This is a genomic window from Tenacibaculum pelagium, from assembly GCF_014062345.1.
Taxonomy (GTDB): domain Bacteria; phylum Bacteroidota; class Bacteroidia; order Flavobacteriales; family Flavobacteriaceae; genus Polaribacter; species Polaribacter pelagius.
In genome coordinates this window covers 57,672-115,342 of sequence record NZ_JACGLS010000004.1, presented here as the reverse complement: position 1 = coordinate 115,342, position 57,671 = coordinate 57,672, and the positions used below count along the sequence as shown (strand labels likewise).

The following is a 57,671-nucleotide window of genomic DNA, read 5'->3' as shown; positions in this document are numbered from 1 at the left end:
GTCTGGAAGAGCTAACGATATTTATAGTACTGGTTGCAATAATTTAATTAAAAACAACCAAGCGCATTTATTATCATCTGCTGATGATATTGTAAAAATGCTCAACTGGGATCTGTCAAAAACTTCACCACCCAAGCAAAAAGAATTGTTTGTAAGCCTTACAGACATTGAACAAAAAGTTTACGATTATTTGCAACAAAACGGCAAACAATTATTAGATGTTATTGCTTTAAATTGTGATATTCCAGTATATAAATTATCTTCAATATTAATTCAAATGGAGCTTAAGGGAGTTGTAAAACCTTTACCTGGAAAATTGTTTGAGATATAAATTAATTTATCTTTGATAAAACAACTCACATGTCATCAGAAGAAAAATTAATGTCTCAAAAAAAGCCTGCTTTTCCTGTATCGGAAGAATTGCACACGTATTTAGCAGAGCATAGTAGAAACATTAAAATTCCTATTTTTTATGATGATTTATTGCGCTTTCAAGGGTCTGTAGTGGTATATGATAAAAATGATGAAGATACACTTTGGGTACGCACCTATTATTCAGAATTTGAAAGACAAGAAATAGATTTAAGTCTTAAAAAAGTATACACCATATTGCATTCAAACGGAAATGAAGACACCATTCCGTATTTAAATGTAGACGCGATAGACTATTGTACTTTCGGAAACTCAAAACCTTTTAGAGTTAAAATCCGTAATATTTTAAACGACAATTTTACGTATTTCTATGTTAAAAAAACCGATGCTTCTCGTGTTTACGGATTAGAACTAGAACACATATTATCGCCTTACAACCTCAACTTTTTAGTGTATAAAGACACGTTGATTGAAGAACATATTGCTGGTATTCCTGGAGATGTTTTTATTAAAGAGTTTTTACCTAAATGTACCGAATCTGAAAAAGCACAAATAGCAAAAGAATTTGTAAAGTTTAACGAACGTTGTATGATTCGTTTATTGGGTGATATGCGTTCGTATAATTACGTTATTGTACCTGTACATGATTTTGATCATGTAGTGTATAGAATTCGTGCCATCGATTTTGATCAGCAATGTTTTGAAGGGAAATTTAAGGTGTATTATCCACAGTTTTTTAAAGAAAATTTTTTAATGGTTGCATTAGTGGGAGATAAGCTTCAAGAAAAATCTATTGAACAATACAAACTAGAAGAAAGATCGATTGTAGCAAAACGTATTTTAAGCTCGGAAAATAGAGTAGATCAGTTGGTTTTTTGCATGAAAAACGATAGTATTTCAACTGAAAAAAATATTGATTTACTAAAAAATCAGATTTTCGATTTTACAAAAGATATCCTATTTAAGAAAAGTAATAATATGGGTGAAATACTAGAAACTGCACTCGGTTTTGTAAAGCGTAATTATGAAAACATGCGTATTTCTTAATTCACTTCTCCAATAATAATATCAGACCCTGAATATTCATTCGACAATTCTCTCCAATGGCGAATTCTAGGAAGTATCAAATTTCCTAATTTAAATTCTCCCTCAAAAACTAAACGTTCTCCTTTTGTAGCATCATCTGGAAAAACCATTTCTAGTCCTAAAATCTTATGCTCTTTCTTTGATAAATAAAGCACCCAATGTTTAGAAAATAATGGCTCTTTTAATTCGATAGGAATTTTATAACTCTCAACAGAATTAAAAACAGCTTCTTCTACTGCATTCATTTCTTTTATTTCATTAGGCAAGGACATTGGTAAGCCTAATAAAGTCTTATAAAAACGGTGGTATCTTTTGTTTCTTTTAGGTTCTAAGCGATACTTTTTTATAAGTAAGGAATCTGTAATCACTTCACCATCTAATAACGTAACACTTCCGTTTTCATCTATTTTGTGTGTAGAAATATGTTGTTCTCTATTTCTTTGTAATTCAAACGAATTGTCTTTATTGTTTAATGAAACTATTGAGTATCTGGAAGGGTTACCAACTCTAGGTTCTTGAATATGAATTGTAAAATCAGCAGTATTCCATTCATTGTTTTTGTCATGAAACTGACTACTTTTTTCTAGAAGTAATTTTCCATCTAACTGTTCTTGTTTGGTTTCACAACCAACAAAACTTATAACTAAAAAAAGTAGTAGATATCTCATATTAAAGTTTTTATAAAGTAAATCAAAAAACGTTTTTGTTTATACTAAAGCTATGTTAAATTAATTATTCTTACTTCGAATACTCTCAATAACCACCGTTGCTAAAATTAAACTTCCGCCAAAAAAAGTGTTCCACGTGGGAATTTCATTTAAGAAAATAAACGCTAAAATAATTCCGAAAATAGGTTGCACACTACTAATAATACTTGCGGTTGATACCGAGAAAAATTGCAAAGAATGCACCATTAAACTATGCCCAATTGCTGTGGTTAGTAATGCTAATAATAACACATATGGGTACTGACTTTCGAACCCAGAAACATCCATAAAAAATAGTACCGGTAACAAACAAATAGTAATGATTAATGTTTGGTAAAACATCAATGACATTCCGTTATACTGAACCACATATTGCTTTAAAATTAAAATCCGAATCGAATAGCATAGGGCAGAAAGTAAGCCAAATAAAATTCCTTGAACGTTCGAACTTTCTATATTAAAACTAGGCGCTAAGATGTACAAACCAAGCAGTACCAGTAAGCCTAAAACAATATAAATAGGATCGAATTTTACCTTTAAAAACAAAGGTTCTAAAAAAGCAATCATTACCGGAAAGGTGTATAACGACAACATTCCTATCGCAACATTCGAGAGCTTTAACGCATAGAAATAAGTAATCCAATGGGCTGTCATAAAAATTCCACTAACAATAAACGGAACAACATGCTTGTTAGATTTTATCGCTAAATCAATCTTTTTAAATCTACAAAAGATGTACAAAAATAACATGGCAAAAGCAGAACGAAACCATACAATTACTTCAGATGGCATTGCGATATATTTACCTAAAACACCCGAAGTACTTATAAATAACGTTGCTAATAATAAACCAAAAAGGTTTTTAACATGTGTGTTTTGCATTATACTTTCTGTAATGTTTGTAAAGCTTTATTTACCGAATCAATTTTTATAAATGTGATGAGTAATCTCAGTCCATTTTTAGTTTTCTTTTCTTTCATTACACAACTTTTCGGGTTGCGTTGTACATACTGTAACATTTTAGAAAACGCTTCGGTTTGGTAAAAATCACTTTGTTGATCGGATACAAAATACCCTAGCATGCGTTTTTGTTTTAAAATAATCTTTTCAATACCTAACTCTTTAGCTAACCATTTAATACGAACACTATCTAGTAGGTCTTGTACTTGTTTAGGATATTCACCAAAACGATCGGTAATTTGGCTTTCAAACTCTAACAATTCTTCTTCTTTAGTTAGCGTTCCAAGTTTGTTATACAAACTCAATCGTTCAGTAACTGAATTCACATAATCATCAGGAAACAAAATTTCAAAATCAGTATCAATCTGAACTTCTTTTACATATTCTTTCGTCTTATTTTCATCAACTGGGTAGAGTTCTTTAAACTCGTTTTCTTTTAGTTCTTCAATGGCTTCTTGTAATATTTTCTGATAAGTCTCAAAACCAATATCATTAATAAATCCGCTTTGTTCACCACCTAATAAATCTCCAGCTCCACGGATTTCTAAATCTTTCATCGCGATATTTAATCCGCTTCCTAAATCAGAAAACAACTCTAATGCTTGAATTCTTTTTCGTGCATCATCAGTCATCATATGATACGGCGGCGTGATAAAATAACAGAATGCTTTTTTGTTAGAACGCCCTACACGACCACGCATTTGATGTAAATCTGACAATCCGAAGTTATTGGCATTATTAATAAAAATAGTATTGGCATTTGGTACATCCAATCCACTTTCGATAATCGTAGTTGATACCAAAACATCAAACTCACCATTCATAAAACCAAGCATCAGTTCTTCAAGCTTTTTACCTTCCATTTGCCCATGCCCAATTCCGATTTTTGCATTGGGTACCAAACGTTGTAATAAACCTGCTACTTCCTTAATATTTTCTATTCGATTATGGATAAAAAAGATTTGTCCTCCTCGTGAAATCTCATAGGTAATCGCATCACGAATAGTTTCTTCTCCAAAGCGAATTACATTGGTTTCTATTGGATGACGGTTTGGTGGTGGCGTTTTTATTACTGATAAATCACGCGCTGCCATTAAACTAAACTGTAAAGTTCTTGGTATTGGTGTTGCCGTTAACGTCAACGTATCCACATTTTCTTTTATGGTTTTTAACTTGTCTTTTACTGCTACTCCAAATTTTTGCTCTTCATCAATAATCAGTAAACCTAAATCTTTAAAATTTACTTTTTTATTGGTTAATTGATGCGTACCAATAACAATATCTACACTTCCGTTGGTAACCCCTTCTAAAACGCCATTACGCTGTTTTGTGGTTCTAAAACGGTTTAGGTAATCAATTGTAACCGGAAAGTCTTTTAAACGCTCTGAGAAGGTTTTAAAGTGCTGAAACGCCAAAATAGTAGTGGGCACTAAGATGGCTACTTGTTTTCCGTTGTCTACCGCTTTAAAAGCCGCACGAACCGCCACTTCTGTTTTACCGAAACCTACATCTCCACATACCAAACGATCCATCGGTTGTTGTTTTTCCATATCTGCTTTTACATCTTGTGTTGATGTAAACTGATCGGGTGTGTCTTCATATAAAAAGCTTGCTTCTAACTCGTGCTGCATGTGTGTGTCGGGTCCGAAAGCAAATCCTTTTTGTAGTTTTCTTTTGGCGTATAACTGAATTAAATTAAACGCAATATGTTTTACTCTAGCTTTGGTTTTCTGTTTTACTTTTTTCCAAGCGCCAGAACCTAATTTATATACTTTTGGTGGTTTACCATCTTTACCGTTAAACTTCGATATTTTGTGCAATGAGTGAATACTTACATACAAAATATCTCGATCGCCATACACTAGCTTAATGGCTTCTTGTTTTTTACCTTCTACATCAATTTTTTGTAAGCCTCCAAATTTTCCAATTCCGTGATCGATATGCGTTACATAATCGCCCACATCTAACTTGGTTAATTCTTGTAGGGTGATGGATTGTTTTTTCGCGTATCCATTTTTAAGGCGGAATTTATAATAACGCTCAAATATTTGATGATCGGTATAACAAACAATCTTATTTTCTAAATCAACAAAACCTTGGTATAACGGAAATACAATGGTTTCATAAGAAACCTCTTGCTCTCCATCGTCAAAAATATCGTGGAATCGTTGCGCTTGCTTCTCATTTCCACAAAAAATATAATTGGTAAATCCTTTGGCTGAAAACTCGTTAAAATTCTGAATTAACAAGTCGAATTTTTTATTGAAAGACGGTTGCGGATGGGTATCGAAACTAACTTTTGGTAATCCATCTTTTTGAGAAGTACCAATGTTTACCGTAGTAAAATCGTTTAATTGATTTTTAATCAGCTCGCCATTACAAAATAATTCTGATGGTTTCGAGTGGTTTACTTCTTCTGATAATTCGTTAAACGACAGTTCTGCTTTTCTGTAAAACTTATCTAAATTACCCGTAAGAATCTCTGTGTTTTTAACAAAAATGGCGGTTTTAGACGAAATGTATTTTAAAAAACTCTCTCTACTTTCTTGTAGCGCTTTGTTTTCTACATTCGGCATAATGCTCACTTTCTTCAGTTTTTCTTTAGAAAGTTGGGTTTCTACATCAAAGGTTCGGATGCTATCTACCTCATCGCCAAAAAACTCGATACGATAGGGTTCGTCGTTCGAAAATGAAAATACATCGATAATTCCTCCACGTAATGAAAACTCACCAGGTTCGGTCACAAAATCTACACGATTAAAATTGTATTCGAACAATACTTCGTTTACAAAATCGGGCGATACATTTTCGCCAACCGTAATTTTTAAGGTGTTTTTTTCGAGCTCTTTTTTAGTAACTACTTTTTCGAATAGGGCAGTAGGGTAGGTAACTATTATCGCTGGTTTTTTACGCGAATTAATGCGGTTTAAAACCTCAGCACGCAATAACACATTGGCATTATCAGTTTCTTCTATCTGATACGGACGACGATACGAACCTGGATAAAACAACACATTTTTATCGCCTAATAATTGCTCTAAATCGTTTAAATAATAGGCAGCTTCTTCCTTGTCGTTAAAAATTAACAAGTACGGTTTATCTGCTTTTTTAAAACTTTCTGATATAACAAAAGACAACGAAGAACCAACCAAATTCGTTATTTGAAAATGGTGTTGTTCTTGTTGAAGTGCGCTAACAATCTGGTTTACGTTACCCGATTGTTGGTAATGATTTACAATAGTTTGCTTACTCAACCTAAAAAAATTTACGCAAAGATACGAGGAATGTTTTTTTGTTGGATTTTATGGTTGATAAAATTAATTTTAAAGTATTTGTGTAATTTTTATTCCATTGATAACCATTAAATTTAATAAAAAAACCGAATAGAAAGTCAGCAAACGTTTTGATAAATAGTTTAAAACTTGTAATTATATATGATGTTTGAAATAATTATTTACTCTCGATTATCATAATACTAAATTTAAATTTGTCAGGCTCATCGTCAGAGTTATTCAATGATGTATAGCCACCAACTATTGTTGCAGAAAATTTATCTACAGTAACATTATCTGTTCTAATATTAGCTAAGTGAGTTGTGGATTCAGGAATTATTATTATGAATGGTTTATTTACAAATTTGGGAAGTCTGTCACCTATATTTGTTTTTAAATCTTCAAACCTATAAGTATTATAATAATCTTTATTAATTTCAAGTGATAAATCTCTAACAAGATAAAAGCTTTGTTTTATTTTATTATTCTTGTTTAAATCAGAAATTACTTTTTGAATTTGATAAATTTGATAATTTTGAGCATTTACTTTTTCCTCATTTACTGGTATCTTAGAATTGATTATATTTTGTTTTAATTCTATATTATGTAATAATGAATCCTTTAATTTTATTCTCTTTTCCGTAATATTGATTATTGAATCAATAGATTTTGTTTTTTTTAATAAGTCAAATTTTATTTCATCTTTAGCACTATTCAAAGTGTTGTATCCTAATAAACCAGCAACAGCTACAATTATCGAAAAAACAGCTACTATAAATTCAGATTTATATTTAAGTTCATAGTACTTGGCATCATTTAACTGTTTATCTTTTTTGGATGAATTTTTTTTTAAACTATTCAAGGAAATTAAATTCCATATATTAAAAACAAGTAATGATATTCCAATAATTATTAATAAAAATGTCATTTTAAAATATTGTTAACGGTCTCTTACTACCATTGCTAATTATAAGATTAAACATTCGGCTTGAGTAATTCCTAATGATTTCAGGGTATAGTCAAACTCTCAATAATTGAAGTTATAGTTATTTTTTTTCAAGTCCTGCATTGGGATATTTAGCTTGTAATTTTTTCAAAGAATTCTCTCTAATTTTTTCTAGTTCTGCACTCGATAAAAGATTTTGTCCTCCCATTTTATTTATTAATTTTTCGACTAATTCTTCTAATATTAGTATTCTGTATTCAGAATCTAATGCTGATTGAGCTATATCAACTCCTCCTATATTAATTCCCATTTGTGTTTGTTTTTTTGCCAGAAATTGAGTTTTCCGTGTTATTTAATTCCATCTTTTCTTTTTCAAATATTTTATTCACTATGTAAGTGCTAACTATTCCGATTATCAAAGTTCCTATTAATGATAAAACGAAATTTTTAGTTTTTGCCCACCAAGGAGGATTGTAATCAGGTCTCCAAGTTACATTATTACAACCTTTACATTGAATATGCGCATTTGATTTTATATCAGTAACGTCAATATCTGAAGAGCATTTAGGACAAGTTAATAAATAACTTAACTTCTTTTTTATTTCAATTCCAGTATTTCCCGTCAAATTTGGTATTTCACTCATTTCAAATTATGGTTAGTTTCTCTAATTATTGTCAACTTCCTTATATAATTTTTAAAAGATACTACTATACATTTTTAAAAGTTATATAAACAACGTAATAGTGTTTTGTTTTTTCTTTTTTAACGCACACCAAATTAAGCGTACAAATTCAACTTCTTTTACGGCAATCCGTAAGAGAAATTATATGCATCATCATTTATTAGAAAAATAAGGTAGGAAAATAGGGGACTATTTCTTTTTCAATTTTTCGCAGTTAAACTTACAGAATAAATACAGTAAAAACAATAAGAATATTCTTTTTATTTATTCGTGTATTCTAAATTTTACTTGGCTATCTAGTTTTATAGTAAAAACGTGTTTTAATATAGTTTTAAGCCGAGAAAAGAGCTAAAACAGCGATATTATAATCTCCTTTTTAAAAACCACTAAAAAACAGGTAAAAATAAGTCAGTTTTATTACTATAATTTATTTTTTTAAACAACATTATAAAAAAAACTAATACTGTGTTTTTGTCGAAATTTCTTAACTTTAGTAAAAAGTTTTTGGTGACTTTTTTTACATCAATGCTTCTAAAAAGAAAACGATACTAATTACAAAAAACAAAAAACTATGTCGATATCAGATTTATATGCTAGCGGAAAACACAAACAAGAAATTGGGCATTTTGCCAGTGTGGTAAAAATTGCAAAGACCGATGGTGTTATTGCCGATGGTGAACAACAATTATTAGATAGAGCTGCAAAAAAATTACACATCAGTAAAACTGAATATGCTGAGATTTTAAAGAATCCAGAAAAGTTTCCTGTAAATCCGCCTGTAAGTTACGATGAGCGTATTGAGCGTTTATACCGTTTAACAAAAATGGTTTTTGCCGATGAACATGTAGATAGAGAGCAAGTAACTTTAATGCAACGTACTGCGGTAGCTTTACAGTTTCCGTTAGATAATATTGAAAAGGTTTGCGACGAAGCCATACACTTGGTAATGAACGATAATGATCTTGATGATTTTACCAGTGCAATTAAAAAAGTAAACGCAGTTTAATTTATTTATACTAAATTGCCTTTAACCAAGTTATTATTATAAATCAATCTACCATGAGAAATAAAATTCTGCTGCTTATTGTACTTTGTTGTTCAATTAATTTGTTTTCGCAAAACTTAAACGACTCTTGGCAAATAGGGGTAGGAATGGGGATTACAAAATTTAGTGAAAGTGATGCTGCTTTTATTGGTGACGGATATTTATTTCAAGTACCAGTATTAAGTATAACAATGCCATTAGGTGAAAGACTTTCGTTAGATGGAGCCATGTCGTTTAACACAATAGACGATGTTGGTTTTATTAGCAACTCTGCAAAATATTTTTCGATGGATGGATCGTTACGTTATAATTTTGATGCAATTTTAAAGAACTTTAGTCCCTATGTTTTTGTCGGTGGTAGTATTGTAGATTCTGAACGTAAAATGACTCCTACGCTTAATGTGGGTGCCGGTGGAATTTATTGGATTACCGATAGAATGGGTATCAACCCGCAACTATATTACAAACACTCTTTAGAAAGTTTTGAGAGCATGCGTTCTCATATACAAGGAACTTTAGGAGTAGTATTTAAACTAAATTGGAACAATACTGGTAAACGTGGGTCGGCTGGTAAAACAGGGGCTTCATGTTATTACAACCAGTTTTAAAAATAAATTTTTAAGTATAAAAAAAGCCGCTGTTTAGCGGCTTTTTTATTTTATGATAATTTGTTGATAGCGTTTTCTATTCGCTGTACTGTGGTTTCTTTACCAATCATTGTCATGATATCAAACAAATCTGGTCCAGCTAACTTACCAACTAAACTTAAACGTAACGGTTGCATTACTTTACCAAAACCAATTTCTTTAGAAGTTATCCATCCTTTAATTTCGGTCTGTGCATTCTCGATCGAGAAATCTTCAATATTTTTAATTACCGAAACTAATTCTTGCATTAATTCTCCCGTAGTTTCTTTCCATTGTTTCTTCGCTGCTTTCGCATCATATTCTTCAGGGTTTACAAAAAAGAAGTTTGATAATTCCCAGAAATCAGCCACGAACGTAGCACGTTCTTTTACTAAGCCAACTACTTTTTCAGCGAAAGCTTCATCAGTAGTAATTCCTTTCTCCGAAAGAATAGGCATGTATAAAGCTGTTAATTCCTTATCAGATTTTTGCTGTAAATATTGTTGATTAAACCACTTGGTTTTATCTGGACTAAACTTAGCACCAGATTTACTTACACGGCTTAAATCGAATGCTTCAATCAATCCTTCTAAAGAGAATATTTCTTGCTCCGTTCCTGGGTTCCACCCTAATAAAGCTAGCATGTTTATAAAAGCATCGGCAAAATAACCGTCTTCTTTATATCCACGTGAAACATCACCTGTTTGTTCGTTGGTATATTCTAATGGAAATACTGGAAAACCTAATTTATCACCATCACGCTTGCTTAATTTTCCTTTACCTACTGGTTTTAAAATTAATGGTAAGTGTGCAAATTTTGGTGCATCCCAACCAAAAGCTCTGTATAATAACACGTGTAACGCCATTGATGGTAACCATTCTTCACCACGAATAACGTGAGAGATTTCCATTAAATGATCATCTACAATATTTGCTAAATGATAAGTTGGCATTCCGTCTGATTTAAACAATACTTTATCGTCTAAAACATTGGTGTCAATCTTAATTGTTCCACGTATTTCATCCTCCATTATCAAAGTTTCATCTTGTGGAGTTTTAAAACGGATTACATATTTATCGCCCGCTTCTAATTTAGCCTTAACTTCTTCAGTCGATAAAGCCAACGAACTGTTTAACTTTTCACGGTTATGCCAGTTATACGTAAATGTTTTACCATTTTCTTCGTGGTTTTTACGATGTGCATCTAACTCTTCAGCAGTATCAAAGGCATAATATGCCCAACCGCTTTCTATTAACTGATCGGCATATTTTTTATATAAATCTTTACGTTCTGACTGACGATACGGTCCGAATTTTTCATTCTTTCCTGGTCCTTCATCAAAAGGAATATTACACCATTCTAAAGAATCTATAATATATTGTTCTGCATTGGCAACATAACGTGTTTGATCGGTATCTTCGATACGTAACACAAATGTTCCGTTGTATTTTTTAGCAAATAAATAGTTGAATAAAGCGGTTCTTACACCACCTATATGCAAAGGTCCTGTTGGACTTGGAGCAAATCGTACTCTTACGTTCTCAGTCATTTTTATTGATTTGAAAGCGCAAAGATAGTTTTAATATGAGCATAAAAAAAGCTCTCAAAAGAGAGCTTTTAATTAAATACTGAAACGTATTATATATGTTAATTTTCATGAGGTAATTCAACACAAATTGGTAATTTATGAATGTTACAATAAAATGGTCCTCCTTCAAAACACTGGTGATTATATTGTGGTGGGCATTCCCCTAAATTATAACCTCCTTTTATAGATTGTTGTTCTTGTTTTTTTAATACTTTTCCTACGTTTGAAATGTTCTTTAACATAATATGATTTTTTAAATTTCTCAAATCTAAATAGTTAAAAATATTTATATTGATTAAAAACCATAAAAAGAGTAAGGATAATCCTTACTTAACTAAAAATTAATAAATGGTAGAAATAATAATACCCACCAATGTGGGCATTATTAAGGGGATGTTAAACTAAATACAAATTTTATTTATCATCCCATTAAAAAAAGATTTAGATACTAAATATACGATTTTTTTATCATATATAAAAAATGTAAGATTAAAAATCCTAATACAAAATAATCTGAAATCTACTTCTTATTTTTTAACATAGATCTTGTTTACAATCATAAAAACAAGCACTAAACTCTTCTTTAGTTTGAAAATTTTGCGATCTACAAAAATCTACACAAACCGAACAAATAAACGGAGCACCTCCTTGAATCAATTTTTGGTCATTCTTACTTAATGTAGACCCAATACTTGAAATATTTTTAAACATAATATAAGTTTTTAAGATATTTGACAATAACCCCAGAAGCAAAAGAAACGTTCATGTTCCATACCTGGATAAGAATTAAGAATATCACAATCGCTATTTGTAGCGCATTGCATAGTTCCTCCACCAAAACCACCATTGATAGATTTTTGTTCTGTTTTGTTTAGGCTAATTCCTAAGTTTGAAATTTTTTTAAGCATACTATAAGTTTTAAGTTGTTTAAAATTAAACAGTTAAAAACATATATACTTTGAAAAAACCGTAAAATAAATATGGGAAAACCATAAATTTTTACATAAAAAAAGCGAGCAAATGCTCGCTTTAGTATATTTAATATTATAAGTCTAAAACTTTTGATACAATCCAAAACTTATTGCTGGGGCTTTGGCAACTCTTCTACCCGCAAAAGCACCTCCAAAACCAATATTTGCTCCGAAGCTATCGTTAAATTCTCCGATAAATTTTAATCCGAATGCTGCAAAACTTTGATCGTTAACATATAAACCAGTTGCTAAGTTTTCGGCTGGTAACATTATATCTCCATTTTTTAAAGAAGCTACACCATCTAAGAAACCAGCAATCCATAACCAATCTATTGCTTTATACCCCATTTCTCCTCCTAATTTAAAGCTACTACTGTAATCGTTAGTACGAAGATCAACGCCTGTAAATGCTTGAATATACCATCTATCAAAACCTCTACCTGCTAAAACCATCGGCGTAAACGTCCATGCATCATAACCAGATCGTAAACCTGAGGTTGCATCATATTCTGATATGTTCATTTCAACATTTAATTGTCCTGAAATCAACCATTTTTTATTATAAAAATTATGCTTAACTCCTAACTGAATATTACCTGCAATAATCTTATCGTTAATACCTGATAAAATTTTTAATGGTAAAACAGTTAATAAAGTCGTTTTATCGGTAAGACCATATTCTCCATATAATTGAAGTGTATTATCTGATATTTTTCTAGGTAAGATAATGTCGTTGTCTTTACCAAAAAGTTTATCATAATTAGAAATGGTAGTATACGATAATTGTACATACCCTTCGTCCTTATTTTTGGTCCACGGACTTTGTGCAAAGAAATTAACTGAAGTAAATAGTAGAGTTAAAATGGCTAGTTTTTTCATCTTTTTTGTTTTTAGTTATTCGATAGTAATTTTCTGTTTTTTAAGGTTTAGTTGTAAGACGCAAAAAATGCTTACAGAAATCTTTAACAAATACTTTCTTTTAAAAATAGTACTTTTATAGCTAGATATGGCAATTTTTAACAAAATAGAGCAAAAATTACAGCAATTTAGTAAGAAATATTACACGAATGAGCTGATAAAAGGGAGTATTTTATTTATTTCTTTAGGATTAATATATTTATTTTTCACCTTATTTATAGAATATTTTTTATGGTTACAACCTACTGCCAGAACCGTTTTATTTTGGAGTTTTATTGTTGTTGAATTGTTTTTATTTTTTCGTTTTATCTGTTTTCCTGTTTTTAAGATTTTGGGGTTACAGCAAGGAATATCGTTCGAAGAAGCTTCAAAAATTATAGGTAATCATTTTCCTGAAGTAAAAGACAAGCTTTTAAATGTATTACAGTTACAACAAAACAATCAACAATCGGATTTATTATTAGCCAGTATTGAACAAAAGTCGGAGGAATTACAACCTATATATTTTAATAAAGCAATAGATTTTACTAAAAATAAAAAGTATTTAAAATATGCTTTAATCCCTTTGTTTATATGGTTATTCTCTTTTCTTACTGGTACATCCAACAAGTTATCTGAAAGTTTAAATCGTGTTGTAAATCATAATATTGCTTATACACCACCAGCTCCTTTTTATTTTAATTTAACTGCTAAAAATTTAAAAGTAATTAAAGGAAAAGATATTACGGTATATGTACAAACTACTGGAGAAATTGTTCCACAAGAAGCAAAAGTTCATTTTAACAACCAACAATATTACTTTGAAAATGAAGGAAATGGGCTGTTTTCTTTTACCTTTTCTGAAGTGCAAAAACCAATTACTTTTTTTGCTAGTGCAAATGGTGTAACCTCTCAAGAATATAAAATTGATGTGATAAATACACCTTCGATTCAAACTATTTCTTTGAATTTAAAATATCCTCGTTATACTAAAAAACAAAACGAAACTATTAGTAACGCAGGTAATTTAACGGTTCCACAAGGAACCACGGTGCAGTGGGTCGTAAAAACATCTGAAACTGATACCGTTAGTTTTATTCAGCAAGAAAAAAAGACTTTTTTTAAGAAAATAAACGCTGATGAATTTCAACATCAAAAGCAAGTATACCAAAATTTAAACTATCAGATTAGTACTTCTAATCAGAATTTAAAAGATTACGAACAATTACAATTTTCTATTGATGTTATAAAAGATGAATACCCAACCATTAATGTAAATTCTAATATAGATAGCATTTCACGAGGAAATGCACAGTTCGTTGGACAAATTGCTGATGACTACGGTTTTAAGAAATTAGAATTGGTGTATTACGATAAAAACAACAGTCAAAGTACTAATAATCAGTTAATTAAAATAAATAAAGAAGCTATTCAAACATTTTATTATGAGTTTCCTAATGGTTTAAATCTTAAAGAAGGTGTTGATTATGAGCTATATTTTCAGGTATATGATAATGATGTAGTTAATGGAAGTAAAAAAACGGTGAGTAATAAGTTTTCGTATCGTCAAAAATCAGAAAATGAAATTGAAAATGAGTTATTACTAGAGCAGAAAAACTATATTCAAAACATTGAAAATTCTTTAGACAAACAACAAAATAGTAAGAAAGATTTAGAGAAAATTCAGTTCGAGCTTCAAAACAAAAAGAACGTAAACTGGAATGATCAGAAAAAAATTAAAAATGTAATTAAGCGTCAAGAACAGTATCAACAAATGATGCAGCGTCAAACCAATAAATTACAAGAAAATTTTTCGGAGAAAAAAGAAAAAAATGAAAGTTTACAAGAGAAAAAAGAAGATTTAAAAAAGCGAATAGAAGAACTTAAGAAGTTAGAAAAACAACAAAAGTTATTAGACGAACTTAAAAAGTTAGCAGAAAAACTTAATAGAGAAGATTTACTTAAAAAAACTAAAGAGTTAGCACAACAAAATAAGCAACAAGAAAGAAGTTTAGAACGTATTTTAGAAATGACGAAGCGTTTTTATGTTGAACAAAAAATGAACAAGATTGCTGATAATTTAAACGAACTGTCAAAAAAACAAGAAGATTTAAGTAAAAAAGAAACCAGTAAAGAGGAGCAAAATAAAATAAATAAAGAGTTTCAAGAAGTAAAAAAGGAACTTGATGATTTGAAAAAAGACAATGAAGATTTAAAATCTCCCATGGATTTACCTTCTATGGAGGATTTAAAGAAAGAAACTCAAGAAGAACTAAACAAATCAGAAGAAAATTTAGATAGTAAAAAGCAATCTGAAGCAAAACAAAACCAGAAGAAAGCATCAAAAAAGATGCAAGAAATGAGTCAGAAAATGCAAGAATCTATGCAATCGATGTCTGCCGAAATGGAAGAAGAGAATATGGAAGGTATGCGTCAGATTCTTGAAAACTTAATTACTTTTTCTTTTGATCAAGAAGCATTAATGAATGTGTTTTCTTCAAGTAACTCTGCTCATCCAAATTTTGGTAAGAATCTGCAAAAACAACATGTACTTAAAACTTACTTCGAACATATTGATGATAGCTTGTTTGTATTATCGATAAAAGTTCCTAAAATTTCTTCTAAAGTTCAAGATCATTTAGCGCAAGCACATTATAACTTAAACCAATCTTTAGAGAATTTTGCAGACAATCATTTTCAGAATGGTATATCTAATCAACGTTATGTAATGACTTCTGCTAATACCTTAGCAGATATGTTAAGTAATGCATTAGATGCTATGCAAAACCCTAAACCTGGTAGTGGAAAAGGTAAGGGTAAAGGAAAGTCTTTTAGCTTACCAGATATTATTCAAAAGCAAAAAGAATTGATGGATAAAATGAAAGATGGAATGCAAAAGAAAAATCAAGGAAAGCCTAAAGATGGAAAGGACGGAAAAAAGAAAGGTGAAAAAGAAGGAAAAGGAGGAGAGCAAAGTGAAGATTTAAACGGTGAATTATATCAGATTTATAAAGAACAATCTGAGTTGAGACAACAATTAGAAGACGCAATTAAACGAGGAAAAGATGGTTCTGGAAAAGCTAAAAAAGCTTTAAAAGAAATGGAACAGTTAGAAAATGAAATTTTAGAAAAAGGTTTTACGCAACAAAGCATTAATAGAATGCAGCAATTAAACTACGAATTACTAAAATTAGACAAGGCTACTTTTGAACAAAATCAGGATAAAAAACGAAAATCGACTACCAATTTACAAGAGTATCATAACAATACTACAAAAGAACTAAAGTTTAAAAAGCTGTTTTATAACCAAACTGAGATATTAAACAGACAATCACTACCTTTGCGCCGAAATTACAAAAAGAAGGTGCAAGAATATTTTAGCCTTCCTAAAAACAAAGAGTAACACTTTTAAATTTAGTGTTATAAATTAAAATATCCTGATACATAGAGAATGATTGCATTTAATTATGAAATAGATTTTCAGTTAGAAAGCGAAGATAAAACTGCTAATTGGATTCAAAATTGCATAGAAAAAGAAGGCTTTGAATTAGGCGAAATCAACTATATTTTTTGTGATGATGATTATCTTCATAATATTAATGTAGAGTTTTTACAACACGATACCTTAACAGATATTATCAGTTTTGATTATACTTTGGGTAAGTTAGTTGGAGGTGATATTTTTATTTCTGTTGATAGAGTTAAAGAGAATGCTAAAGAGTTTAATACTTCATTCGAAAACGAATTACACCGTGTTATTATTCACGGAATATTACACTATATGAAGTATAAAGACAAGACCGAAGAAGAGAAGCAAGTGATGCGAGAAAAAGAAAATACTTGTTTAAATATTTTAAATAAAAACTAAAAGTTCCACGTGGAACCGAATTAATAAAATGAGTTTATTTAATACAACATACGATGTAATTGTAGTAGGAGGTGGTCATGCTGGTAGTGAAGCTGCAGCGGCAAGTGCCAACATGGGAGCACACACTTTATTAATTACAATGAACTTACAAAACATTGCTCAGATGAGTTGTAATCCTGCTATGGGTGGAATTGCAAAAGGGCAAATAGTTCGTGAAATAGATGCCTTAGGAGGTTATAGTGGAATTGTTACCGACAAGACTGCTATACAATTTAAGATGCTTAACAAATCGAAAGGACCAGCAATGTGGAGTCCAAGAGCACAATCTGACAGAATGCAATTTGCAGAGTGTTGGAGAACGATGTTAGAGCAAACCGAAAATTTAGATTTCTATCAAGATTCAGTAAACGGATTATTGTTTGACGGAGATAAAATTGTTGGTGTAAAAACAGTTCTTGGTTTAGAAATAAAAGCAAAAACTGTTATCGTAACTGCAGGAACTTTTTTAAATGGATTAATTCATATTGGAGAAAAAACATTTGGTGGTGGTAGAGCAGGAGAAGGTGCTTCAACAGGAATTACAGAAGACTTAGTTGCAAAAGGTTTTGAATCTGGAAGAATGAAAACTGGAACCCCTCCAAGGGTTGATGGTCGTTCTTTAGATTATTCTAAAATGACAGAGCAACCAGGTGATGATAATCCTGAAAAGTTTTCTTATTTACCTATAACAAAAACATTAACTAAACAACGTTCTTGTTACCTAACATACACCAATCCAGAAGTACATGATTTACTTCGTGAAGGGTTTGATCGTTCTCCAATGTTTAATGGTAGAATCAAATCTACTGGTCCAAGATACTGTCCTTCTGTTGAAGATAAAATAAATCGTTTTGCAGAAAAAGAACGTCATCAAGTTTTTGTAGAACCAGAAGGATGGACTACAGTAGAAATTTATGTAAATGGTTTTTCTACATCATTACCAGAAGATATTCAAGACAAAGCAATTCGTTCAATTGCAGGTTTTGAAAATGTAAAGTTCTTACGATATGGTTATGCTATAGAATACGATTATTTTCCACCAACACAATTAAAACACAACTTAGAAACAAAGCTAATTGAAAATTTATTTTTTGCAGGGCAAATAAACGGAACTACTGGTTATGAAGAAGCAGCTGCTCAAGGATTAATGGCTGGTGTAAATGCTGCATTAAAAACTCAAGAAAAAGAATCGTTTATTTTAAAAAGAAGCGAAGCTTATATTGGAGTTTTAATTGATGATTTAATTACTAAAGGAACAGAAGAACCATATAGAATGTTTACTTCTCGTGCTGAATATAGAACACTATTAAGACAAGATAATGCTGATTTACGTTTAACAGAAAAATCATTTAAACTAGGTTTAGCTTCTCAAGAAAGAATGGATAGAGTAGAAGAGAAGAGAACGAAAACTGAAGAGCTAATTAAGTTCTTAAATAATTTAAGTGTTAAAAAAGAAGAGATAAATCCTATTTTAGAAAGTAAAAACCTTTCTACTATCAATCAATCTATGAAGTTAATTAAAATAGCTTCTAGACCTCAACTATCTTTTAATGATTTTACTTCTATAGAAAAATTAGACACTTACATTAAAGAACATAATATCGATCAGGAAATTATTGAGCAAGTAGAAATTCATTTAAAATATTCTGGTTATATCGAGAAAGAAAGAAACAATGCTGATAAATTAAATAGGTTAGAAAATGTTCCTATTCCTTCTACATTTGATTATAATAAGGTAAAATCTTTATCATTCGAAGCAAGAGAAAAATTATCTAAAATACAACCAACTTCTATTTCACAAGCAAGTAGAATAAGTGGAGTATCTCCTAGTGATATTTCTGTACTACTTGTTTATATGGGTAGATAGTTTTAAATAAATTTAATAAAAAGAAAAAGGTTCCATGTGGAACCTTTTTCTTTTTTATGTAATATTGCATCGAAATTAAAAAATGTTCCTCGTGGAACATAACATAAAAATGAAGGAGTTGAAAAAAGAAAAGGGGTTATACAAAAACTTAAAACCATTTTTAAACTGTATCGATCATACAGTATCGAATGAAAGTTATGAGGTAATGATTAATGAAGAATATGATATGTTAATTACCTCTCCTGTTCCAACTAATTTGGAGAATTATTATTTGAGTGATTCATATATTTCTCATACCGATAGTAAAAAAACACTTTTTGATAAAGTATACCAATTAGTAAAAAACTATACTTTAAAAAAGAAACTAAAACTAATCAACTCGTTTAATACTGATGAAAAAACAATTTTAGATGTTGGTGCTGGTACAGGTGATTTTTTAAATGTTTGTAAAAACAATAGCTGGAAAATTAACGGAATTGAACCTTCTTTAAAAGCACGAGAAATTGCAAGTAAAAAAAATATTATTTTAAAAGAAGATATTTCAGAAATTAAAGAAACTAAATTTGATGTTATTACTTTATGGCATGTTTTAGAACACATTCCTAATTTAATAGAATATACTCAAGTGCTTAAAGAATTAATAAAACCAAATGGTGTTTTAATAATTGCAGTTCCGAACTATAAAAGTTATGATGCAAAACACTATAAAGAGTTTTGGGCAGCTTATGATGTACCGAGACATCTTTGGCACTTTTCTAAAACATCAATAGAAAAAATATTTTCATCTGTAGAAATGAAAGTAGAAAAAATACTTCCGATGAAATTTGATTCATTTTATGTTTCACTATTATCAGAAAAATACAAAACAAGAAAATCAAGACCATTTCATGCATTTTATAGAGGATTAGTATCAAATATAAAAGCAAAAAGAACAAAAGAGTATTCTTCACTCATATACATTCTTAAAAACACTTAAAAACGTTTTTAAACCTAATTTTAAAGACTTATACTAATATAGTTATAGAAATACCTAATAAAATAATAAAACCCTCTTAAAAATTAGATTTAAGAAGGTTTTGTATTAAAATAATTTATGTAAAATAAATTTTACATAAATTTTATCTATTTAATAAATACATTCCAAAAATTGTAATTATAAAGTAAACTGCTAAAGTCATTGCACCTGCATAATCTTTTGCTAAACGTTGACCAATTAATAAAAATATTAAGGACAAAGCTGCAATCTCAACTCCAAGCAAAGCTAAATTATGATCACCAGTTGTTGCTAAATTAAAAATACCGATAAACATAAAAGCACCAGCTAATAATTCCATTACTAAAATTATTACCAATAAAAGAGGTACTACATTTTTTAAAGGAGAATTTTTAAAGTGACCTTTAATAAAAGATAAATTTCCATTCCAGTCGGTTACTTTATCGATTCCTGATTGTAAAAAAGTAACAATTAAAAATAACAGAATTAAAATTTCTGTAGCGTGTTTTTGTATAAGTTCCATAAAATTGATTTTCAACAAATATAAGTGGAAAAGGAAAAACATGTAACATTTAATAAAAAATGCGTCAAATAAATAGATACAAGAATATGTATCTTTACATTAAATCAATTATTAACTTAAAAAAATAAGACTATGCCAATTTACATGTATCCATTTATCTTTTTTGGGATCATTATTCTATTATCTTCCTTTTTCATTGTAAAACAACAAACAGCTGCTATTATAGAGCGTTTTGGTAGATTCCATAGTATTCGTCAATCTGGATTACATTTAAAAATTCCTTTAGTTGATAGAATCGCTGGGAAGTTGAGTTTAAAAATTCAACAATTAGATGTAATTATTGAAACAAAAACATTAGACGATGTATTTGTAAAATTAAAAGTATCAGTGCAGTATAAAGTAATTAAAGATAAAGTATACGATGCATTTTATAAATTAGATTATCCACACGATCAGATAACTTCATATGTTTTTGATGTAGTACGTGCAGAAGTACCTAAAATGAAATTAGATGATGTATTCGTAAAGAAAGATGATATTGCAATTGCTGTAAAATCAGAATTAAACGATGCAATGATGACTTATGGTTATGACATTATTAAAACTTTAGTAACAGATATTGATCCAGATGCACAGGTAAAAGAAGCAATGAACCGTATTAATGCTTCTGAACGTGAAAAAATTGCTGCTCAATTTGAAGGTGATGCACAACGTATTTTAATTGTAGAGCGTGCTAAAGCAGAAGCTGAAAGTAAGCGTTTACAAGGACAAGGTATTGCAGACCAACGTCGTGAGATTGCTCGTGGTTTAGAAGAATCGGTAGAAGTTTTAAATAAAGTAGGTATTAACAGTCAGGAAGCATCTGCTTTAATCGTTGTTACGCAGCATTATGATACGTTACAATCTATTGGTCAAGAAACAAATAGTAACTTAATTTTGTTACCTAATTCACCCCAAGCAGGTAGCCAAATGTTAAACGATATGGTTGCTAGTTTTACTGCTAGTAATCAAATTGGTGAAGCTATGAAGAATGCTAAAAAAGATAAATAATAGTATGATATTAACTACTACACATAGCATTGAAAATAAACCTGTAAAAGAATATTTAGGTATTGTTACAGGGGAAACAATAATCGGTGCTAATATTATAAAAGACTTCTTTGCTGGTATTAGAGATATTGTAGGTGGTCGTTCTGGTTCTTATGAAAAAGTATTGAGACAAGCTAAAGATAGCGCTCTTAAAGAAATGAAAGAAAGAGCTATGAAGTATGGTGCTGATGCTATCGTAGGTATTGATTTAGACTATGAAACTGTTGGTAAAAATGGTGGAATGCTCATGGTTACTGCCTCTGGAACTGCAGTTAAATTATAATAAATAAAAAAACCGAAACTTAATAGTTTCGGTTTTTTTATATAAAGAATATATTAATTATTTTTCTTCTGTGCCTTCTTCTTCTGTTTTGGTAGCATCTTTAAATTCTTTAATTCCGGTACCTAAACCTTTCATTAATTCTGGAATTTTCTTTCCTCCAAACATTAATAAAACTAATGCAACTACGATGGCAATTTGCCAAGGTCCAATCATTCCTAAAAATATAGCGTTTGAGATCATTTTATATTAAATTTTACACTACAAAGATACAAAATTAACTTCTGTGTTCTATTACACCACCAATTACTTTTTTATCTTTAAATACTTCTGGTGTTCCTTTGTAAAAAATAGATCCTCCAAAAGATACTTTTGCATCTAAAGTTTCACCTGCTTGCACTTCTACTTTCGATCCTGATCCAGCTTTAACTATTGTCATAGCAGAAACTTCAACATTATAACCATGATACATTCCACCTAAATCTGCAGCAACATTTTGGTTTTTAGTTGAACCTGAAAGCTTAATAACAGCCCCTGAAGAGCTTTTTACCTTTAAATGCTTAACATTTACCACCATATTAATAAAAGCACCTTCTTGAGCCTTTATTTCTATCTTAGGTTGTTTAATTTCTTTACTGGTAATTACAGCTCCTTCATTAGCATCAATAATGTTTAAATTATTAGCATAATAAAGAATAACTTTAACTTTACCTTCTGCAGTAGTTTCAGGAAATTTTAAAGAAACTCGTAAAGTATTATTACTAGTTTTAACCTTAACTTTTTCAGCCTTTTCTCCTGAAATAATTATTTTAGATTCATCTGATTTTATCAATTCAACATCTATTCCATTGAAAATTTTAATTTCAGAAAAATCTCCTAATTTTTTATTTATAGTTGTTTGAGCTGATGCTAAAACAGTCATCAAAAACAAACTTAAAATTACTATTTTTTTCATCTTAACTTTCATTAATTATTAGATATACCCAATAACTATACCAATACTATAAAGACAAATATTAAAATTTATTGTTGCAGAATCTAAGAAATTAGTGAGAAATTAAATTAAAATCTAAATGCTTACGTTCTAAATCGGTCTTTTTAACTTTTACTACAACTTCATCTCCTAGTTGAATTACGTTTTTAGTTGACTGACCTACAATAGCGTACTGCTTTTCATCAAAAATATAATAATCATCTTTAATATCACGAATACGTACCATTCCTTCACATTTATTAGATTTTATTTCTACATAAATTCCCCACTCGGTAACTCCAGAAATAACACCTTCGAATTCTTCATCTTGATGATCTTGCATGTATTTAACTTGCATGTATTTAATAGAATCACGCTCAGCTTTCGAAGCTAATTCTTCCATCTTAGAAGTGTGTTTACATCTTTCTTCATAAATTTCAGCATTAAGAGATTTTCCTCCATCTAAATAATGTTGTAATAAACGATGCGTCATCACATCAGGGTAACGACGAATAGGGGATGTAAAATGTGAATAATAATCAAAAGCTAATCCATAATGCCCAACGTTTTGAGTTGTATAAGCAGCTTTACTCATTGATCGAATTGCTAAAGTTTCAACCATATTGGCTTCACCTTTACCATGAACATCTGCTAATAATTTATTTAACGATTGTGATGTTTTTTCTTTTGTTTCAGTATTAATCTTATAACCAAACTTGCCAATAATATTTTGTAACGAAGCTAATTTTTCAACATCTGGTTCATCGTGAACACGGTATACAAAAGTATTTTTACTAGGCTTTCCTTTTTCTAAACCAATAAACTCTGCTACTTTTTTATTTGCTAATAACATAAATTCTTCAATTAATTTATTAGCATCTTTCGCTTCTTTAAAGAATACGCCAATCGGGTTTGCATCTTCATCTAAATTAAATTTTACTTCAACTCTATCAAAAGAAATAGCTCCAGATTTCATACGTTTCTTACGCATCTTTTTGGCTAATTCATCTAATTTTAAAGTAGCTTCAACTATCTCTGGAGAAACTTCATATTGCTTATCGATAATTGAAGTTTCTAAAGGCATTGTATACGATTGAATATCTTCAGAAATTTTACAATTTTCTATAATAGATTGTGCCTCTTCATATGCAAATCGTTGATCTGAATACGTAACTGTTCTTCCAAACCATTGGTTAACAATTTGTGCTTTTTCATTCATTTCGAACACTGCAGAAAAAGTTAATTTTTCTTCATGTGGTCGTAAAGAACAAGCACCATTACTCAACATTTCTGGTAACATTGGTACAACTCTATCTACTAAATAAACCGATGTTGCTCTGTCGTAAGCTTCATCATCTAAAATAGTTTTTGGTTGTACATAATGTGAAACATCTGCAATATGGATTCCTATTTCGTAATTACCATTTTCTAGTTTGGTAAACGATAAAGCATCATCAAAATCTTTAGCATCTTTAGGATCGATTGTAAAAGTTAAATCACTACGCATATCACGTCGCTTTGCAATTTCTTCTTTGGTTATTTCTAAAGATAATTTTTCTGCGTCTTCTTCTACTTCCTTTGGAAATTCAAAAGGTAAACCATATTCTAATAAAATAGAATGTATCTCTGTATCATGGTCTCCTGGTTTACCTAAAACTTGCGTAATTTTTCCAAACGGGTTTTTAGAGTTTTCTGGCCAATCGGTCATTTCTACAACTACCTTATCACCATCTTCTGCTCCGTTAATTTTGTTTTGAGCAACAAATAAATCAGCATACATTTTGTTACTATCTGGTATAACAAATCCGAAGTTTTTATTCATTTGTAAAACTCCAACAAACTCTGTCTTTTTACGTTCTATAACATCTACAACTTCAGCTTCGAACTTATTTGATCTACGTTTTTTATATACGTAGGCTTTTACAGTATCTTGATGTAATCCTTTACCCAAATTTATAGAAGGAATAAATATATCTTTTTCAAAATCATCAGACATAAAATATCCATTTCCATTAGAAGTTAAATCTAAGGTACCGATATGATATTTTCGGTCTTCATTAATTTGAAACTTACCTCTATCTATCTCTTTAATTTTTTTGGTAGCTGTTAATTCTGTTAATTTTTTAAGTATTTGGGTTTTTCCATCTGTATCAGAAATTCCCATTTTACCAGCAATTTGCTTATAATTGTAATATTTATTACTGTCTTCGTTAAGTATTTTAAAAATATTTCTGGTAAGGTCTTTAATTATTTTACCTTTTTTCTTGTAGATTTTTTTCTTTCTAGTCATTAATCTTTCTTCTTATTTTAATTTTTACCAAAATACAAATAAATCAACTGAATTATTATTAAATAACTGTTATGAATGTATTTTGTATTTTGGCGCAATTATTTATTATTTTACATGATACATTCTTGGTTTATAATTGCAAATCCTGCTTCTGGAAACAAAAAACTTTCTAAAAATTGGAAAGAAATCGAGCAATTATTAAACGAAAAAAATATCGATTTTTCTTACGCTTTTACGCAGTATTCTAAACACGAAATTGAATTGGTACACACTGCTATTCAACAAGGTTATAGAAATATAATTTCCGTTGGTGGAGACGGTACACTACATCACGTAGTAAACGGAATTATGACACAAAGATATGCAAAAACTTCTGATATTACTGTAGGTATAATTCCTTTAGGTACAGGAAACGATTGGATTAAGACTTATAACATACCTAATAACATTGAGCAATCGATTAATTTGATTCAAGAAAAAAAGTCAATTTTTCAAGATATAGGGCACCTTAAACTAACTAAAACTTCAGCATATTTTAATAATGTTGCGGGAATTGGATATGATGGATATGTTGTTAATAAATTGAATAAATTAAAACGTTTTGGTCCTATTGCTTATTTATTAAGTGGAATAGCTGGGTTATTACTTTACAAAAAAACTTCTTTTAAAGTAGAAATTAACAATAAAACAATTGAAACTAAATGTTTAATGACTCTGTTCGGAATATGTAAATATTCTGCTGGAGGAATGCAATTAACTGATTATAAAGATTCTACAAATGGTTTATTTGATATTACAATAGCTAAAAATTTAAATTTTTGGGATTTAACATTTCATCTTAAAAAACTATATAACGGGTTAATAGTTAAACATAAAAAGGTAGAAACACACTTATCAAAAGAGCTGTTAATAACTCCAATTACTATAAAAGATCAACCTTTTATTCAAGCAGATGGAGAATTAATTGGTAAAGGAAAAGTTAAAGCTTCGGTGGTTAAAGGCGCAATTCAGTTTATAATTCCTTAAAAAAAGTTAAAAAAATCTTAATTATAGTGTAACATTTCTCAAAATTTAACGTCTTTATAACAAGAAGACGTTAATAATGAAAAGCTTACGTAAAATAATCGCTTTATTTATATTTATATTTATTACAGGAATAATTGTTACTGTAGTGAGTATAAACACGACTTTAAACAAAAAAACACCTACAGAGTTAGTTAAAGCTAAAGACACTGTTTACTTGCTTAAAAAGCAGAAAAAAACAGTTTAATCGCTGAGCGATACCCAAGTATTTAATTTTCAGAAGTTAACCATAGCTTATAAACTAAAAAAGATATTTAGTAGATACCTCATACATTTACTACTATTAATTTAACTAAAGTTTCTTTTTACTCTTACTTATCAACAAGCTTAGTTTTAATTGCAAAAATTTAGCAACTTTCCTTTTTTTAAAAACAATATACTTTAGTTTTTACTAAAGAGTTTAAACTATCTAAAAATCTTTAAATTTAAAAAATTGATGTTATCAACATATTATATTATTAATAAAAAAGATTTTTAAATTTTAAAAAAAGGAATGATGGTTATTATAGTGTGTTAATATGTACAATAAATAGTTTATTAATTTTTTGGTGGTATCACTTGTTAAAATAAACTAACAAGTTATTAGCTTCTTAAAATCTTAAAAATCAATAATAAATTAGAGTTATTAACAAAACTTATAAACAGCTATTCACTTAAAATTATGAATAGTTAATTTAATTTTAAATGTAAATAAGAGGTTAATTTTATGTTGATAAATGTTCATTAAAAACTCAAAAAAAAAGTTGCATATGTAATAGTAGTTCTTGTATTGTAAAAAAAATGTAAATAATCAAATAATCTTTTTAAAATCTACCATTAGTTCTTAACATTTTAATAATAAGGTTAAGTACTTTATTCTTAATAGGTTATTAAGAATGCTAAAAAAAGCATTGTTAATTACTGTTGATAACCGTGAATAACTGTATTTTTGTAACTCACAACTAAATTAAAATCAACATATTATGACAATTGCTGTAGGAAACGACCATGCTGGTACCGAATATAAATTTGAAATCGTACAACTTTTAGAAGAATTAGGACATAAGGTAATTAACTTTGGAACCAATACGAATGATTCTATGGATTACCCAGATGCTATTCATCCAGCAGCTGAAGCTGTAGAAACTGGTCAGGCAGAAATGGGTATTATTTTATGTGGAAGTGGTAACGGAGCGCAAATGACCGCTAATAAACATCAAGGTGTACGTGCTGCTTTATGTTGGAATAATGAATTGGTTGAACTAACACGCCAACATAACGATGCAAATGTGTTAACAATTCCAGCTCGTTTTGTGTCTTTACAACAAGCGTTAGGTTTTGTAAAGATTTTCTTATCTACAGAATTTGAAGGTGGTCGTCATGCAAATAGAGTAAACAAAATAGCTTGCGATTGCTAATGGAATTTAAAGTAAAAACTTTTAAAGAATTAACAACTTCAGAACTGTATGAGATACTTCAATTACGTTCTGAAGTTTTTGTTGTAGAGCAAGATTGTGTATATCAAGATATTGATTTTAAAGATCAAAAAGCATTACATGTTATAGGAACTAAAGAAGGTAAAATTATTGCCTATACTCGTTTATTTAATAGTGGAGAATATTTTGATACTCCAAGTATTGGTAGAGTAGTTGTAAAAGATACCGAACGTAAATTTGGTTACGGACACGATTTAATTAAAGTTTCTATACAAGCTATTATTGATAACTACAACGAAACAAAAATCACGATATCTGCGCAAACTTATTTACAAAAGTTCTACGAATCTCACGGGTTTAAACAAGTTGGTGAAGAGTATTTAGAAGACGGTATTCCGCATATTAAGATGGTGAGAGATTAATAAAGTTTATCAACTTCAATTACTTCTCCAGAATCCATTTTACCTAATTCAATATTTCCAACGCGTACACGTACTAAACGTAGTGTAGGACAATCAACAGCAGAGGTCATTTTTCGAACTTGTCGAAACTTACCTTCGGTAAGTATAACTGAAATCCAGCTAGTTGGCCCATGGCGATCGTCACGTATTTTTTTAGAGCGTTCTGGAAAATCGGGAGTATCAATTAGTTTTACTTTGCAAGGCTTTGTTTGGTATTTTTTTCCATCAAAACCAATTTCAACACCTTTTCTTAATTGCTCAATTTTTTCCTCAGTTATTTGCCCGTTAACCTGTACATAATATTCTTTTTCAACCTTACCTCGGGTGGTAATAAAATCACTTACTTTTCCATCAGTAGTTAATAATAATAAACCTTCAGATTTTACATCTAATCTACCCACAGCCATGGTTCCTTCAGGAAAATCATGTAATTCTCCTAGCATTTTATGTTTGCCACCTTTTTTTTGATTGGTAATAAACTGAGAAAGAAATCCATAAGGTTTATGAATAATAAAATGTCGATGTGTTTGCATTGATAAAAAATAAGGATTACAAAATTACAAATATTGAATACTAAAAAGCTAGTAAATTACCATCTGTTTTTCATAACTTAGCCACTCTTATTATTAAAATAATTAACACGATTTATGGCAGCAGATAAAGAAAAAGAAGCGAAACTAAAAGCGCTTCAACTTACTTTAGATAAGTTAGATAAAACTTACGGTAAAGGTACAGTAATGAAGTTAGGTGATAGTCAAGTAGAAGATGTTGATGCAATTTCATCAGGATCTTTAGGATTAGATTTAGCTTTAGGTGTAGGAGGATATCCTCGTGGTAGAGTTATTGAAATTTACGGACCAGAATCTTCAGGTAAAACAACCTTAACTATTCATGCAATTGCTGAAGCTCAGAAAGCAGGAGGTATTGCTGCATTTATTGATGCAGAACACGCTTTCGATCGTTTTTATGCAGAAAGTTTAGGAGTAGATACAGATAATTTAATTATTTCTCAACCAGATCATGGTGAGCAAGCATTAGAAATTGCAGATAACTTAATTCGTTCAGGTGCTGTTGATATTGTAGTAGTCGATTCGGTTGCTGCATTAACACCAAAATCTGAGATTGAAGGTGAAATGGGGGATTCTAAAATGGGATTACATGCTCGTTTAATGTCTCAAGCATTACGTAAATTAACAGGTACAATTTCTAAAACAAAATGTACTGTTATTTTTATCAACCAGTTACGTGAAAAAATTGGAGTTATGTTTGGTAACCCAGAAACAACAACCGGTGGTAACGCCTTAAAATTTTATGCTTCTGTTCGTTTAGATATTCGTCGTAGAACACAAATTAAAGATGGCGATAGAGTTATTGGTAACAGTACCAAAGTAAAAGTTGTTAAAAATAAAGTAGCACCACCTTTTCAAATTGCTGAATTTGATATTATGTATGGTAAAGGAATTTCTAAAGTTGGAGAAGTTTTAGATATTGGTGTAGAATACGGAATTATAAAGAAAAGTGGTTCATGGTTTAGCTATGGAGACACTAAGTTAGGTCAGGGTAGAGATGCGGTTAAAAACTTAATTAAAGATAACCCTGAATTGATGGAAGAACTTGAAGGAAAAATAAAAGATGCTATTGAAAATCAAGAATAAGTTCTAAATTAAAAGTTCTAACTATTACCAAAAAAGCTGTTGAGAAATCAACAGCTTTTTTATCTTTTATTGTAAAAATTATTATTTAGATAATAACTTAACAATCCATAAGATTAAGTATAAACCAATTCCGAAACCAGCTAATAAAACTGATAGTACGAAACCAATTCTAATAAACTTTGCTTCAACATTTATTTTTGAACTTAACCAATCTGATACTCCTAAAATCATAATTTTTGTTTTTGTTAGATTACAAAAGTAACCATTAAACCCCTGTACTACCAAACCCACCAGCACCACGTTCAGTTTCGTTTAAAACTTCTACTTCTTGCCAGTTTACACGTTCGTGTTTTGCAATAACTAATTGAGCAATGCGTTCGCCGTCATTAACTATAAAATTTTCATTTGATAGATTCACTAAAATTACACCGATTTCTCCACGGTAGTCTGCATCCACAGTTCCAGGAGAATTTAATACAGTAATTCCTTTTTTTGCTGCGAGTCCGCTTCGCGGACGTACTTGTGCTTCAAATCCGACAGGTAATGCTATAAATAAACCCGTTTTTATAATAGCACGTTCTAAAGGTTTTAAAGTAATTGCAGCGTCAATATTTGCACGTAAATCCATTCCTGCAGAACCTTCTGTTTCGTAAGCAGGTGTTTGATGTTTTGATTTGTTAATGATTTGTACGTTCATAAAATTATCGTTTCAAAAGTTGTTGAATCATTGTTTTTTCGTTGTAATAAATCCACCCTAAAAATAAGAAAATGAATCCTACAGAAATTATATAGTTTTCTCTAAAATAAAGAAAAGATATTCCAGATAAAAGAGTAGTTAATACAATATAACTACTTACTTTTTTTAGTTCGTACGGAACAGGATAATGTTTTTTACCAATTGAATAAGATATCAACATCATTACTCCGTAAGCTATTAATGTTGCTAAAGCTGATGCTATAAATCCAATTTTAGGAATCATGATTAAATTAAAAGCAATGGTAATAATCGCTCCGAATATCGAGAAATACATCCCGAATTTAGTTTTATCTGTTAATTTATACCAGATAGATAAGTTATTATAAATTCCTAAAAATAAATTAGCTAATAAGATAATTGGTACAATTTCTAAAGCTTCAAAATACTCATCACTTTTCAATAAAAAAGAAGCAAAAACATCGATAAATCCAACGATTATTAGCATAAATAATGCTCCAAATAAAGTAAACCAAGTTAGTATTGTACTATAAGTTTGTTTTGCATTTTTTTTATCTGCTTGATTAAAGAAAAATGGTTCAGCCCCTAAACGAAAAGCCATGATATAGAGTGTCATAAAAACCCCTAATTTATAACAAGCAGCATACACACCCATTTGTTGTTCGCCAACCATATCACCTAATAATAGCTTATCTAAATTTTCATTAGTTACAAAAGCTAAACTACCTATCATTATAGGTAAACTATATCGTAACATCTTCTTTAATAATTGAAAATCAAAAGTGATTTTAAACTTAAAGAGCGTTGGTAATATTAAGATAAAAGTTACAGCACTAGCAACTAATCCAGCAACGAAAATATGGATTACTTGAGGTTGATTTTCTACATAAGTAACTAAACTATTTGGTAAAGAAATTCCCTTTCTATTTGCGTACGGAACAAACCATAAAAAGAAAACATTTAGTGCGGCAAAAATGATGATGTTTATAATTTTATAAACCATGAATCTAATAGGTTTGTTAGTAACTCTTAAATACGCAAAAGGAATTACAACTAACGTATCTAATGTAAGCGTAAGAATTAGTATTTGAAAAAATAACGGATTTTTAAAGCCAAAAAATAAAGCTATTTGTTCACTATAAAATAAAGTGATTATTATAAAAACTAATGTTGTTATTAATAAACTAATAAAAGAGGTAGATACTATTTTTCCTTTGTCTTTTTCTTTAGAAAAAAAGCGAAAAAAAGCAGTTTCCATTCCGTAGGTTAATAATGCATTAAAGTAAGCTGCATACACGTAGTACATTGTATTTACAGCAAATTTATCAGCACTTAAAGTATCAGTATGTAAACGAACCAATAAAATGTTAATTGCTCTAGGTAAAACAGCAGCTATTCCGTAAATAACAGTGTCTTTTAAAAAACGTTTTAATGCGCTCAAAAAGAATGGGTTTAATTGACGCAAATATAATAATTAAGGGTTGCTTTAGGCATTCGTTCTTAGATTTCTTAAATTCGTACTAGAAAACTAAACAAAATGAGTAAACAAGCTAAAATTGCAGTATTAGGTGGAGGAAGTTGGGCTACAGCTATTGTTAAAATGTTATCTGAAAACCTTGAAACTATAGGTTGGTATATGCGTAGTGTGTATGCTTTAGAACATATAAAACGTAATAAACACAACCCTAACTATTTAAGTTCTGCAGAACTACATCCAGAGCAGTTAGATTTATCTAATGATATGAATTATATCGTAGAAAATTACGATATTTTAATTTTTGCCATTCCATCAGCATTTTTAAAAACTGAGCTAGAAAAATTGAATGTATCTCTTAAAGATAAAGTGATTTTTTCTGCAATAAAAGGAATCGTTCCAGAAACAGGATTAATCGTAGGCGAACATTTTCATGATATTCATAATGTTCCATTTGAAAATATTGGAGTAATCACAGGTCCATGTCATGCAGAAGAGGTAGCAATGGAACGTTTATCATATTTAACGTTGGCTTGTCAAGATGAGAAAAAAGCTGAAAACTTAAGTAAATATATTGCTGGTAGATATATTAAAACTAAAATATCTGATGATATTATTGGTACAGAATATGCTGCTATGTTAAAAAATATTTATGCTATAGCTGCAGGAATTGCTCATGGTTTAGGATATGGAGATAATTTCCAATCCGTATTAATGTCTAATGCGATTCGTGAGATGAAACGTTTTATTAAAAAGGTACATAAAATGAAACGTAACATTAATAACTCTGCTTATTTAGGTGATTTATTAGTTACAGGATATTCTGTTTTTAGTAGAAATAGAATGTTCGGAAACATGATTGGAAAAGGGTATACCGTAAAATCTGCTATGTTTGAAATGAGTATGGTAGCCGAAGGTTATTATGCTACAAAAAGTGCTTACGAAATCAATCAAAAAAACGGTGCAAAAACTCCTATTATCGACGCTGTGTATAACGTGTTATACGATAAAAAAGAAGCGAAAGATGAGTTTTTTAAGTTAACAAATAGATTAGATTAGTTGTCTGCATTTGTACAAATAATCCTTCTTAATAAAAAGAAGTCTCTCATCAATCGCTTCTAAAATTGAGTTGTGTTGGTTTTGCATTTAATAACCAATGCCAACAAATTTAATTTAAAATTCTGATTGACAAACTTTTTTGTATGATATCTTCTGAATAATTTATTAAGTTTAATATTTATCATTAAGTTTATTTTTACTACTTTTCGTTTAAAATCAAACAACTATGAAAACCATTCAAGAAGCTGTTGAAATTACGATTCGTAAAACACCATTTATTGAAGAAGCATTAAACGAAAAATTGATCAATGTATCATCACTTGCAAGAGTAATATTACCAGATGTTTCTAAACTTTTAAAAAAGGAAGTAAAGGTAGGCGCAGTAATGATGGCGATTAACAGATTGTCTCCAGCAAATGAATTAAGAGTACGAAGAAACATAAAAAAATTAGCTCTTGATTTAGGAGATGTAATTGTTCGTTCAGATTTATGTGATTATACTTTTAAAAATACACCATCTTTATTAAAAGAAATCGCTAAAATTTTAAGCAAATCAGCCGATAGTAATGACTACTTTTTAACGGTATCACAAGGAATTTTTGAAACAAATATTGTTACTAGTAAAAATTTACAACCTTTTGTTGAAGAAATTTTTCAGAAAGAAACCGTAATTAACAATGTTAATGATTTAGCATCAATAACTATAAAGTTACCAAAAGATAATTTAGAACAATCAGGAGTATATTACTTTATTTTAAAACAATTTGCTTGGGCTAATATTGCTGTACAAGAAGTAATATCTACTACACATGAAATGACGATTGTAGTAAAAGAAGAAGATGTAAATGAAACTTTTGCCATTTTAATGGATTTAAAATTAAACTAATTAATGGAAAAAAAAGACCCATACGCATCCTTGCGAATTAAGGAGTTTAATATTTTTCTATTAGTTAGGTTTTTATTAGTTTTTGGTTGGTCTATGCAGTTTATTGTAATTGAATGGCAAGTGTATTCAATTACAAAAGATCCCTTATCATTAGGTATTATTGGTTTAATGGAAATTATTCCAGCTTTTACTATGGCACTATTTGCCGGTCATATAGTAGACCAAAAAGAGAAACGGAATTTATTAGCTATTTGTATAGCAGCATTCTCATTAATTAGTTTAGGACTATTTTTATTAACAACAGAAAGTGTACTTTCAAATTGGTCAACAAATACAATTTTATATGCAATTTATGCATTAGTTTTTTTTGGAGGGTTTTTGCGCTCGTTTTTTGGACCAACAATATTTTCGTTAGTAGCTTTAATAGTTCCTAAAAACATTTATCAAAATGCAGCAACATGGAGTACAAGTACATGGAAAACTGCATCTGTATCTGGAGCTCTTTCAGGAGGTTTTTTAATAAGCTGGATTGGAGTTGATATGACTCTTTGTTTAGTTTTTGTTTTAGTTATGTTTTCTTTAGCGTTCACTTTTTTAATAAATAAAAAACCAATTTTAAATAAAAAAATTGGAGAACCAATGAAACAAAGTTTAAAAGCAGGTCTTGAATTTGTTTTTAAAAACAAGGTTATTTTAGGTGTTTTAACTTTAGATATGATTGCTGTTTTATTTGGAGGTACAGTTGCAATTTTATCAATTTTTGCACAAGATGTTTTAAAAGTAGGCTCCGAAGGTTTTGGAATTTTGAATGCATCAATTTCTATGGGAAGTATAATTACAATGTTTATAACAACATATATTCCTATTAATACAAAAACAGGAATAAAGATGTTGATTTCTGTTTTTGTATTCGGATTGAGTATAATAGGTTTTGGACTTTCTTCAATCTTTTGGGTTAGCATTTTAGCTTTATTTATTAGTGGTGCAGCAGATGGAATTTCTATGGTTATTCGTCAAACAATTTTACAAATAAAAACACCCGACGATATGCGTGGTAGAGTAGCTTCGGTAAATTCTATGTTTGTAGGTTCTTCTAACGAATTAGGTGCTTTTGAGAGTGGTTTAGCAGCTAAATTAATAGGACCAGTTGCTGCTGTAGTTTTTGGTGGAACCATGACTTTGCTAACAGTAATAACTACAGGAATAATAAACCCTACATTAAGAAAGTTAGATTTGACTAAAGATTTAGAAGCACATGAAAAATTAGAGTAATAAAAAAAGCTGCTTAATGATCATTAAGCAGCTTTTTTATTTATATAAATTATACTTTAAGACATATCCATATAACTAATCTTAGTTATTACGTTTGTACCTTGATCAAATTCAATATTTACAAAGCTATCACAGTCTTCACAATCTGTAAATAAAATACTTTTATCACCATTTCTAGCAACCATAAAAACTACATCACCAAGTTTGCTAATATTATCTCCTACAGTAACAGTTGTACCTTTTATTGTAATCGAAGCTTGATTGTTGTTAATTTCAAAAGACTCAATATATGGTTTACCTCTCATAACAAAATCAACAGATAAACCATTGAATTTAAAATAATGGTAAATCTCATTCTCATCTTTAGTAAAAGAAGTAGCAGGACCTAATAGTTTTTCAACTGAAGCTTTTTTCCCTTTAGCTTTCTTAAGATCAGTTATAATAACATTGTTTATTTTAATATTTTGATAATCAGAACCTGATAAAATATTACTTGTTTGGCTTTTAGCTACAAAACTGGTTATTACAAATAAAAATACAAATAGTTTTAATCTCATTTTACATCAATTATTAATTGTACTTGAACCTCTTGGGGTAATTTTTTAAGCGAGGCCAAAGATATAATTCTTTTGCTATCAAACAATTAAAAAATGTATAGTGATTAGTTAAAATTTAGAGTTAAGCTAATTTTAGCTTCTAATTCTTGCTGATGAGTTTCAATTTCAGACTCAGACCAATTAAAATAAGAAGAAAACTCTTTTAAAATAGCTGTTTTATAGGTGTCTACACTTGGTTTGTCAAAGAATAAACGACCAGTTCTACGCATAAAAAAGTCGGTTGGAGTACATGTCATTTCATGTTGAACAGTAAACCAAACTTCAGCCTTTAATAAGCGTAGTTGATTATCCTCATCTTTAAGTTCATCAAATTTATCTAAAACAATATCGGTTTGCTTACCATAATTATGAACTAAATAAGCAGCATCAGTTTTTGTAAACCCGTAGTTTTTTAAATTTTTATAAACTTGTTTAATATAAATTTTTACCGATTTATAATTTTGAAACGGACCACCAGCTAAAATGATATCTTCTGTTTGAATAGGGTCAAATTCTAGCTCAAAACGGCGCTTCATTTTCTTAGCAACTAAGTCTACAATACGTTCTGCCATTTTACGATATCCAGTTAATTTACCACCAGCAATAGAAATTAGTTTAGTGTCAGAAACAAAAATTTCATCTTTACGAGAAAGCTCTGAAGCAGATTTTCCTTCTTCATGAATTAAAGGTCGTAAACCTGCCCATGACGATTGAATATCGCCTATAGTTAAATTAATATCAGGAAACATGTTATTTACAGCTTCTACCAAATAAGCAGCATCTACAATACTTGTTTCAACTTTGTTTTTATCTTGTTGAAAATTGGTATCTGTAGTACCGAAATAAGTAACTTTTCCACGAGGAATGGCAAACATCATACGTCCATCAGGAACATCAAAATACACCGATTGTTTTACAGGTAGTTTTTCATGAGGTACCACTAAGTGAACACCTTTTGTTAAATGTAATCGCTTGCCAATTTTAGAGTTGTTTATTTGACGTAATTCATCAACCCAAGGTCCAGCAGCATTAACAACATACTTTGCTTTAATATCATAACTTTCGTTGGTAAACGCATCAGTTACTTTAGCACCTACTACACGTTTATTTTCATAAATAAAAGCATCTGCTTTTGTATAATTAAGTATTTGAGCTTCGTATTGACTAGCAGTTTTTAAAATTTCAATAGTTAAACGAGCATCATCTGTACGATATTCAGCATAGTAACCAGCTCCTTTTAAAATATTTTCTGGTAGTAAAGGTTCTTTTTGTAATGCTTCCTCTTTATCTAACATTTTACGTTTATCATCTCCTTCTACCGAGGCTAAAACATCATATACTTTTAAACCAATTGAAGTTAACCAAGATCCGTATGTTCCGCCTTCGATTAAAGGTAAAATCATTTTTTCTGGAATAACTAAATGCGGCGCTATTTTATGAACAATTGCACGTTCGGTACCTACTTCTTTTACCAACCAAAAATCGAATTGTTTTAAGTAACGTAAACCACCGTGAATTAATTTTGTTGATTTACTTGAAGTACCTGAAGCAAAATCATTTTTTTCAACTAAAGCTACTTTCATTCCTCTAGAAGCAGCATCTAAAGCAATACCTGCACCTGTAATTCCTCCTCCAATAATTAAAATATCAAAATCGGTTGTTTGTAGTTCTTTTTGAATGTTTTTTCGGTTGAAAAAAGAAAAATTGTTCATAGGTAGCTTTTTATCAAACAAAAATAAGAATAAAAATGAGGTGATACTGCATAAAAAAAGAGCTGAAATAAATCAGCTCTTTGTAGTTGCCCCCGCAACGAATAAATCAACTACTGATTTATTTTTTTCCAATTTTTGTTAGCTTGTTTTTTTAAATTTTCAGCTCCTTCATTTTGCCAAAGTTCTAAAGTATTTGTGCCCCATGAATTGTAGAATAAGTACAACTTTCCATCTCTAATTTCAAAAGTTTTAGGGTTTATACTTACTTTTTCTCCTGTTTTACCAATTGCATAGGCACAGTATCCGCCATATTCAGGAATGTATTTTTTAGGGTTCTTATTAAAAGTATTTTTATTATCTTGAGTTGAGAAACGAAAAGTTACACCATCATATTTAGTTGAAAACTCTTTACTTCCTTTAGTTGCCTTATTGTTAAAATACGCCACTACATCGTATCCATTAGCAACGGCCCCTTTTTTTATATTATACTGTTGAGCAAAAGATGTTGTTGAAATAAGGAATAATAAAATCCATAAATTCTTCATGTACTATTTATGTTTTAGTTTTTCCCAGTTTTTATCTCCTTTCATTTGTCTTTTCTTAACATCACCTTCTTGCCAATCACCAAGTTTACTACCAATCCAAGAACTATAAAAAAGATATAATTTTCCATCACGAATTTCATACACTTCAGGGTCTATGTACATTTTCTTTTTCTTTTCTGCTACTGCATAAGCACAATAACCACCGTATTGAGGAATGTATTTTGTTGGATCTTCTTTAAAAAGATTTAAGTTTTTTTCTGAAGAGAATTTGAATTTAGTACCGTCGTAATTAGTTTGGAACTTTTTTGTTCCTTCTAAAGGCTTACCATTTACAAAGTAAGAAACGACATCATAGCCCTCGGCAACATATCCTTTTTTAGTATTATAATCTGTTTTTTGAGCTACTAAAACAGTTGAAACTGTTAATAATAGAAGGGTAAAAAGTTGTTTCATCGTTTTTGAATTTTAGTTGTAGTCGATGAAAATAAACAATCATTACATTATTTATTTTTTAATAATTGCCATGGCTTTTGAATTTCACCTTTTCTAATAGGAAGAATTTCACCGAATTGTAAAAAAACAAACTCACTTTGATGAGGTCTTAAAAAGACAAAATCATCTATTTCTAAACTAGTTTTATTTGAAATATTTAAGAGGGATTGATTGGTAGAATTACCAAATAATTTATTCTCTTTTATATTTTTAGGGTAGTAATAATCTGCTTTCCAAAAACCGCCATAAATAAAAATTGATTGTTGCTTAAAAAGGAATTTAAATTTTTCGAGCCCAGGAATAGTAGTGTTTTTAAACTTTTTTAAAACAGGTGTTGCAATAAAAGCAGAAGGTTTGTATTCTTTTAAAGGAGGAATATCGAATGTTGTAGGTTTTACAAAACAAGATCCTATTGATACATCATTAACAGGAGATTTTGTTGTTTTGTGTAAGTTTAAAGTTGGACTTCCTGCTCCGTTAAAAGTTAAGTTTTCTTTCCATAAAGAAGGAAAATCATTTTTTACTAAATCTTTACAATTTTTATAAAATTGATTAGCAAGTTTAAAGGCTTTTTTTTCTGATCTAATTATTTTTGGAAGCTTTACAACATGTGGATCATATCCCATAAACCCTGAAAACTCAACAAACTCTTTATTTTTTTGAATAAGTTGTAGCCCTTTTTCTAAATCTTTTAAAGAAGAAAATCCACCACGATGTAAACCAACATTAATCTCAATATTTAAACGAATTTTTTGATGTAGTTTTTTTGCCAAATCAATATATTCTTCAATACGTTTTTGAGTATCTACCAACCATTGAATTTGTGTGAATGGATTAAAACCGTTGTTTTGTTGAGGTAGATTATTATAAAAATATTCAGCAGTTTTTATAGGCATGGGTTTACCTAACAAAATATCTTTTTGATTATTTAATCGAGAAGCTAAATCTGTTAAAAAAGGTTGATGAAAAACCATCAACTTACTAGTATTTGTTTTTTGTAAAATATAATCGATTAATTCTACTGAAGGCAATGATTTTACAACAATTCTAAGATTTGTATTTGTACTTAAATTTAGTTGTGTTTTTTCAATATTCTCATCTAAAATATCTAAATCTATCAACAAACAAGGAATTGCTCTTTGATGGTTTTTAAGCTGTTGATTTAGATTATTAAAATACGTATCCATTTAAATCCCGAATAAGTTTTGAATATACGGATTTACAAATATATTTTGTGGGTCGTGTTCTTTTCTAAAGGTCATAAAATCTTGAAATTTTGGGTAAGAGTTTATAACATCTTGTGTTGTAAAAGTGTTCATCTTTCCCCAATGAGGACGACCATCATAAGCTTTAAAGATTTCTTCTAAAGCAGCAAAATATGCTTTACTTTCTTTTTTATTGTAAACATGACAAGCAATATAGGCTGAATCTCTGTTATAAGCAGGACTCATATACACATCGTCTCCTTTTACCCAACGGTTTTCGATAGGAAAATGAATATTAAACTTTTTTGAATTCACTATTTTTTTAATGTCTTTAAAAACATCTTGATAAGTTTCAGCAGGAACATTGTATTCCATTTCATGAAACTTTACTAAACGCTGTGTAGCATATACTTTATGACTGTGATATACTTTTTTAACGTTACTAATACTTGCTGCTGTAATATTTGCTACTGTTTTGTTTTGAGAAGGAAACATTCGAGCGTATTCGCAAAATAATTTAAACACATAATTTTCTAAAACATACTCGGTCCAATAATTAAAAAAATTCACCTTATCAGGTTCAGAATCTTCTACAATATTCGATGTTTTTGTCCAAGCTGTATTTGTATAAGGAATCCAGTAATACTCAAAATTTCTATTTTCATTATTTCGTTGATCAAGTGTTGCTAGAACATCGCTTAATTTTTCTTTTTTGTTTTGAAGTTTTAATTTATAAGCTGGTACGCATTGCAAGGTTATTTCAGTAATAATACCCAAACACCCTAATGAAACTTGTGCGGCTTTAAATAACTCAATATTTTTGGTGGTTGAGCACTCAATAACTTCTCCTTTCCCATTAATAAATTTTAAAGCAATAACTTGATTACTTATTGACTTTAAATCAACCCCAGTTCCATGTGTTCCTGTACTTATTGCACCTGCTAAAGATTGAACGTTTATATCGCCCATATTTTCCATAGCGAGTCCTTCTTTAAATAGTAATTCTCCTAGAAGTGATAATTTCGTTCCAGCTTTAACGGTGGCTTGATTTTTTTCTTTATTTATTACAATTGTTCCTTGATAATTATCTAAGTTTATTAAAATATGATTCGTACTACAAAGTGATGTAAATGAATGACCAGATCCAATTACACGGATTTTTTTATTTGAGTTAATAGCTTTTAAAACAAGTTGTTGAATTTCTTTTTCTGAAGTTGGATACGCTATTTCTGATGGGTTCCATTCTACGTTCTCAGCCCAATTTTTCATATTACTTTAACTAAGTATGAGTTAATAGTTAGGTAAGATAGTAAAAAACAAAAAGAATTATAAAACCATTAAGTTACACCCACGAATATCAGAATTATCGAAGCGACCAATAATTTCGAAACTATTATCAGTAAATACTTTTCCTAAATCTTGAGTAGCAATAAATGAACAAGAGTTATAATTGGCAAGATCAATGACATTTATACCACCAGATTTTCCAGAAGATTGAACAGTTAAAGCATCTTCAGTATCACGAGTAAGAACTTGCATCCAAGGCGGACAGTTAAAAACACCATTTCCATTAGAATATCCTTGGCTTAACAATTCTGTCATACCATATTCAGAATGAATTTCGGTAACACCAAATCCTTGTGATAATATTGCGTGAAGTTCATTACGGATGAGTTCTTTTCTTCTACCTTTCATACCACCAGTTTCCATAATAATGGTGTTTCTTAGGTTGAATTGATAGGTTTCAATCAAATCTAACAAAGCAAAAGAAACTCCGATTAATAATACTTTTTGCCCTTTTTTATCTAACTCTATTAATTTTTTAGCAAGTTCAGCTAAATTGTTTAGATAAAATCCACTTTCAGGTTGTTTAGATTTTTTTATCAAATCATCAACCATGTAAACTAAGGAAGAACCTTTACGTTCTAGGTAATTAGGCAATAAAGCAAGTACAACATAGTCTTCAATATCTCCGTAAAAATGTTTGAACCCGTTTAAATAACTAGTTTCATACCAAGATAAATCAGTGACTAAATGTTTACTAGTTAAGCTTCCTGTAGTTCCAGAACTCGTAAATGTTTCTTGAATTTCATCCGTTGATGAAAGAACGTTTTTAGTTTTAAAAAACTGAATAGGTAAAAAAGGAATTTGTTCAACCTTTTGAACATCAGAAGGGTGGATATATAATAAATCACAAAAAGAGCGATATACTTTATTATTGTTAAACTGATGTTTAAAAACTGCTAAAGCAGTCGTTGTAAAATCTTCTTGAGATTGTATGTTAAAAACCTGTTCTTTCATAAACTTTTACAAAAATAGTATTATAAACGATTCAATTCTTGTTTAATTTTAAACAAAATCTTTAGAATTGTTCAATTTATATAAGTGTAAAATTATTCCTACTTTTGCACTTTATTTTAAACAACTAAAATTACAATACAAAATGGTAGATTTTGGAATGGATAAAGCATTAGCTCAATTAGGGTTAAGCGACATAAATGATGGAACTTCAACAGGTTCAAACAATTTTTCTAGTGGTGAAATTATCGAATCATATTCACCAGTAGATGGTAAATTAATCGGTAAAGTTAAAACAACTACCAGAGAAGATTACGAAAAAGTGATGGAAGCAGCAACAACTGCTTTTAAATCTTTTAGAACAATGCCAGCTCCACAAAGAGGAGAAATTGTTCGTCAGTTTGGAAACAAATTAAGAGAACTTAAAGAGCCATTAGGTAAGTTAGTTTCTTACGAAATGGGTAAATCTTATCAAGAAGGTTTAGGTGAAGTTCAAGAAATGATCGACATCTGTGATTTTGCTGTTGGTTTATCTCGTCAGCTAAACGGACAAGTAATTCCATCTGAAAGACCAGGACACGTAATGAGAGAGCAGTGGCACCCAATTGGTGTTGTTGGTATCATTTCTGCATTTAACTTTCCGGTAGCAGTTTGGGCTTGGAATACAGCTTTAGCTTGGATTTGTGGTGATGTATGTGTATGGAAAGGATCAGAAAAAGCTCCTTTATGTTCAGTTGCTTGTCAGAATATAATTGCTGATGTTTTAAAAGCAAACGATTTACCAGAAGGTATTTCTTGTATTGTTAATGGAGATTATAAAGTAGGTGAATATATTACTACAGATACTCGTATTCCTTTAGTATCTGCTACAGGTTCTACTCGTATGGGAAGAATTGTTGGAGCAACAGTTGCTGAACGTTTTGGTAAGTCTTTATTAGAATTAGGTGGTAACAACGCAATTATTATTACACCAACTGCTGATTTAAAAGTGGTAGTTCCTGGTGCTGTATTTGGTGCTGTTGGTACTGCTGGTCAGCGTTGTACTTCTACACGTCGTTTAATCATTCACGAATCTGTTTATGATACAGTAAAAGATGCTATTGTAGGAGCCTACGGACAGATTAAAATTGGAAATCCTTTAGATGAAAATAATCACGTTGGTCCATTAATTGATACTGATGCTGTAAATACGTATTTAGCTGCTATTGAAAAAGCAAAAGCTGAAGGTGGTAAAGTATTAGTAGAAGGTGGAGTTTTAGAAGGAGAAGGATATGAATCAGGATGCTACGTAAAGCCAGCTATTATCGAAGCTGAAAATCACTTTGAAATTGTACAGCATGAAACATTTGCTCCAATCTTATACTTAATGAAGTATTCTGGTGAAGTAGAAAACGCTATCGAATTACAAAATGGTGTTGCTCAAGGATTATCTTCTTCTATCATGACCAACGAAATGAAAGAAGCTGAAAAATTCTTATCATTCGCAGGATCTGATTGTGGTATTGCTAACGTAAATATTGGTACTTCTGGTGCTGAGATTGGTGGCGCTTTTGGAGGTGAAAAAGAAACTGGTGGTGGACGTGAGTCTGGATCTGATGCTTGGAAGGTATACATGCGTAGACAAACAAATACAGTTAATTATTCTGATGAGTTACCATTAGCTCAAGGAATTAAATTCGATTTATAGAATACTTTTTTAGTATATAAATAATAAAAAAGTCACATCGATAAGATGTGACTTTTTGTTTTTATAAAAAGATTGGTTTTATTTATCTAAAGCAGCTTTAATAACTTTAAAAGACTCATGAGCTTTAGACATTTTTGCATACTGTAGTGCAGTATATCCTCTTTCAGATTTTACTTTTAATTTAGCTCCTTTACTAATTAAAAGTTTAACAATTTCTACTTTATTATATCTAGCAGCAAACATTAAAGGAGTTAGCCCTGTAGATTTTCTATTAATATTAGTACCATTTTCAATCATAGCTTTTACAGCGTCATAATTACCAGCCGTTATTAACTTACAAAAAGTACTAACATTAGGGTATTCAATTGTGGTTGCTGGAGCTCCGTGTTCTAAAGAAGAAGCGTTAATAGTTCCAAATGATAAAACGATTGCAAATGCAGTAAAGATTAATTTTTTCATAATATTGAGTTTTATTTTAAGATTAGGTTTATGTCTAAGAGACGCCAGATATAAAAAAACGTTTCACAAAAAAATGAGAGTTAACAGAAGTTTAAGAAAACTTCTTAAAAGCCTCTTAAAAAATTAATTATTCTATTTGTTATTTTTTTAATAAATTCACAATCAACTAATTAAATAACTAACAAATGAGTAAAAAGTCAACTTATTTATTAGGTATCGTACTAACTATTATTATTGGTAGCTTGTTGTATTGGTATCTATGCTGTAATATTTGTTGTGAAAAACAAGGTTGCAAAGCAAAAGAAACCCTTAAAGAAGTTGTTAAAGATGATTTAGGAAAACCTAATGTAAAAAAACCAACATTTATTCCATTTAGCATAAAAGATGTAAATGGAAATTTCACTTTTTCTACTGATGAAAACTTTAATTTTAAAGAATCTAGTTTTAGTATTCGCGATTCTATTTCAGGAAATCTGAATAACGGAATTTTAAAAATTAAAGAATATCTTGATTCTAATGGAGATAAACGATTTAATATTATCGGATATTATAAAAGTGATGAAACGAATAATTCTGCTTTTCCAAACTTAGGGTTAGCAAGAGCTAATTCAGTAAAAAACCACATGGTATCTCAAGGAATATCATCTAGGTTAATTAATACTTTCGGAGAATTGAAAGATGATATGCATGCTGATGAAAGCGGTGTTTTATTTGGCCCTTTAGCTTTTGATGTTTTTACAAGAACAGAAGCATCTGCTGCGAATGATGAAGCATTAAAACCTGCTTGCGAAGCAATTAAAGAAAGCCCACTAATGCTTTATTTTAAAACAGGATCAGCTCATATTAATTTAACAACAGAGCAACGCCAAAAATTTGCTAATATATCTCGTTGTGTAGATAAGCTTGGTTTAACAATTCAAGTTGTTGGTCATACCGATAATACAGGTAATGCTGATACAAACTTACAGTTAGGCCAAAAGCGTGCAGATTTTGTAAAAGACTACTTAATTCGTAACGGAATTTTACAAGAAAATATAGAAACCTCTTCAAAAGGACAAAACGAACCGATTGCTGATAATGCAACTGAAGAAGGTAAAGCAAAAAACAGAAGAATAGTAGTAACAATAAACTAAAACAAACTTAAAAAATATAGATTATGAATTTATTAGCAATGATACCATGTTGGTTAATACCATTATTAGTCGGAGCAATTTGCGCATTATTAGGATACTTATTAGGAAGACTTTTAGGAGGTGGAAATAACAATGAAGATATAGATGTGTGGAAAAATAAAGTAGCTCGATTAGAAGCAGATTTAGAAGCTTGTAATAAGAATAAAATAAACTTAGAATCAGATTTAAAATCAGCTAAGTCAAATTTAGGAATGGCATCCTCTTTCGCAGGAGCAGCTGCAACATTAATTCCTTTTGATGCTGTTGCCGCCAAAGCTGCATTTGGTAAAAAAATTAAAGAAAATGATTTAAAGATTGTTGAAGGAATAGGGCCAAAAATAGAAGGACTATTCCATAATTTTGATATTAAAACCTGGAAAGATTTAGGAGAAACATCTGTTGAAAAATGTCAAGAAGTATTAAACAGTGGAGGAGATCGTTATCGAATTCACAAACCTGCTACATGGCCACAACAAGCAAAATTAGCTTACGAAGGTAAGTGGAGCGATTTAAAAAAATGGCAAGATGAATTAGACGGAGGAAAATAAATTCTCATCTAATTAAACATAAAAAAACCTCACAAAGTGTGAGGTTTTTTTATGTTTAATTATTTTGGTTTCCAATATACAAATAACCCTATACCTCTATGAAGTTGGGAGGGAGTAGTATGGTTAGTTATACTTTACTTTACGTAGTACACGCATTGCTTCTTTATATTTTATATACGTAGTTTTATCCTCTAAGTTTTTAATATATATTTTTGCTTTTCTTAATTGTTCAGCAGCTTCAATAAATCCATTTAAATAGCAAATTAAATAGGAGGTGGGTAATTTATATACATCTTCATGTTCTGTTACAGAAAGTGCTTTATTCTGTTCTATTTTAGAGATAATACTATTATTATTGTCGTAAATATGTTTTAAAATAGTAGCATCATATACTGGAGCTTCAAACAAAAATTCAGTAATAATATCGTGTTTACCATTATCTTTAAAATGAATAATTGTTTTTTCTAACGGATAGTGCTTTTCAGTTTTATCAATTCCTAATAAGATATATTCGGTAATAATAAACGACTGCTCATTATAACTTATTTGAACATCATCTAATGATGAATAAAATAACCGTACTTGTTCGTTTATCAATTCAATATCAACCCGAGTTAAAAACTCTTTATTTCTAATAACTTTCTTTTTTCCAGCCCAACATAATACAAACTGTTCGTAAAAAACTTTGTATTGCGGATTGTATTCGGGTTTATGATTATTTATAAAGTCGAAAACCCCATCTAGTGTAAGTTTAATATTATTGCTAGCATTTTTTTCAATAGCTTCTACAATTGTACTATTTACATCTTTTAAGGTAAAATTACCTTCACCAGGCATTGAGTTGCTCCCTCTACGAAAAAACACCATTCCTTTTTTATATTTCCAATTATTCTTAACTAATGAAGTAATTGAATTATTAGGATAAATAGTTACTAAACCTATTACTTTATGTCGCGGCAAACGAGGAAAAGGAACATTTGCATATTCTATTTTCGGTGGGTTTTTTAAATAAGCATTTATTAGATTTTGAATTTTACTATCATCGTAAAAATCAACGCCAATAATTTTATTTTCTTCATCTTCAATACCGATAACTATATACGAATTGTTATTTGGGTTAGAGTTAGATAATGCGCAAACGTGTTTTATAAATTTTGCTTTTCCTTCTTTTGTGTTTAAAGAGAGCTTTTGTTTTTTATCGAAAAAGCTATTCTCATCATTATGAGAAAGTAGATTTTTAATAAGTAAACGTTTATTAATCAAAAGATAGCTTTTTTATAAAGATATTTAAAAGTATGTTTTTTTCGAAAAGAAAAAGAATACTTAACGTAAAGTTTATAAATAGAAAAACCGCCCCTTGTAGGGGGCGGTTCCTTTTAGTTGGCTACTACACCAACCAAAAATCAACTAACCAAACTTTATTTTAAATATTTTCTTTAACAACTGTTTTACGTTGTATTTTAGTACGTTTTCTGCCGCTATTCCTTACAGCTGGCTTAGTAGTGCTCTTACCTTTGGTTTTTAAATATTGTACAAATCCTCTACCAGAAAAAGTGTACGTTCTTTCAGAACTTAAATGGAACAATTCAATCGTTTCATCATTTATAACGCTTAATTCAAATCTTTCAGTATCACCTCCATCATAAAAAAGTGTTAAACGTTTTAGGTCTTCATACCCTGCAATATTGGCTACTTCATATCCACCAATATAGTCCCAATTAATATAATCAATATTCGTGCCAAATGGATCATGCGATGATTTAAATGTTACATCATTTTCTGGTGTAAATTGTAAAAAGTGTTCATCATCAAAAGCATTTGTAATTCCTCCTACTCTGTCTGTTCTTTCCCAAGCTACAAACTCTTGTAAAAAGTATTCGATATTTTCATAAAACAATTTATCGTAATCAAAATTGTTTCTTTGGTATCCTATTAAATAATAACTTACATTTTGTGATAAGTCATCGATTCTAATTTCATTACCAGCTAATTGAACTACATCAAAATCATAGCGACCATCTAAATCATGACGAGTTTCTAAAACGGTTCCGTAAGTATTATAATTTCCAACAGCAATTCCTAATCCGTTTCCTGTTCTACCAATGTCTACAATATTATTGTTTGCATACATGGTGCCGTTAAGAAAAGATACTGTAAATGCTTTTGATAAAAAAGGAACATCGCCCGAACCGGTTGTTCTATGATAATCTATATACCATAAGTCGTAACTAGACACATATTCGTTTAATGCAAAGGCATTGTCGTCAATTAAGTCGTTTTGTACAACACATGATGTTAATGTTAAACTGGCTGTAACAAATAAGAATAGTAATTTTAAACGTTTCATAAGCATTAATTTTATGGTTATGCTTAGTAAAATTCAAAATACGTGCCAAAAACAAAAAACACCTCAAAATGAGGTGTTTTAGTTAGTTTTGAGGTTTTGCCATGGGCATAAAAACCTGTTTCTCTTTTTTTACATTTTTAATTTTATAGTAATGAATTTTCTCGCCTACTTTATAGCTAACCACAGCTTCGTTTTCTTCTAACTCAAAAGGAAATTTTTCTTTTGTTTCATTAGCAGTATTTCCAAACTCAGCTTTAGCATCAGAACTTAAAACTAAATCTTTTCTTTCTTGATCAGTTGAGGTTTTATAGCGTGCAGCAATATATTGCTTTCCACCTTTTTCTTCAATTACTGCAGGTGTTATTCTATTTTGAAAGTACACGTTTTTAAAATCAACAGTTTCTGGAGTAGTAATTTCAATCATTAAATTTAAAACACTATTTCCTGGTTGTCCTCCAGTAATATGAGAGTAACTTGCGTTTTCTACTTTAAAAGGAGGTTGTGTATCCATTTTCATACTAGCACATTGAGAAAAACTAAGAGCTAAAATTAAGATTCCGAATAATTTCATAGTATTGCTTTTTATTGTTTAATTTTAAATATTCAAGTAGTGTGCCAAGATACAAATATATTTAATCGCAAAGCGATAGTCAAAACTTTAAACTAACTACTAGATAAGAATATTTTTCGTTAATATACCATGTATCTTGGGTATAATATTGTTGATTTTATAAGATGTTGAATTATAGTTATTGGGAATTAAAAGAGTGGTTTTCCAACGTAGATTTTACGGTTGTTGGTAGCGGAATTGTTGGGTTAAACTGTGCTTTAGCATTAAAAAATAAATATCCAAAAGCTAAAATTATAATTTTAGAAAAAGGAATTTTACCACAAGGAGCAAGTACTAAAAATGCAGGTTTTGCATGTTTTGGAAGTTTATCAGAATTAATTGATGATCTTAAATCTCATACTGAAGAAGAGGTTTTTGGTTTAGTAAAAAAACGCTGGGAAGGACTACAGTTATTACGAAAAACGTTAGGGGATAAAAAAATCGATTTTCAACAAAACAAAGGCTATGAATTATTTCAAGACTCTGAATTCTATGAAGAATGTATCAATCGAAAAAATGAAATTAATAACTTATTAAAACCACTATTTAAATCGGATGTTTTTACAGTTGATGAAAACGTTTTTGATTTTAAAAACATATATCAAAATTATATTACAAATCAATTTGAAGGACAGATTGATACCGGAAAAATGGCTGCTAGTTTACTAGAGTTAGTTCAATCTTCAGGAATTAAAATCATTAATAATATTAAAGTAGAAAGTTTTACAGAACAGAATAATAAGGTTATTATTAAAACAGATAAAATAGAATTTTCTACGAAACAGTTATGTATTGCTACAAATGGTTTTGCTAATCAGCTATTAGATGAAGAAGTTGTGCCAGCAAGAGCACAAGTTTTAATAACAAAGCCGATTGAAAATCTTCATATAAAAGGAACTTTTCATTTAGATAAAGGGTATTATTATTTTAGAAATATTGATAATCGAATTTTATTTGGTGGAGGTAGAAATCTTGATTTTAAAACCGAAGAAACTTCAGAATTTGGTGAAACAATACTTATTCAAAATAAATTAGAAGAAATTTTAAGAACCACTATTTTACCAAATACTAATTTCGAAATAGAACATCGATGGAGCGGAATTATGGGGGTTGGAAATCTGAAAAAAGCAATTGTAAAACAAATATCGAATAACATATTTTGCGGAGTTAGGTTAGGAGGAATGGGAGTTGCAATAGGTAGTTTGGTAGGAAAAGAATTAGCAGAGTTAACATGGAAATAAAAGAAAATTTGTATCAACAATGTGTTGATTATGTTAATAAGCGATTACAAACAGTTGAAGAAATAATATCTTCTAATCAAAAAGCATTGCAATCAGAAACAAAGAGTTCTGCTGGTGATAAGCATGAAACAGGTAGGGCAATGTTGCAATTAGAAATGGAAAAAGCTGGCCAACAATTGCAAGGAATAACTCAAATGAAAGAAGTTTTAACTAGAATTGATATTTCAAAAAAATCAAAGATTGCTCATTTAGGTAGTGTGGTAGTAACAGACAAAGCTTCTTATTTTTTGAGTATTAGCTCCGGACAGTTAATAGTAGATGATAAACAATACTTTTCAGTTTCTATTTCTTCACCAATAGGAAGGTTATTATTAGGTAAAAAAGAGGATGAAACAGTAGTTTTTAATGGAGCTAAACAAAAAATTAAAGAAATTTTTTAATTTAAGGTAGGGTAAAGCTTTTTTAAACGGTTATAGTTTTGGAAAAGTTGTTACCCTTCAAGAAAAAGGAAATTTATAATACACTTTTACCTTATTTGGTGTTTAAATAGGTAGGAGTGTATTTTTCTAGAAAAAGAAAAATTAGAGTAATAATTTTGAGATAGTTATTAAAGGTTTAAAACAGTTTCGTTAACTCTTAGCGAAACTGTTTTTTTTATGTCAATATTTTGACGATGAGATACAAAAACAGACTGGTTCTTAAAATTAACCTCTATCAACCAATAATGCCCTTTAAAGTATGTTTTTATAACAGTTGCTTTTAAATCTGAATTTTCTACTATTTGTATTTGATGAGGGTATAAAAGTATTGTTTCATTATTAATTGTAATTTCATTCACATCATCAAATAAAGAAGCAATATATTTTTCTTTTGGATTTTTGTACAGGTTGGAAGGTGTATTATTAGCAGTGATTTTATGGTTTTTTATAATAATCATTTGATCAGCAAACGAAAGGGCGTCATCCCCATCGTGAGTAGCGACAATACAAGCGATGTTTTTTTCTTTTAAATAACTAAATAAATTCCTTCTTAACGAGTTTTTTTTAAAGTTATCTATCTGACTAAAAGGTTCATCCAATAATAATAATTCAGGCTCTTTAGCTAAAGCTCTAGCAATGGCAACACGTTGTTGTTGTCCGCCACTTAAGTTTTTTACTTTTATGTTAGCAAACTCAGTCATTTCAATTACTTCTAATAATTCTTGAGTTCGCTCATCAGCTTCTTTGGGGTAAAATCGAGATAGGAATTTTTTAATATTTTCACTTACCGATGTAAATGGCATTAAATCGAAATCTTGTGCTACATATTTAAAAAAGTCCATTCCTGGCACTAAATGATGCGCAGGACCTAATATTTCTGTTTCGTTCCAAAATAATGATCCACTATCTAAATCCAATAATCCATAAATAGCTTTTAGTAAAGTAGATTTACCACAACCACTTTCTCCCATTACACATAAATGTTCTCCTTTTTTAAGAGTGAAGTTTATGTTTTCTAAGGTTTTCTCTTTAGACGGATATGTAAATGATATGTTGTTTACTTGTAGCATAAGTACAAAAGTATACCTTACTATTTATTCAATAAAAAAAACCGACACATTTCTGCATCGGTTTTAATTTATTTATCACTACTTACGCACTGATTGTAATACTTAAAGACACTGCGTGTCTACCAGATTCTAACTCTTTCTTCTGGTTTTATATACATTTTATCACCTTCTTTAACATCAAACGCTTCATAGAAAGCATCAACGTTTTTAAGCGGCATATATGCTCTGTATTGTCCAGGGGCATGTGTGTTTGTCATGATTAAGTTCTTTAAAGCTTCATCACGCATTTTAGTTCTCCAAATTGTTCCCCAAGAAAGGAAGAAACGTTGCTCAGGAGAATACCCATCAATATCAGCAGGACGACCACTTTTTTCTAAGAAGATTTTTAATCCTTCGTAAGCAGCTTGTACACCACCTAAATCACCAATGTTTTCGCCTAAAGTATATTCTCCGTTTAAGTGCATGCTGTCAATAGCAATAATATCGCTGTATTGTTTTACTAATTTACCTCCGATATCTTTAAACTTTTTAGAATCATCTTCAGTCCACCAGTTTTTAAGGTTTCCATCACCGTCAAAACGAGCTCCAGAATCATCAAAACTATGAGAAATCTCGTGACCAATAACAGCTCCAATTCCACCATAATTTACAGCTTCATCAGCTTTATAGTTATAGAAAGGTGGTTGTAAAATTGCTGCTGGGAATACGATCTCGTTATTTACAGGATTAAAGTAAGCGTTTACTGTTTGTGGAGACATTCCCCATTCAGTTCTATCAACTTCTTTACCTAATTTAGCCATGTTTTTGTTAAAGTTCCACTTAGAAACATTAATAGCGTTATCAAAGTAAGTTCCACCGTTTTTTAAACCTTTAACTTGTAATTCTGAATAATCTTTCCACTTATCAGGGTAAGCAATCTTAACAGTTAACTTGTGTAATTTATCTAAAGCTTTTTGCTTAGTTTCTTCACTCATCCAAGGTAATTGTGCAATACGCTTTTCGAAACCTAACATTACGTTGTCAATCATTTCTTTAGCTTTCTGCTTCGCTTCTGGTGGGAATTTAGCATCAACATATAATTTACCTAAAGCTTCGCCAATAGCACCGTTTAAGTTACCTAAAGCACGCTCGTCTCTTGGACGTTGTTGTTTAGCTCCACGCATTTCTTTGCTATAAAATTCCCAGTTTGCTTTTTCTAAATCAGTAGATAATAAACCTAAAGAGTTGTTGATAGCATTCCAACGTAATAATAGTTTGATATCTTCTACTGGACGGTTTTTAAGGATTTCGCTCATTGCTTTAAAATATCCTGGATCCGTAACAATAACTTTTTCTAGACCATTATTTCCATCTACTCCTTTAAGATTAACCCCAATTCCTTCTAAATGTGCTGTCCAATCGATAGTAGGAGCTAAAGTAGTTAACTCTTCAATCGACATTGGGTTGTACATTTTACGAGTATCTCTACGCTCTTCTTTGGTCATTCTAGGTTCTGCTAAACTTTTTTCGAAAGCAACAATATTCGCTGCATTCTTTTTAGCAGTAGCTTCATCATCACCAAACTCTTGTAACATTTTAGCTACAAATTCTTGATATTTTTTAAGCTTATCCTCTACTTTTTTATCTACGTAGTAATCTCTTCTTAATCCAAGTCCACCAGCACCTAAATATCCAGCATTCATGCTACTGTTTTTAAGGTCGTTAAAAACACCAAAACCGTAGAATCCAGCACCACCATAAGCAGCCATGTTTGTAATAAACTCTTGAACACCGTTTAAGTCTTTAATCTCATCAATTTTTGCAAGGAAAGGCTGTATTGGTGCTTTACCAGCTTTATTTCTAGCTACGGTATCCATAATAGTTTCGTAGTAGTTTACGGCTTTTTCTTGATCAGAATCAATTTCGTTACCTTCGGCGTCTTTCATTTTTGGAAAATCTCTTTTTTCGATAGCATCACCTAAAATAGCCAAAACATCTGCATCGGTTTTTTTACGTAGCTGGTTAAATCCTCCCCATGAAGTTTGGTCATCAGGAATTTTGGTGTTGTCTACCCAAGTTCCGTTAACGTATCTAAAGAAGTCATCTGTAGGTTTTACAGATGTATCCATGTTTTCTAAAATAATCCCCTGAACTTTTTCTTCAGGTTTTTGCTCTGTTTTACAAGATACCATAGCTAAAGAAGCCACAGCAGTTGTAAACAGCATTTTGTGAATGGTTTTCATTGTATAAATTTTGGTTGATATTAAACACTCTTATCTTAATAAGAGTGATTTTGTTAAAAAATGTTACAGTTTAACTCCTATTTTTTATTTAAGAGGTTTTAAAAACATGTAAAAAATTGATGATAAAGATAGATAAATTAAAAAAGTAATCTTTTAGACACTAAAAGATTAACAAAAATTAACAAAAGGAGTTTTTATAATAGAAACCCTTTTTAAATCCATAGTTTTACAGCGTTAAAAACTATACATGAAGGATTATATAATCATTGGAGCAGGACAAGCAGGTTTAGCAATAGCATATTATTTAAATAAACAGAATGCGAATTATTTAATAGTAGATGCAAATTCGGAAACAGGGGCTCCATGGTTAAAAAGATGGGATTCTTTAAAGCTTTTTACTCCTTCGGAGTTTAATCATCTTCCTGGAATGAAATTTCCGCATAAAAAAGGACATTATGCAAATAAGTATGAAGTAGCTGATTATTTAAAGGCATATGTAAAAGAGTACAATATTCCTATTGAGTTCGATCAAAAAATCACCTATTTAAAAAAGGAAAACAAAGTATTTACTTTAAAAAGTGATGTAAAAGAGTTCACTGCAAAGAATGTAATTATTGCTACAGGTCCGTTTCATAAACCTTTTACACCTAAGTGTCATACTAAAATATCGAAAGATATTATACAGATTCATAGCGAACATTATAAGAGTCCTAATCAATTGCAAGAAGGAGCAACTTTAGTAGTTGGTGCTGGAGATTCTGGTGTTCAAATATTAAGTGAAATTTCTGATTTAGATAAACCAGTTTATTTTTCTGGAAACACCAATATTATGTCCATTCCTCAAGAGTTTTTAGGAAAAACTTTATGGTGGTGGTTTAGCAAAATAGGGTTTTTAACAGCTCATAAATATTCTTGGATTGGTAAAAAACTAAGCAAAGGAGGGCAGCCAGTTATTGGAACTGATGTAAAAACTTTGTTTAAGAAAAAGAATGTGACTTGTGTAGGGAGAACATTAGATGCAAATGAAGAAACTATCACTTTTGAAAAGCAGGAAATAAATGATATTAAAAATATTGTTTGGGCTACAGGATTTAAACCTAATTTTAATTGGATAGACGGTATTGAACTAGACGACGACTATTACCCAAAGAATTATAGAGGTGTTAGTGATAATATTGAGGGATTGTATTTTTTAGGATTACCTTGGCTGTATACTAGAGGTTCTGCTACTTTAGGAGGAGTTAAAAAAGACGCAAAATATTTGAATAAATATATTTTAAATAAAGTTCAATAAAAAACTGCCGCTATTAGCGGCAGTTTTTAGTTTATATATAAACAGCTTTTATGATTTAATTTTAGATTTCGGTGGATTTGGTAATTGATCAAATCCCATGTTAAATAAAGTGAATCCAAAAATATCAGCATATTGCTCAATCGTTTTTGCAACTGGTGTTCCTGCTCCATGACCAGCATTGGTTTCAATACGAATTAACACAGGATTTGTTCCTTCTTGTTTGTCTTGCAATTCAGCAGCAAACTTAAAACTATGTGCAGGTACCACACGATCATCATGATCTCCAGTAGTAACCATTGTTGCAGGGTATGCTTCTTTTTTCACATTGTGTACAGGCGAATATCCTTTTAAATATTCAAACATTTCTTTGCTTTGTTCAGCAGTTCCGTAGTCGTATGCCCAACCAGCTCCAGCAGTAAATGTATGATAACGTAGCATATCTAATACCCCAACAGCAGGTAAAGCTACTTTCATTAAATCAGGACGTTGCGTCATGGTAGCGCCTACTAATAAACCTCCGTTAGAACCTCCACGAATTGCTAAATAGTCAGATGAAGTATAGTTTTCTTTGATTAAAAATTCAGCAGCAGCTATAAAATCGTCAAACACATTTTGCTTTTGTAATTGTGTTCCTGCTTTGTGCCATTTCTTTCCATATTCACCTCCACCACGTAGGTTTGGTACGGCATATACACCACCTTGTTCCATCCATACTGCATTGGCAATACTAAAACTTGGAGTTAATGAAATGTTGAACCCTCCATAACCATATAAAATAGTTGGGTTTTTACCGTTTAATTCTAACCCTTTTTTATAGGTAATAATCATCGGAACTTTTGTTTCATCTTTTGATGTGTAGAAAACTTGCTTACTTTCATAATCATCAGAATTGAAAGAAATAGCAGGTTTCCAGTAAACTTTATAAGTCCCTTCTTTCGGATTGAATTTATATGATGAACTTGGTGTATTATAGTTGGTGAATGAAAAGTATAACTCTTTAGCATCGGTTTTTCCTCCGAAACCACCAGCAGAACCAACTCCAGGTAATTTTACTTCACGAATTAATTTTCCATCAAAATCATATTGTAATACTTTCGATACGGCATCTACCATATATTCTGCAAAGAAATATCCTGCACCTGTTGATGGTGATAATACATTTTCTGTTTCAGCGATAAAATCTTTCCAGTTATCAGAAGTAGGGTTTTTAGCATCAACCGTTACTATTTTCTTATTAGGAGTATTTAAGTTGGTAACTAAATATAATTTATCATCACGATTGTCAATTACATATGTATCACTGTCGTAATTATCTAAAACAGTTACTAGTTTATTATTGGGATTCGTTAAGTCTTTTAAAAATAACTTGTTTCCAGACGTTGAAGTAGAAGCAGAGATCACTAAGTACTTATCATCTTCAGTTAAATAACCACCAACATATCTGTTTTTTTCTTCAGCAGTTGCTCCGAAAATAACAGCATCTTCATTTTGCTTTGTTCCTAATTTATGGTAGTATAATTTATGTTGATCTGTTTTTGCAGAAAGTTCACTTCCTTTAGGCTTGTCGTAACTAGAATAGTAAAAACCTTCGTTGCCTTTCCAAGCAATTCCAGAGAATTTTACATCAACTAAAGTATCTCCTATAATTTCTTTGTTTTTAGCATTCATAACGATAATCTTTCTCCAGTCGCTACCGCCTTCAGAAATTGAATAGGCAACAATATCTCCGCTTTTAGAGAAGTTTACAGAACCTAAAGACGTAGTTGCATCTTCAGAAAATGTATTTGGATCTAAGAATACTTCTTCTTTACCATCTTTATCTTTTCTATATAAAACATACTGATTTTGTAAACCGTTGTTTTTATAAAAATAAGTGTAGTCGCCTTCTTTAAAAGGAGTTCCTACTTTTTCGTAATTCCATAATTCAGATAAACGATCTTTTAATTGTTCACGGTAAGGTATTTTACTTAAGTAATCGAAAGTAACTTCGTTTTCCGCTTTCACCCAAGATTCAGTTTCTGGACTTCTATCATCTTCTAACCAACGATAATTATCGGTTACTTTAGTGCCAAAGTATTCATCTACTACAGGTTTTTTAGTTGTTTCTGGGTAATTCACCGCAATTTCTTTTTTAGTTTGCTCTTCTTTTTTGCAAGATACTATAGCAATACTTGCAATAAGAATTGGAAGGATTAGTTTTTTCATTGAATAAATGATTAGTTAATACTTTCAAAATTAGCAGAAAAACTGAAGTATAGCTCTTTTTTAAGATGAATTTAACAAGGAATAGCACATTTGTAATCTTTAGAAATAAAAACGACTACCTTTATGCTTGAATTTTTTAGGCAAAGAATTAGTAAAAAATAAAAGAATGACAGAAAATTTAACGAAAGAGACTTTTTTAGAAAAGGTATTTAATTACGAAGTAAATAAAGAGTGGAAGTTTGAAGGAGATAAACCAGCATTAATAGATTTTTATGCTGATTGGTGCGGACCATGTAAAGCATTAGCACCAGTTTTAGAACAATTAGGTAAAGATTATGAAGGCAAAGTAAATATTTACAAGATAGATACTGAAGCAGAACCAGAACTTTCGG

At 30.2% G+C, this 57,671-nt stretch carries 56 protein-coding genes (2 of these 56 cut by a window edge); 24 read left to right on the top strand and 32 right to left on the bottom strand.

Features of this window, described 5'->3' with window-relative positions; all coding sequences use genetic code 11:
- Positions 1 to 331 carry the end of a DNA-processing protein DprA gene (dprA, locus tag H3Z83_RS09530; protein WP_182125258.1) on the top strand. 767 nt of this gene lie to the left of the window's left edge, so the window shows 331 of its 1,098 coding nt (coding positions 768-1,098); the start codon falls outside the window, past its left edge; its stop codon occupies positions 329 to 331.
- A 29-nt stretch (positions 332 to 360) separates the two neighbouring features.
- A complete protein-coding gene (locus H3Z83_RS09525; protein WP_182125257.1) occupies positions 361 to 1,419 on the top strand; it encodes a hypothetical protein in 1,059 nt (352 codons plus the stop codon).
- Here H3Z83_RS09525 and H3Z83_RS09520 read toward each other — a convergent pair.
- The 6 genes from H3Z83_RS09520 to H3Z83_RS09495 form a co-directional block, all read right to left on the bottom strand.
- Positions 1,416 to 2,126: a DUF6503 family protein gene (locus tag H3Z83_RS09520; protein ID WP_182125256.1), complete on the bottom strand. Its 711-nt coding sequence runs from the start codon at positions 2,124 to 2,126 to the stop codon at positions 1,416 to 1,418. The genes H3Z83_RS09525 and H3Z83_RS09520 overlap by 4 nt on opposite strands.
- A gap of 60 nt (positions 2,127 to 2,186) precedes the next feature.
- Entirely contained in the window at positions 2,187 to 3,047 is an 861-nt protein-coding gene (locus H3Z83_RS09515) for a DMT family transporter (RefSeq protein WP_182125255.1), read from the bottom strand.
- Positions 3,047 to 6,379 carry a transcription-repair coupling factor gene (mfd, locus tag H3Z83_RS09510; RefSeq protein WP_182125254.1) on the bottom strand — a complete coding sequence of 1,111 codons (3,333 nt, stop codon included), beginning with the start codon at positions 6,377 to 6,379 and terminating at the stop codon, positions 3,047 to 3,049. Before mfd ends, H3Z83_RS09515 begins: the two co-directional genes overlap by 1 nt.
- Before the next feature lie 196 nt (positions 6,380 to 6,575).
- Complete coding sequence (locus H3Z83_RS09505) at positions 6,576 to 7,325, bottom strand: hypothetical protein (protein ID WP_182125253.1); 750 nt, start codon at positions 7,323 to 7,325, stop codon at positions 6,576 to 6,578.
- A gap of 118 nt (positions 7,326 to 7,443) precedes the next feature.
- Complete coding sequence (locus H3Z83_RS09500; protein ID WP_182125252.1) at positions 7,444 to 7,653, bottom strand: hypothetical protein; 210 nt, start codon at positions 7,651 to 7,653, stop codon at positions 7,444 to 7,446.
- Complete coding sequence (locus tag H3Z83_RS09495; protein ID WP_182125251.1) at positions 7,643 to 7,987, bottom strand: hypothetical protein; 345 nt, start codon at positions 7,985 to 7,987, stop codon at positions 7,643 to 7,645. The genes H3Z83_RS09500 and H3Z83_RS09495 overlap by 11 nt, the downstream gene beginning before the upstream one ends.
- Before the next feature lie 610 nt (positions 7,988 to 8,597).
- Between H3Z83_RS09495 and H3Z83_RS09490 the strand changes: the two genes are divergently transcribed.
- Together H3Z83_RS09490 and H3Z83_RS09485 are read left to right on the top strand one after the other, a co-directional pair.
- Complete coding sequence (locus H3Z83_RS09490) at positions 8,598 to 9,032, top strand: tellurite resistance TerB family protein (protein WP_182125250.1); 435 nt, start codon at positions 8,598 to 8,600, stop codon at positions 9,030 to 9,032.
- A 53-nt stretch (positions 9,033 to 9,085) separates the two neighbouring features.
- Positions 9,086 to 9,679 (top strand): porin family protein, encoded by a 594-nt coding sequence (locus H3Z83_RS09485; RefSeq protein WP_182125249.1) that lies wholly within the window; start codon positions 9,086 to 9,088, stop codon positions 9,677 to 9,679.
- Positions 9,680 to 9,729: 50 nt separating this feature from the next.
- On the opposite strand, the gene gltX is transcribed toward H3Z83_RS09485, so the two are convergent.
- The 4 genes from gltX to H3Z83_RS09465 all read right to left on the bottom strand — a co-directional run bounded on the left by gltX (position 9,730) and on the right by H3Z83_RS09465 (position 13,136).
- Positions 9,730 to 11,247 carry a glutamate--tRNA ligase gene (gene gltX, locus H3Z83_RS09480; RefSeq protein ID WP_182125248.1) on the bottom strand — a complete coding sequence of 506 codons (1,518 nt, stop codon included), beginning with the start codon at positions 11,245 to 11,247 and terminating at the stop codon, positions 9,730 to 9,732.
- A 98-nt stretch (positions 11,248 to 11,345) separates the two neighbouring features.
- A complete protein-coding gene (locus H3Z83_RS09475; RefSeq protein ID WP_182125247.1) occupies positions 11,346 to 11,528 on the bottom strand; it encodes a hypothetical protein in 183 nt (60 codons plus the stop codon).
- Between the two features lie 480 nt (positions 11,529 to 12,008).
- Entirely contained in the window at positions 12,009 to 12,194 is a 186-nt protein-coding gene (locus H3Z83_RS09470) for a hypothetical protein (RefSeq protein ID WP_182125246.1), read from the bottom strand.
- A gap of 144 nt (positions 12,195 to 12,338) precedes the next feature.
- Positions 12,339 to 13,136 carry a hypothetical protein gene (locus tag H3Z83_RS09465; RefSeq protein ID WP_182125245.1) on the bottom strand — a complete coding sequence of 266 codons (798 nt, stop codon included), beginning with the start codon at positions 13,134 to 13,136 and terminating at the stop codon, positions 12,339 to 12,341.
- 127 nt (positions 13,137 to 13,263) lie between these two features.
- Here H3Z83_RS09465 and H3Z83_RS09460 point away from each other — a divergent pair, with 127 nt between their 5' ends.
- The 4 genes from H3Z83_RS09460 to H3Z83_RS09445 all read left to right on the top strand — a co-directional run bounded on the left by H3Z83_RS09460 (position 13,264) and on the right by H3Z83_RS09445 (position 19,904).
- Positions 13,264 to 16,557, top strand: coding sequence for a DUF4175 family protein (locus H3Z83_RS09460; protein ID WP_182125244.1), 3,294 nt, complete (start codon positions 13,264 to 13,266; stop codon positions 16,555 to 16,557).
- Positions 16,558 to 16,605: 48 nt separating this feature from the next.
- A complete protein-coding gene (gene ybeY, locus H3Z83_RS09455; RefSeq protein WP_182125243.1) occupies positions 16,606 to 17,022 on the top strand; it encodes an rRNA maturation RNase YbeY in 417 nt (138 codons plus the stop codon).
- Positions 17,023 to 17,050: 28 nt separating this feature from the next.
- Positions 17,051 to 18,928: a tRNA uridine-5-carboxymethylaminomethyl(34) synthesis enzyme MnmG gene (mnmG, locus tag H3Z83_RS09450; protein ID WP_182125242.1), complete on the top strand. Its 1,878-nt coding sequence runs from the start codon at positions 17,051 to 17,053 to the stop codon at positions 18,926 to 18,928.
- Positions 18,929 to 19,046: 118 nt separating this feature from the next.
- A complete protein-coding gene (locus H3Z83_RS09445) occupies positions 19,047 to 19,904 on the top strand; it encodes a class I SAM-dependent methyltransferase (RefSeq protein ID WP_394366243.1) in 858 nt (285 codons plus the stop codon).
- A gap of 142 nt (positions 19,905 to 20,046) precedes the next feature.
- Here the strand turns inward: H3Z83_RS09445 and H3Z83_RS09440 are convergent, their stop codons facing one another.
- Entirely contained in the window at positions 20,047 to 20,445 is a 399-nt protein-coding gene (locus tag H3Z83_RS09440; protein WP_182125241.1) for a DoxX family protein, read from the bottom strand.
- A 132-nt stretch (positions 20,446 to 20,577) separates the two neighbouring features.
- Here H3Z83_RS09440 and H3Z83_RS09435 point away from each other — a divergent pair, with 132 nt between their 5' ends.
- Both H3Z83_RS09435 and H3Z83_RS09430 read left to right on the top strand, forming a co-directional pair.
- On the top strand, positions 20,578 to 21,495 hold the full coding sequence (locus H3Z83_RS09435) for an SPFH domain-containing protein (protein WP_182125240.1): 918 nt from the start codon (positions 20,578 to 20,580) through the stop codon (positions 21,493 to 21,495).
- A 4-nt stretch (positions 21,496 to 21,499) separates the two neighbouring features.
- Complete coding sequence (locus tag H3Z83_RS09430; protein WP_182125239.1) at positions 21,500 to 21,817, top strand: heavy metal-binding domain-containing protein; 318 nt, start codon at positions 21,500 to 21,502, stop codon at positions 21,815 to 21,817.
- 57 nt (positions 21,818 to 21,874) lie between these two features.
- Here H3Z83_RS09430 and H3Z83_RS09425 read toward each other — a convergent pair whose 3' ends face one another.
- The 3 genes from H3Z83_RS09425 to rnr form a co-directional block, all read right to left on the bottom strand.
- Positions 21,875 to 22,057, bottom strand: coding sequence for a Sec-independent protein translocase subunit TatA/TatB (locus H3Z83_RS09425; protein WP_182125238.1), 183 nt, complete (start codon positions 22,055 to 22,057; stop codon positions 21,875 to 21,877).
- 34 nt (positions 22,058 to 22,091) lie between these two features.
- Positions 22,092 to 22,769 (bottom strand): head GIN domain-containing protein, encoded by a 678-nt coding sequence (locus H3Z83_RS09420; protein WP_182125237.1) that lies wholly within the window; start codon positions 22,767 to 22,769, stop codon positions 22,092 to 22,094.
- A gap of 91 nt (positions 22,770 to 22,860) precedes the next feature.
- Positions 22,861 to 25,077: a ribonuclease R gene (gene rnr / locus H3Z83_RS09415; RefSeq protein ID WP_182125236.1), complete on the bottom strand. Its 2,217-nt coding sequence runs from the start codon at positions 25,075 to 25,077 to the stop codon at positions 22,861 to 22,863.
- 114 nt (positions 25,078 to 25,191) lie between these two features.
- Here rnr and H3Z83_RS09410 point away from each other — a divergent pair, with 114 nt between their 5' ends.
- The 3 genes from H3Z83_RS09410 to H3Z83_RS09400 all read left to right on the top strand — a co-directional run bounded on the left by H3Z83_RS09410 (position 25,192) and on the right by H3Z83_RS09400 (position 27,997).
- Positions 25,192 to 26,103, top strand: a complete 912-nt coding sequence (locus tag H3Z83_RS09410; protein WP_182125235.1) for a diacylglycerol/lipid kinase family protein — start codon at positions 25,192 to 25,194, stop codon at positions 26,101 to 26,103.
- A 1,019-nt stretch (positions 26,104 to 27,122) separates the two neighbouring features.
- Positions 27,123 to 27,557, top strand: coding sequence for a ribose 5-phosphate isomerase B (rpiB, locus tag H3Z83_RS09405; RefSeq protein WP_182125234.1), 435 nt, complete (start codon positions 27,123 to 27,125; stop codon positions 27,555 to 27,557).
- Positions 27,557 to 27,997 carry a GNAT family N-acetyltransferase gene (locus H3Z83_RS09400; protein ID WP_182125233.1) on the top strand — a complete coding sequence of 147 codons (441 nt, stop codon included), beginning with the start codon at positions 27,557 to 27,559 and terminating at the stop codon, positions 27,995 to 27,997. Before rpiB ends, H3Z83_RS09400 begins: the two co-directional genes overlap by 1 nt.
- On the opposite strand, the gene H3Z83_RS09395 is transcribed toward H3Z83_RS09400, so the two are convergent.
- A complete protein-coding gene (locus H3Z83_RS09395; RefSeq protein WP_182125232.1) occupies positions 27,994 to 28,569 on the bottom strand; it encodes a pseudouridine synthase in 576 nt (191 codons plus the stop codon). The genes H3Z83_RS09400 and H3Z83_RS09395 overlap by 4 nt on opposite strands.
- Before the next feature lie 114 nt (positions 28,570 to 28,683).
- On the opposite strand from H3Z83_RS09395, the gene recA reads away from it, so the two are divergent.
- Entirely contained in the window at positions 28,684 to 29,691 is a 1,008-nt protein-coding gene (gene recA / locus H3Z83_RS09390; RefSeq protein WP_182125231.1) for a recombinase RecA, read from the top strand.
- Between the two features lie 81 nt (positions 29,692 to 29,772).
- On the opposite strand, the gene H3Z83_RS09385 is transcribed toward recA, so the two are convergent.
- The 3 genes from H3Z83_RS09385 to H3Z83_RS09375 are packed head-to-tail and all read right to left on the bottom strand — an operon-like array spanning position 29,773 to position 31,847.
- Positions 29,773 to 29,922, bottom strand: coding sequence for a PspC domain-containing protein (locus tag H3Z83_RS09385; RefSeq protein ID WP_182125230.1), 150 nt, complete (start codon positions 29,920 to 29,922; stop codon positions 29,773 to 29,775).
- A gap of 34 nt (positions 29,923 to 29,956) precedes the next feature.
- Complete coding sequence (gene dut / locus H3Z83_RS09380; protein ID WP_182125229.1) at positions 29,957 to 30,388, bottom strand: dUTP diphosphatase; 432 nt, start codon at positions 30,386 to 30,388, stop codon at positions 29,957 to 29,959.
- A gap of 4 nt (positions 30,389 to 30,392) precedes the next feature.
- The gene (locus H3Z83_RS09375) at positions 30,393 to 31,847 is read right to left on the bottom strand and encodes a lipopolysaccharide biosynthesis protein (protein ID WP_182125228.1); all 1,455 of its coding nucleotides are present in this window, start codon (positions 31,845 to 31,847) and stop codon (positions 30,393 to 30,395) included.
- A gap of 96 nt (positions 31,848 to 31,943) precedes the next feature.
- On the opposite strand from H3Z83_RS09375, the gene H3Z83_RS09370 reads away from it, so the two are divergent.
- From H3Z83_RS09370 to H3Z83_RS09360, 3 genes are all read left to right on the top strand, one after another.
- On the top strand, positions 31,944 to 32,939 hold the full coding sequence (locus H3Z83_RS09370; protein WP_182125227.1) for an NAD(P)H-dependent glycerol-3-phosphate dehydrogenase: 996 nt from the start codon (positions 31,944 to 31,946) through the stop codon (positions 32,937 to 32,939).
- Positions 32,940 to 33,165: 226 nt separating this feature from the next.
- Entirely contained in the window at positions 33,166 to 33,825 is a 660-nt protein-coding gene (locus H3Z83_RS09365) for a hypothetical protein (RefSeq protein WP_182125226.1), read from the top strand.
- Positions 33,826 to 33,828: 3 nt separating this feature from the next.
- Positions 33,829 to 35,097, top strand: coding sequence for an MFS transporter (locus tag H3Z83_RS09360; RefSeq protein WP_182125225.1), 1,269 nt, complete (start codon positions 33,829 to 33,831; stop codon positions 35,095 to 35,097).
- Between the two features lie 56 nt (positions 35,098 to 35,153).
- Here the strand turns inward: H3Z83_RS09360 and H3Z83_RS09355 are convergent, their stop codons facing one another.
- From H3Z83_RS09355 to H3Z83_RS09325, 7 genes are all read right to left on the bottom strand, one after another.
- Entirely contained in the window at positions 35,154 to 35,654 is a 501-nt protein-coding gene (locus tag H3Z83_RS09355; RefSeq protein ID WP_182125224.1) for a hypothetical protein, read from the bottom strand.
- Between the two features lie 104 nt (positions 35,655 to 35,758).
- Complete coding sequence (locus H3Z83_RS09350; RefSeq protein ID WP_182125223.1) at positions 35,759 to 37,405, bottom strand: glycerol-3-phosphate dehydrogenase/oxidase; 1,647 nt, start codon at positions 37,403 to 37,405, stop codon at positions 35,759 to 35,761.
- A gap of 110 nt (positions 37,406 to 37,515) precedes the next feature.
- On the bottom strand, positions 37,516 to 37,950 hold the full coding sequence (locus H3Z83_RS09345; protein WP_182125222.1) for a YHS domain-containing (seleno)protein: 435 nt from the start codon (positions 37,948 to 37,950) through the stop codon (positions 37,516 to 37,518).
- A gap of 3 nt (positions 37,951 to 37,953) precedes the next feature.
- The gene (locus H3Z83_RS09340; protein ID WP_182125221.1) at positions 37,954 to 38,403 is read right to left on the bottom strand and encodes a YHS domain-containing (seleno)protein; all 450 of its coding nucleotides are present in this window, start codon (positions 38,401 to 38,403) and stop codon (positions 37,954 to 37,956) included.
- 47 nt (positions 38,404 to 38,450) lie between these two features.
- Positions 38,451 to 39,629, bottom strand: coding sequence for an alanine racemase (locus H3Z83_RS09335; protein WP_182125220.1), 1,179 nt, complete (start codon positions 39,627 to 39,629; stop codon positions 38,451 to 38,453).
- Positions 39,630 to 40,916: a D-arabinono-1,4-lactone oxidase gene (locus H3Z83_RS09330; RefSeq protein ID WP_182125219.1), complete on the bottom strand. Its 1,287-nt coding sequence runs from the start codon at positions 40,914 to 40,916 to the stop codon at positions 39,630 to 39,632.
- 57 nt (positions 40,917 to 40,973) lie between these two features.
- A complete protein-coding gene (locus H3Z83_RS09325; RefSeq protein ID WP_182125218.1) occupies positions 40,974 to 41,948 on the bottom strand; it encodes a LuxE/PaaK family acyltransferase in 975 nt (324 codons plus the stop codon).
- Positions 41,949 to 42,090: 142 nt separating this feature from the next.
- On the opposite strand from H3Z83_RS09325, the gene amaB reads away from it, so the two are divergent.
- On the top strand, positions 42,091 to 43,632 hold the full coding sequence (amaB, locus tag H3Z83_RS09320; RefSeq protein ID WP_182125217.1) for an L-piperidine-6-carboxylate dehydrogenase: 1,542 nt from the start codon (positions 42,091 to 42,093) through the stop codon (positions 43,630 to 43,632).
- 78 nt (positions 43,633 to 43,710) lie between these two features.
- Here amaB and H3Z83_RS09315 read toward each other — a convergent pair whose 3' ends face one another.
- Positions 43,711 to 44,091, bottom strand: a complete 381-nt coding sequence (locus tag H3Z83_RS09315; protein ID WP_220455462.1) for an ankyrin repeat domain-containing protein — start codon at positions 44,089 to 44,091, stop codon at positions 43,711 to 43,713.
- Between the two features lie 185 nt (positions 44,092 to 44,276).
- Here H3Z83_RS09315 and H3Z83_RS09310 point away from each other — a divergent pair, with 185 nt between their 5' ends.
- Together H3Z83_RS09310 and H3Z83_RS09305 are read left to right on the top strand one after the other, a co-directional pair.
- Entirely contained in the window at positions 44,277 to 45,224 is a 948-nt protein-coding gene (locus H3Z83_RS09310; protein WP_182125216.1) for an OmpA family protein, read from the top strand.
- A 23-nt stretch (positions 45,225 to 45,247) separates the two neighbouring features.
- Positions 45,248 to 45,811, top strand: coding sequence for a hypothetical protein (locus H3Z83_RS09305; protein WP_182125215.1), 564 nt, complete (start codon positions 45,248 to 45,250; stop codon positions 45,809 to 45,811).
- A 123-nt stretch (positions 45,812 to 45,934) separates the two neighbouring features.
- On the opposite strand, the gene H3Z83_RS09300 is transcribed toward H3Z83_RS09305, so the two are convergent.
- The 3 genes from H3Z83_RS09300 to H3Z83_RS09290 form a co-directional block, all read right to left on the bottom strand.
- Positions 45,935 to 47,074 carry an ATP-binding protein gene (locus H3Z83_RS09300; RefSeq protein ID WP_182125214.1) on the bottom strand — a complete coding sequence of 380 codons (1,140 nt, stop codon included), beginning with the start codon at positions 47,072 to 47,074 and terminating at the stop codon, positions 45,935 to 45,937.
- Positions 47,075 to 47,234: 160 nt separating this feature from the next.
- Positions 47,235 to 48,158: a hypothetical protein gene (locus tag H3Z83_RS09295; protein ID WP_182125213.1), complete on the bottom strand. Its 924-nt coding sequence runs from the start codon at positions 48,156 to 48,158 to the stop codon at positions 47,235 to 47,237.
- Between the two features lie 82 nt (positions 48,159 to 48,240).
- Entirely contained in the window at positions 48,241 to 48,729 is a 489-nt protein-coding gene (locus H3Z83_RS09290; RefSeq protein WP_182125212.1) for a hypothetical protein, read from the bottom strand.
- Between the two features lie 167 nt (positions 48,730 to 48,896).
- Here H3Z83_RS09290 and H3Z83_RS09285 point away from each other — a divergent pair, with 167 nt between their 5' ends.
- Complete coding sequence (locus tag H3Z83_RS09285) at positions 48,897 to 50,009, top strand: NAD(P)/FAD-dependent oxidoreductase (protein WP_182125432.1); 1,113 nt, start codon at positions 48,897 to 48,899, stop codon at positions 50,007 to 50,009.
- A complete protein-coding gene (locus H3Z83_RS09280; protein WP_182125211.1) occupies positions 50,000 to 50,449 on the top strand; it encodes a GreA/GreB family elongation factor in 450 nt (149 codons plus the stop codon). The genes H3Z83_RS09285 and H3Z83_RS09280 overlap by 10 nt, the downstream gene beginning before the upstream one ends.
- 167 nt (positions 50,450 to 50,616) lie before the next feature.
- Here the strand turns inward: H3Z83_RS09280 and H3Z83_RS09275 are convergent, their stop codons facing one another.
- Positions 50,617 to 51,558 (bottom strand): ABC transporter ATP-binding protein, encoded by a 942-nt coding sequence (locus H3Z83_RS09275; protein ID WP_182125210.1) that lies wholly within the window; start codon positions 51,556 to 51,558, stop codon positions 50,617 to 50,619.
- Between the two features lie 119 nt (positions 51,559 to 51,677).
- Positions 51,678 to 53,780: a M13 family metallopeptidase gene (locus H3Z83_RS09270; RefSeq protein WP_182125209.1), complete on the bottom strand. Its 2,103-nt coding sequence runs from the start codon at positions 53,778 to 53,780 to the stop codon at positions 51,678 to 51,680.
- 247 nt (positions 53,781 to 54,027) lie between these two features.
- On the opposite strand from H3Z83_RS09270, the gene H3Z83_RS09265 reads away from it, so the two are divergent.
- Positions 54,028 to 55,074 carry a flavin-containing monooxygenase gene (locus H3Z83_RS09265; protein WP_182125208.1) on the top strand — a complete coding sequence of 349 codons (1,047 nt, stop codon included), beginning with the start codon at positions 54,028 to 54,030 and terminating at the stop codon, positions 55,072 to 55,074.
- Positions 55,075 to 55,122: 48 nt separating this feature from the next.
- On the opposite strand, the gene H3Z83_RS09260 is transcribed toward H3Z83_RS09265, so the two are convergent.
- Entirely contained in the window at positions 55,123 to 57,279 is a 2,157-nt protein-coding gene (locus tag H3Z83_RS09260) for a prolyl oligopeptidase family serine peptidase (protein WP_182125207.1), read from the bottom strand.
- A 166-nt stretch (positions 57,280 to 57,445) separates the two neighbouring features.
- Between H3Z83_RS09260 and trxA the strand changes: the two genes are divergently transcribed.
- A protein-coding gene (trxA, locus tag H3Z83_RS09255) for a thioredoxin (protein ID WP_182125206.1) crosses the window boundary here: on the top strand, positions 57,446 to 57,671 show its 5' portion. It continues 134 nt past the right edge of the window; only the first 226 of its 360 coding nucleotides appear in the window; the start codon lies at positions 57,446 to 57,448; the stop codon falls past the right edge of the window.

Excerpts from the sequence above, each read along its gene's own strand:
- H3Z83_RS09525 (WP_182125257.1), top strand. The coding sequence starts at position 361 with ATGTCATCAGAAGAAAAATTAATGTCTCAAAAAAAGCCTGCTTTTCCT.
- H3Z83_RS09520 (WP_182125256.1), bottom strand. The coding sequence starts at position 2,126 with ATGAGATATCTACTACTTTTTTTAGTTATAAGTTTTGTTGGTTGTGAA.
- H3Z83_RS09515 (WP_182125255.1), bottom strand. The coding sequence starts at position 3,047 with ATGCAAAACACACATGTTAAAAACCTTTTTGGTTTATTATTAGCAACG.
- H3Z83_RS09505 (WP_182125253.1), bottom strand. The coding sequence starts at position 7,325 with ATGACATTTTTATTAATAATTATTGGAATATCATTACTTGTTTTTAAT.
- H3Z83_RS09500 (WP_182125252.1), bottom strand. The coding sequence starts at position 7,653 with ATGGGAATTAATATAGGAGGAGTTGATATAGCTCAATCAGCATTAGAT.
- H3Z83_RS09495 (WP_182125251.1), bottom strand. The coding sequence starts at position 7,987 with ATGAGTGAAATACCAAATTTGACGGGAAATACTGGAATTGAAATAAAA.
- H3Z83_RS09490 (WP_182125250.1), top strand. The coding sequence starts at position 8,598 with ATGTCGATATCAGATTTATATGCTAGCGGAAAACACAAACAAGAAATT.
- H3Z83_RS09485 (WP_182125249.1), top strand. The coding sequence starts at position 9,086 with ATGAGAAATAAAATTCTGCTGCTTATTGTACTTTGTTGTTCAATTAAT.
- gltX (WP_182125248.1), bottom strand. The coding sequence starts at position 11,247 with ATGACTGAGAACGTAAGAGTACGATTTGCTCCAAGTCCAACAGGACCT.
- H3Z83_RS09475 (WP_182125247.1), bottom strand. The coding sequence starts at position 11,528 with ATGTTAAAGAACATTTCAAACGTAGGAAAAGTATTAAAAAAACAAGAA.
- H3Z83_RS09470 (WP_182125246.1), bottom strand. The coding sequence starts at position 12,194 with ATGCTTAAAAAAATTTCAAACTTAGGAATTAGCCTAAACAAAACAGAA.
- H3Z83_RS09465 (WP_182125245.1), bottom strand. The coding sequence starts at position 13,136 with ATGAAAAAACTAGCCATTTTAACTCTACTATTTACTTCAGTTAATTTC.
- H3Z83_RS09460 (WP_182125244.1), top strand. The coding sequence starts at position 13,264 with ATGGCAATTTTTAACAAAATAGAGCAAAAATTACAGCAATTTAGTAAG.
- ybeY (WP_182125243.1), top strand. The coding sequence starts at position 16,606 with ATGATTGCATTTAATTATGAAATAGATTTTCAGTTAGAAAGCGAAGAT.
- mnmG (WP_182125242.1), top strand. The coding sequence starts at position 17,051 with ATGAGTTTATTTAATACAACATACGATGTAATTGTAGTAGGAGGTGGT.
- H3Z83_RS09440 (WP_182125241.1), bottom strand. The coding sequence starts at position 20,445 with ATGGAACTTATACAAAAACACGCTACAGAAATTTTAATTCTGTTATTT.
- H3Z83_RS09435 (WP_182125240.1), top strand. The coding sequence starts at position 20,578 with ATGCCAATTTACATGTATCCATTTATCTTTTTTGGGATCATTATTCTA.
- H3Z83_RS09430 (WP_182125239.1), top strand. The coding sequence starts at position 21,500 with ATGATATTAACTACTACACATAGCATTGAAAATAAACCTGTAAAAGAA.
- H3Z83_RS09425 (WP_182125238.1), bottom strand. The coding sequence starts at position 22,057 with ATGATCTCAAACGCTATATTTTTAGGAATGATTGGACCTTGGCAAATT.
- H3Z83_RS09420 (WP_182125237.1), bottom strand. The coding sequence starts at position 22,769 with ATGAAAAAAATAGTAATTTTAAGTTTGTTTTTGATGACTGTTTTAGCA.
- rnr (WP_182125236.1), bottom strand. The coding sequence starts at position 25,077 with ATGACTAGAAAGAAAAAAATCTACAAGAAAAAAGGTAAAATAATTAAA.
- H3Z83_RS09410 (WP_182125235.1), top strand. The coding sequence starts at position 25,192 with ATGATACATTCTTGGTTTATAATTGCAAATCCTGCTTCTGGAAACAAA.
- rpiB (WP_182125234.1), top strand. The coding sequence starts at position 27,123 with ATGACAATTGCTGTAGGAAACGACCATGCTGGTACCGAATATAAATTT.
- H3Z83_RS09400 (WP_182125233.1), top strand. The coding sequence starts at position 27,557 with ATGGAATTTAAAGTAAAAACTTTTAAAGAATTAACAACTTCAGAACTG.
- H3Z83_RS09395 (WP_182125232.1), bottom strand. The coding sequence starts at position 28,569 with ATGCAAACACATCGACATTTTATTATTCATAAACCTTATGGATTTCTT.
- recA (WP_182125231.1), top strand. The coding sequence starts at position 28,684 with ATGGCAGCAGATAAAGAAAAAGAAGCGAAACTAAAAGCGCTTCAACTT.
- H3Z83_RS09385 (WP_182125230.1), bottom strand. The coding sequence starts at position 29,922 with ATGATTTTAGGAGTATCAGATTGGTTAAGTTCAAAAATAAATGTTGAA.
- dut (WP_182125229.1), bottom strand. The coding sequence starts at position 30,388 with ATGAACGTACAAATCATTAACAAATCAAAACATCAAACACCTGCTTAC.
- H3Z83_RS09370 (WP_182125227.1), top strand. The coding sequence starts at position 31,944 with ATGAGTAAACAAGCTAAAATTGCAGTATTAGGTGGAGGAAGTTGGGCT.
- H3Z83_RS09365 (WP_182125226.1), top strand. The coding sequence starts at position 33,166 with ATGAAAACCATTCAAGAAGCTGTTGAAATTACGATTCGTAAAACACCA.
- H3Z83_RS09360 (WP_182125225.1), top strand. The coding sequence starts at position 33,829 with ATGGAAAAAAAAGACCCATACGCATCCTTGCGAATTAAGGAGTTTAAT.
- H3Z83_RS09355 (WP_182125224.1), bottom strand. The coding sequence starts at position 35,654 with ATGAGATTAAAACTATTTGTATTTTTATTTGTAATAACCAGTTTTGTA.
- H3Z83_RS09350 (WP_182125223.1), bottom strand. The coding sequence starts at position 37,405 with ATGAACAATTTTTCTTTTTTCAACCGAAAAAACATTCAAAAAGAACTA.
- H3Z83_RS09345 (WP_182125222.1), bottom strand. The coding sequence starts at position 37,950 with ATGAAGAATTTATGGATTTTATTATTCCTTATTTCAACAACATCTTTT.
- H3Z83_RS09340 (WP_182125221.1), bottom strand. The coding sequence starts at position 38,403 with ATGAAACAACTTTTTACCCTTCTATTATTAACAGTTTCAACTGTTTTA.
- H3Z83_RS09335 (WP_182125220.1), bottom strand. The coding sequence starts at position 39,629 with ATGGATACGTATTTTAATAATCTAAATCAACAGCTTAAAAACCATCAA.
- H3Z83_RS09330 (WP_182125219.1), bottom strand. The coding sequence starts at position 40,916 with ATGAAAAATTGGGCTGAGAACGTAGAATGGAACCCATCAGAAATAGCG.
- H3Z83_RS09325 (WP_182125218.1), bottom strand. The coding sequence starts at position 41,948 with ATGAAAGAACAGGTTTTTAACATACAATCTCAAGAAGATTTTACAACG.
- amaB (WP_182125217.1), top strand. The coding sequence starts at position 42,091 with ATGGTAGATTTTGGAATGGATAAAGCATTAGCTCAATTAGGGTTAAGC.
- H3Z83_RS09315 (WP_220455462.1), bottom strand. The coding sequence starts at position 44,091 with ATGAAAAAATTAATCTTTACTGCATTTGCAATCGTTTTATCATTTGGA.
- H3Z83_RS09310 (WP_182125216.1), top strand. The coding sequence starts at position 44,277 with ATGAGTAAAAAGTCAACTTATTTATTAGGTATCGTACTAACTATTATT.
- H3Z83_RS09305 (WP_182125215.1), top strand. The coding sequence starts at position 45,248 with ATGAATTTATTAGCAATGATACCATGTTGGTTAATACCATTATTAGTC.
- H3Z83_RS09295 (WP_182125213.1), bottom strand. The coding sequence starts at position 48,158 with ATGAAACGTTTAAAATTACTATTCTTATTTGTTACAGCCAGTTTAACA.
- H3Z83_RS09290 (WP_182125212.1), bottom strand. The coding sequence starts at position 48,729 with ATGAAATTATTCGGAATCTTAATTTTAGCTCTTAGTTTTTCTCAATGT.
- H3Z83_RS09280 (WP_182125211.1), top strand. The coding sequence starts at position 50,000 with ATGGAAATAAAAGAAAATTTGTATCAACAATGTGTTGATTATGTTAAT.
- H3Z83_RS09275 (WP_182125210.1), bottom strand. The coding sequence starts at position 51,558 with ATGCTACAAGTAAACAACATATCATTTACATATCCGTCTAAAGAGAAA.
- H3Z83_RS09270 (WP_182125209.1), bottom strand. The coding sequence starts at position 53,780 with ATGAAAACCATTCACAAAATGCTGTTTACAACTGCTGTGGCTTCTTTA.
- H3Z83_RS09265 (WP_182125208.1), top strand. The coding sequence starts at position 54,028 with ATGAAGGATTATATAATCATTGGAGCAGGACAAGCAGGTTTAGCAATA.
- H3Z83_RS09260 (WP_182125207.1), bottom strand. The coding sequence starts at position 57,279 with ATGAAAAAACTAATCCTTCCAATTCTTATTGCAAGTATTGCTATAGTA.